The organism is Methylobacterium marchantiae (genome assembly GCF_042679825.1).
Classification (GTDB): Bacteria; Pseudomonadota; Alphaproteobacteria; order Rhizobiales; family Beijerinckiaceae; genus Methylobacterium; species Methylobacterium marchantiae.
In genome coordinates this window covers 56284-112582 of the sequence record NZ_JBHTND010000002.1, presented here as the reverse complement: position 1 = coordinate 112582, position 56299 = coordinate 56284, and the positions used below count along the sequence as shown (strand labels likewise).

At 68.6% G+C, this 56299-nt stretch carries 49 protein-coding genes (2 of these 49 running past the window's edge); 29 read left to right on the top strand and 20 right to left on the bottom strand.

Annotated elements, in window-relative coordinates; translation table 11 throughout:
* Positions 1–675 carry the 3' portion of a bifunctional riboflavin kinase/FAD synthetase gene (locus ACFQ4G_RS01950; protein ID WP_238203111.1) on the top strand. It extends 339 nt beyond the left edge of the window, so only the last 675 of its 1014 coding nucleotides appear in the window; its start codon lies off the left edge, out of view; the stop codon is at positions 673–675.
* A 27-nt stretch (positions 676–702) separates the two neighbouring features.
* On the opposite strand, the gene ACFQ4G_RS01945 is transcribed toward ACFQ4G_RS01950, so the two are convergent.
* From ACFQ4G_RS01945 to ACFQ4G_RS01935, 3 genes are all read right to left on the bottom strand, one after another.
* Positions 703–1473, bottom strand: a complete 771-nt coding sequence (locus ACFQ4G_RS01945; RefSeq protein ID WP_238203109.1) for an anti-sigma factor family protein — start codon at positions 1471–1473, stop codon at positions 703–705.
* 88 nt (positions 1474–1561) lie between these two features.
* Positions 1562–2218: a sigma-70 family RNA polymerase sigma factor gene (locus ACFQ4G_RS01940; RefSeq protein WP_238203108.1), complete on the bottom strand. Its 657-nt coding sequence runs from the start codon at positions 2216–2218 to the stop codon at positions 1562–1564.
* Between the two features lie 56 nt (positions 2219–2274).
* Positions 2275–3384, bottom strand: a complete 1110-nt coding sequence (locus ACFQ4G_RS01935) for a patatin-like phospholipase family protein (RefSeq protein WP_379039585.1) — start codon at positions 3382–3384, stop codon at positions 2275–2277.
* Between the two features lie 445 nt (positions 3385–3829).
* Here ACFQ4G_RS01935 and ispG point away from each other — a divergent pair, with 445 nt between their 5' ends.
* Together ispG and ACFQ4G_RS01925 are read left to right on the top strand one after the other, a co-directional pair.
* On the top strand, positions 3830–5140 hold the full coding sequence (gene ispG / locus ACFQ4G_RS01930; protein WP_238203106.1) for a flavodoxin-dependent (E)-4-hydroxy-3-methylbut-2-enyl-diphosphate synthase: 1311 nt from the start codon (positions 3830–3832) through the stop codon (positions 5138–5140).
* A gap of 349 nt (positions 5141–5489) precedes the next feature.
* Positions 5490–7433 carry a potassium transporter Kup gene (locus ACFQ4G_RS01925; protein WP_238203105.1) on the top strand — a complete coding sequence of 648 codons (1944 nt, stop codon included), beginning with the start codon at positions 5490–5492 and terminating at the stop codon, positions 7431–7433.
* Between the two features lie 46 nt (positions 7434–7479).
* On the opposite strand, the gene ACFQ4G_RS01920 is transcribed toward ACFQ4G_RS01925, so the two are convergent.
* The 3 genes from ACFQ4G_RS01920 to ACFQ4G_RS01910 all read right to left on the bottom strand — a co-directional run bounded on the left by ACFQ4G_RS01920 (position 7480) and on the right by ACFQ4G_RS01910 (position 12069).
* Positions 7480–8316 (bottom strand): cell wall hydrolase, encoded by an 837-nt coding sequence (locus ACFQ4G_RS01920; RefSeq protein ID WP_238203103.1) that lies wholly within the window; start codon positions 8314–8316, stop codon positions 7480–7482.
* A gap of 251 nt (positions 8317–8567) precedes the next feature.
* On the bottom strand, positions 8568–11465 hold the full coding sequence (gene secA / locus ACFQ4G_RS01915; protein ID WP_238203101.1) for a preprotein translocase subunit SecA: 2898 nt from the start codon (positions 11463–11465) through the stop codon (positions 8568–8570).
* A 250-nt stretch (positions 11466–11715) separates the two neighbouring features.
* Complete coding sequence (locus ACFQ4G_RS01910) at positions 11716–12069, bottom strand: hypothetical protein (protein WP_238203099.1); 354 nt, start codon at positions 12067–12069, stop codon at positions 11716–11718.
* 279 nt (positions 12070–12348) lie between these two features.
* Here ACFQ4G_RS01910 and ACFQ4G_RS01905 point away from each other — a divergent pair, with 279 nt between their 5' ends.
* Positions 12349–13260 carry a peptidylprolyl isomerase gene (locus ACFQ4G_RS01905; RefSeq protein WP_238203097.1) on the top strand — a complete coding sequence of 304 codons (912 nt, stop codon included), beginning with the start codon at positions 12349–12351 and terminating at the stop codon, positions 13258–13260.
* Between the two features lie 74 nt (positions 13261–13334).
* Here ACFQ4G_RS01905 and phbB read toward each other — a convergent pair whose 3' ends face one another.
* Together phbB and ACFQ4G_RS01895 are read right to left on the bottom strand one after the other, a co-directional pair.
* The gene (phbB, locus tag ACFQ4G_RS01900; RefSeq protein ID WP_238203095.1) at positions 13335–14063 is read right to left on the bottom strand and encodes an acetoacetyl-CoA reductase; all 729 of its coding nucleotides are present in this window, start codon (positions 14061–14063) and stop codon (positions 13335–13337) included.
* Positions 14064–14288: 225 nt separating this feature from the next.
* Positions 14289–15470 carry an acetyl-CoA C-acetyltransferase gene (locus ACFQ4G_RS01895; RefSeq protein WP_238203093.1) on the bottom strand — a complete coding sequence of 394 codons (1182 nt, stop codon included), beginning with the start codon at positions 15468–15470 and terminating at the stop codon, positions 14289–14291.
* Positions 15471–15797: 327 nt separating this feature from the next.
* Between ACFQ4G_RS01895 and phaR the strand changes: the two genes are divergently transcribed.
* The gene (gene phaR, locus ACFQ4G_RS01890; protein WP_238203091.1) at positions 15798–16412 is read left to right on the top strand and encodes a polyhydroxyalkanoate synthesis repressor PhaR; all 615 of its coding nucleotides are present in this window, start codon (positions 15798–15800) and stop codon (positions 16410–16412) included.
* A 112-nt stretch (positions 16413–16524) separates the two neighbouring features.
* A complete protein-coding gene (locus ACFQ4G_RS01885) occupies positions 16525–16800 on the top strand; it encodes a hypothetical protein (RefSeq protein ID WP_238203089.1) in 276 nt (91 codons plus the stop codon).
* A 94-nt stretch (positions 16801–16894) separates the two neighbouring features.
* Here the strand turns inward: ACFQ4G_RS01885 and rpmF are convergent, their stop codons facing one another.
* Positions 16895–17083 carry a 50S ribosomal protein L32 gene (gene rpmF, locus ACFQ4G_RS01880; protein ID WP_018046018.1) on the bottom strand — a complete coding sequence of 63 codons (189 nt, stop codon included), beginning with the start codon at positions 17081–17083 and terminating at the stop codon, positions 16895–16897.
* A 329-nt stretch (positions 17084–17412) separates the two neighbouring features.
* Here rpmF and ACFQ4G_RS01875 point away from each other — a divergent pair, with 329 nt between their 5' ends.
* The 13 genes from ACFQ4G_RS01875 to ACFQ4G_RS01815 all read left to right on the top strand — a co-directional run bounded on the left by ACFQ4G_RS01875 (position 17413) and on the right by ACFQ4G_RS01815 (position 28092).
* On the top strand, positions 17413–17802 hold the full coding sequence (locus ACFQ4G_RS01875; RefSeq protein ID WP_238203088.1) for a ComEA family DNA-binding protein: 390 nt from the start codon (positions 17413–17415) through the stop codon (positions 17800–17802).
* A gap of 123 nt (positions 17803–17925) precedes the next feature.
* Positions 17926–18552: a ribonuclease D gene (locus ACFQ4G_RS01870; protein WP_238203086.1), complete on the top strand. Its 627-nt coding sequence runs from the start codon at positions 17926–17928 to the stop codon at positions 18550–18552.
* A 282-nt stretch (positions 18553–18834) separates the two neighbouring features.
* Positions 18835–19614 carry a lipopolysaccharide-assembly, LptC-related protein gene (locus ACFQ4G_RS01865; protein WP_238203084.1) on the top strand — a complete coding sequence of 260 codons (780 nt, stop codon included), beginning with the start codon at positions 18835–18837 and terminating at the stop codon, positions 19612–19614.
* Between the two features lie 29 nt (positions 19615–19643).
* The gene (locus tag ACFQ4G_RS01860; protein WP_379039649.1) at positions 19644–20372 is read left to right on the top strand and encodes an LptA/OstA family protein; all 729 of its coding nucleotides are present in this window, start codon (positions 19644–19646) and stop codon (positions 20370–20372) included.
* A gap of 92 nt (positions 20373–20464) precedes the next feature.
* Positions 20465–21289: an LPS export ABC transporter ATP-binding protein gene (lptB, locus tag ACFQ4G_RS01855; RefSeq protein WP_379039579.1), complete on the top strand. Its 825-nt coding sequence runs from the start codon at positions 20465–20467 to the stop codon at positions 21287–21289.
* Between the two features lie 196 nt (positions 21290–21485).
* Positions 21486–21680 carry a hypothetical protein gene (locus ACFQ4G_RS01850; protein WP_238203082.1) on the top strand — a complete coding sequence of 65 codons (195 nt, stop codon included), beginning with the start codon at positions 21486–21488 and terminating at the stop codon, positions 21678–21680.
* A gap of 122 nt (positions 21681–21802) precedes the next feature.
* Positions 21803–23350, top strand: coding sequence for an RNA polymerase factor sigma-54 (gene rpoN, locus ACFQ4G_RS01845; RefSeq protein WP_238203080.1), 1548 nt, complete (start codon positions 21803–21805; stop codon positions 23348–23350).
* Positions 23351–23643: 293 nt separating this feature from the next.
* Positions 23644–24249 (top strand): ribosome hibernation-promoting factor, HPF/YfiA family, encoded by a 606-nt coding sequence (hpf, locus tag ACFQ4G_RS01840; protein ID WP_238203078.1) that lies wholly within the window; start codon positions 23644–23646, stop codon positions 24247–24249.
* A gap of 183 nt (positions 24250–24432) precedes the next feature.
* Positions 24433–24900, top strand: coding sequence for a PTS IIA-like nitrogen regulatory protein PtsN (gene ptsN / locus ACFQ4G_RS01835; RefSeq protein ID WP_238203076.1), 468 nt, complete (start codon positions 24433–24435; stop codon positions 24898–24900).
* On the top strand, positions 24897–25232 hold the full coding sequence (locus tag ACFQ4G_RS01830; protein WP_379039576.1) for a hypothetical protein: 336 nt from the start codon (positions 24897–24899) through the stop codon (positions 25230–25232). The genes ptsN and ACFQ4G_RS01830 overlap by 4 nt, the downstream gene beginning before the upstream one ends.
* A 178-nt stretch (positions 25233–25410) precedes the next feature.
* Positions 25411–26853, top strand: a complete 1443-nt coding sequence (locus ACFQ4G_RS01825) for a Wadjet anti-phage system protein JetA family protein (RefSeq protein ID WP_238203074.1) — start codon at positions 25411–25413, stop codon at positions 26851–26853.
* Positions 26854–27060: 207 nt separating this feature from the next.
* Positions 27061–27360, top strand: coding sequence for a hypothetical protein (locus tag ACFQ4G_RS01820; protein ID WP_238203072.1), 300 nt, complete (start codon positions 27061–27063; stop codon positions 27358–27360).
* Between the two features lie 90 nt (positions 27361–27450).
* Positions 27451–28092, top strand: a complete 642-nt coding sequence (locus ACFQ4G_RS01815; protein WP_238203070.1) for a DUF4194 domain-containing protein — start codon at positions 27451–27453, stop codon at positions 28090–28092.
* A 38-nt stretch (positions 28093–28130) separates the two neighbouring features.
* Here ACFQ4G_RS01815 and ACFQ4G_RS01810 read toward each other — a convergent pair whose 3' ends face one another.
* Positions 28131–29027, bottom strand: coding sequence for a LysR family transcriptional regulator (locus ACFQ4G_RS01810; RefSeq protein ID WP_238203068.1), 897 nt, complete (start codon positions 29025–29027; stop codon positions 28131–28133).
* Between the two features lie 128 nt (positions 29028–29155).
* On the opposite strand from ACFQ4G_RS01810, the gene ACFQ4G_RS01805 reads away from it, so the two are divergent.
* A complete protein-coding gene (locus ACFQ4G_RS01805) occupies positions 29156–29950 on the top strand; it encodes an SDR family NAD(P)-dependent oxidoreductase (RefSeq protein ID WP_238203067.1) in 795 nt (264 codons plus the stop codon).
* 91 nt (positions 29951–30041) lie between these two features.
* Positions 30042–33497, top strand: a complete 3456-nt coding sequence (locus ACFQ4G_RS01800) for an SbcC/MukB-like Walker B domain-containing protein (protein ID WP_238203065.1) — start codon at positions 30042–30044, stop codon at positions 33495–33497.
* 57 nt (positions 33498–33554) lie between these two features.
* Here the strand turns inward: ACFQ4G_RS01800 and ACFQ4G_RS01795 are convergent, their stop codons facing one another.
* From ACFQ4G_RS01795 to ACFQ4G_RS01770, 6 genes are all read right to left on the bottom strand, one after another.
* Positions 33555–34493, bottom strand: a complete 939-nt coding sequence (locus tag ACFQ4G_RS01795) for an ABC transporter ATP-binding protein (protein WP_238203063.1) — start codon at positions 34491–34493, stop codon at positions 33555–33557.
* 25 nt (positions 34494–34518) lie between these two features.
* Entirely contained in the window at positions 34519–34782 is a 264-nt protein-coding gene (locus ACFQ4G_RS01790; RefSeq protein ID WP_238203061.1) for a hypothetical protein, read from the bottom strand.
* 208 nt (positions 34783–34990) lie between these two features.
* Entirely contained in the window at positions 34991–36697 is a 1707-nt protein-coding gene (locus ACFQ4G_RS01785) for a SpoIIE family protein phosphatase (protein ID WP_238203059.1), read from the bottom strand.
* A complete protein-coding gene (locus tag ACFQ4G_RS01780; protein ID WP_238203057.1) occupies positions 36694–37560 on the bottom strand; it encodes a GGDEF domain-containing protein in 867 nt (288 codons plus the stop codon). The genes ACFQ4G_RS01785 and ACFQ4G_RS01780 overlap by 4 nt, the downstream gene beginning before the upstream one ends.
* Positions 37560–37955: a DUF1987 domain-containing protein gene (locus tag ACFQ4G_RS01775; protein WP_238203055.1), complete on the bottom strand. Its 396-nt coding sequence runs from the start codon at positions 37953–37955 to the stop codon at positions 37560–37562. Before ACFQ4G_RS01775 ends, ACFQ4G_RS01780 begins: the two co-directional genes overlap by 1 nt.
* Positions 37956–37968: 13 nt before the next feature.
* Entirely contained in the window at positions 37969–38556 is a 588-nt protein-coding gene (locus ACFQ4G_RS01770) for a SiaB family protein kinase (protein WP_238203053.1), read from the bottom strand.
* Between the two features lie 312 nt (positions 38557–38868).
* Here ACFQ4G_RS01770 and ACFQ4G_RS01765 point away from each other — a divergent pair, with 312 nt between their 5' ends.
* From ACFQ4G_RS01765 to ACFQ4G_RS01735, 7 genes are all read left to right on the top strand, one after another.
* Positions 38869–39915 carry an HD-GYP domain-containing protein gene (locus tag ACFQ4G_RS01765; protein ID WP_238203051.1) on the top strand — a complete coding sequence of 349 codons (1047 nt, stop codon included), beginning with the start codon at positions 38869–38871 and terminating at the stop codon, positions 39913–39915.
* A 302-nt stretch (positions 39916–40217) separates the two neighbouring features.
* A complete protein-coding gene (gene msuE / locus ACFQ4G_RS01760; RefSeq protein WP_238203049.1) occupies positions 40218–40844 on the top strand; it encodes an FMN reductase in 627 nt (208 codons plus the stop codon).
* Between the two features lie 7 nt (positions 40845–40851).
* Positions 40852–41826, top strand: a complete 975-nt coding sequence (locus ACFQ4G_RS01755) for an aliphatic sulfonate ABC transporter substrate-binding protein (protein ID WP_238203048.1) — start codon at positions 40852–40854, stop codon at positions 41824–41826.
* 3 nt (positions 41827–41829) lie between these two features.
* On the top strand, positions 41830–42618 hold the full coding sequence (gene ssuC / locus ACFQ4G_RS01750) for an aliphatic sulfonate ABC transporter permease SsuC (RefSeq protein ID WP_238203046.1): 789 nt from the start codon (positions 41830–41832) through the stop codon (positions 42616–42618).
* A 51-nt stretch (positions 42619–42669) separates the two neighbouring features.
* The gene (locus ACFQ4G_RS01745) at positions 42670–43515 is read left to right on the top strand and encodes an ATP-binding cassette domain-containing protein (RefSeq protein ID WP_238203044.1); all 846 of its coding nucleotides are present in this window, start codon (positions 42670–42672) and stop codon (positions 43513–43515) included.
* 46 nt (positions 43516–43561) lie between these two features.
* A complete protein-coding gene (gene ssuD / locus ACFQ4G_RS01740; protein ID WP_238203042.1) occupies positions 43562–44725 on the top strand; it encodes an FMNH2-dependent alkanesulfonate monooxygenase in 1164 nt (387 codons plus the stop codon).
* Between the two features lie 211 nt (positions 44726–44936).
* Positions 44937–45911, top strand: a complete 975-nt coding sequence (locus tag ACFQ4G_RS01735; protein WP_238203040.1) for a sulfonate ABC transporter substrate-binding protein — start codon at positions 44937–44939, stop codon at positions 45909–45911.
* A gap of 6 nt (positions 45912–45917) precedes the next feature.
* Here the strand turns inward: ACFQ4G_RS01735 and ACFQ4G_RS01730 are convergent, their stop codons facing one another.
* The 4 genes from ACFQ4G_RS01730 to ACFQ4G_RS01715 form a co-directional block, all read right to left on the bottom strand.
* Positions 45918–46634, bottom strand: coding sequence for a hypothetical protein (locus ACFQ4G_RS01730; protein WP_379039569.1), 717 nt, complete (start codon positions 46632–46634; stop codon positions 45918–45920).
* A 179-nt stretch (positions 46635–46813) separates the two neighbouring features.
* Entirely contained in the window at positions 46814–47914 is a 1101-nt protein-coding gene (locus ACFQ4G_RS01725) for a GGDEF domain-containing protein (protein ID WP_238203038.1), read from the bottom strand.
* Positions 47915–48186: 272 nt separating this feature from the next.
* Positions 48187–50358, bottom strand: coding sequence for a penicillin-binding protein 1C (gene pbpC, locus ACFQ4G_RS01720; RefSeq protein ID WP_379039567.1), 2172 nt, complete (start codon positions 50356–50358; stop codon positions 48187–48189).
* A gap of 142 nt (positions 50359–50500) precedes the next feature.
* Positions 50501–55825, bottom strand: a complete 5325-nt coding sequence (locus ACFQ4G_RS01715; RefSeq protein WP_379039565.1) for an alpha-2-macroglobulin family protein — start codon at positions 55823–55825, stop codon at positions 50501–50503.
* A 174-nt stretch (positions 55826–55999) separates the two neighbouring features.
* Between ACFQ4G_RS01715 and ACFQ4G_RS01710 the strand changes: the two genes are divergently transcribed.
* On the top strand, positions 56000–56299 hold the start of the coding sequence (locus ACFQ4G_RS01710) for a serine protease (RefSeq protein WP_238203034.1). Its footprint extends 1158 nt past the window's final position; 300 of the gene's 1458 nt are visible here — the first part of the coding sequence; its start codon is at positions 56000–56002; its stop codon lies beyond the right edge, outside the window.

The window sequence follows — 56299 nt, the reverse complement described above, 5'->3', positions numbered from 1 at the left end:
TTCGACGCGACCATGGCGGGGACGACCGCCGCCGATTTCGTCCATGGCCTGCTGAAGCGCGATCTCGGCCTCTCCGGCGTCGTGATCGGCCACGACTTCCATTTCGGGCGCGGACGCGAGGGCACGCCGGGCGTGCTGGCCCGGCTCTGCGCGGAGGCATCCCTGGATTGCCGGATCATTCCGGCCGTTTCCATCGGGGAGGGCGAGGCCCCGGTCTCGTCGAGCGCGATCCGCGAGGCCCTGCGGCTGGGCGACATCGCCTTGGCGAACCGGCTGCTCGGCTACCGCTGGTTCGTCTGCGGCGAGGTCCGACACGGCGACAAGCGGGGCCGCACGCTGGGCTATCCCACAGCGAACGTCGCCCTGCCCGATTGTGCGCTCGCCCACGGCATCTACGCCGTCCGCGTCGGATTGCCCGACGGCGCGGTACGGGACGGAGTGGCGAGCTACGGGCGGCGGCCGACCTTCGACGACGGCGCACCGCTGCTCGAGGTCAACCTGTTCGGGTTCTCGGGCGATCTCTACGGCCGGACCATCGCCGTGGAGTTCCTCGGCTACATCCGCGGCGAGGAGCGCTTCTCGGGGGCGGAGGCCCTGATAGCGAGGATGGACATCGACGCGGCCGAGGCACGCACCGTCATCGTGGCCGACCACGTTCCATCCATGATCGGCTGAATTCCGGCGACGTTCTGCTCGGGTCGATCAGCGGCCGGCGGTGTCGATCGAAGCGAGGCGGCGGGCCGCCTGCTGCAGCGCGCTCTGATGGCCGTTGCCGCTGAGGGCATAGACCGAGCGTCCCGCCGTCCAGTAGGCGGTCTCGCCGTCGCCCGGGCTCGTCACCTCGCCGGTCGAGGCCGTCTCGTGCGTGGCACGCGCCGCGAACAGGGAGACCTCGCCGAGATCGGGTGCATCGATCAGGACTTCGACGCCTGCACCATGGCGGCCGGGCACGATCTGGACGTCGCGCACGGACCAATCCCCCGGCAGATCCGGCAGGACGATGCCGGTGGCGTTCGAGATGGCGGCCTTGTCGTAGCTCGGCGTCGCGCGCGAGCCGAGGCGGACGCGGATCTGGGCCGCCTCCCTGGCCTGGCGCGCATCGGTCACCAGGGCCGGGTCCACCGGCGCGGCGAAGGTGTCGGGAACGCCGAACACGCCGGTATCCGAATGCGCGATCCAGCCGGCACCGACGAGGAGGACGATCACCGCCGCGCGTTTCAGCCGTTCGCCGAAGCGCCGCCACGCCATGGACCTGTCGAGACGACGGGCCGCCGACCGGTTGCGCTCCGGCCCCGGTCCCGGCAATTGCGCGAAGGCCTGACGCAGGGCGTCCCTGTCGTGCATCTCGGCCATCACTCTTGCGGCGGCCTCGGGCGCGCGGGCGAGATAGGATTCGACCTCGAGCCGACGCATCACGTCGAGTTGGCCATCCACGAAGGCGGCGAGGTCGCTGTCGGTGATCGGGTCGATCATGACGCTCGGTTCCAGTTCAACGGTCGGAAGAGGCCGCGCCTCCATACAGTCCTGATACTCGCACCGAGTATCCTCGATATCGGCGTGGTCACGATCCGCCGACGGCTCTCGGCACCATCCGGGCATCGTGCCCGTGCCGGGTGTCCTGGCCGCCCCATTCGCTGACGAGGCGCAGGTGCGGACGTTCCGGCCGGCCGGAGCCTCCGCTCTGCGGCGGGTCCGAGCGGCCGCGACCGCTGCTGCTAGCTTCGCCCTCTTCGAAGGCGCGAAGGGCGGCGCGACCGCGACCGAGACGGGACATCAGGGTACCGATGGGGATGCCGAGCACGGCAGCGGCTTCCGCATAGGCCATGCCTTCCAGGGTCACGAGATGGAGCGCGGCGCGCTGCTCTTCCGGCAATGTCAGGAAGGCCTGACGGATCTGGGCGAGGCGCACCTGCCCTTCCTGGGCGGGCGGCACGCTCTCGTCGCCCATCTGGACGAGGGATTCGGCATGGCGGGCTTCCACCCGCTTGCGGCGCTGGTCGTCGATGAAGACGTTGTGCAGCACCGTCATCATCCAGGTCCGCAGGTTGGTGTTCGGTCTCACGGAGAGGCCCGATTCCAGTGCGCGGACGAGGGTATCGTGGACGAGGTCGTCGGCCTTCAGGGCGTCGCGAGTCAGGGAGCGCGCATAGCGCCGCAACGGGACCAGGAGGTCGACGATGGAGGAGGGGGAGGCGGTCTGAGTCGGTTCGGCCGTCATGATCAGTAAACGCGCGGGCCCGGCCGTCTAATCCGGTCGGGCCTCCTTCTGTTGATCTATTGATAGGTCGCCTTGAGGTTGAGGGTACAGTCGCGGCCGATCCCCTCGTAATGCTCCGCGAGCCAGGCCTGCGCCGCCGCGCGGCCCTTGTCGCGCAGGCCTTCGAATACGCCGATCCGGGCATCCATCCGCGAGGACGCCTTGTAATCGTCGAGCGCCCCGGTCCCGTCGATGCGATGGACCAGCATGCGGTGGTAATCGTTGCGCCCGAGCACACCGTCCTCGATCAGGCTCTCCACGAAATCGATGGCGCGCAGCTCGCGCATGAGGTTGGCGTTGAAGGTGATCTCGTTGAGCCGGTCCTGGATTTCCTCGCGGGACCGCGGCGTCTCGCGGCGCTCCACCGGGTTGATCTGGACCAGGACGACGTCGCGGGTCTGTGCCCCGTGAAACAGCGGGTAGATCGGCGGATTGCCGAGATATCCGCCGTCCCAATAAGGCACGCCGTCGATCTCCACCGCCTGGAACACCGTCGGCAGGCAGGCCGAGGCCATCAGGTGATCGAGGCTCAGGGATTCGCGCTCGAAGATGGCGAGCTTGCCGGTCCAGACATTGGTCGCCGACACATAGATGCCGGCGGTCTGGGCGGCGCGAAGCCGGTCGAAATCCACGTGCTTGGCCAGTGCCTTGCGCAGCGGGTTCACGTTGAGCGGGTTCGAGACGTAGGGGCTCGTCTTGAAAGCGCGGGCCCAGAAGTCCAGGATCGGGTTCTGGCTCAAAAAATCGAACATGTGGTCGAACACGCCGCGCTGGGCCGGCCACAGGTCACCGTCGAGGCTCGCCTCGCGCCAGAACCGGTCGAGGGCCTCTCGGGCGCCGTTCGGACCGCCGGCGATCCACCCGTCCACCATTACGACCGCGTTCATCGCGCCGGCGCTGGCACCGGTGACGGCCTCGAAAGCCAGGCGGCCGTCCTCGATCAGGGCATCGAGCACCCCCCAGGTGAAGGCGCCGTGCGCGCCGCCGCCCTGAAGCGCCAGTGCGACCGTCTTCTCGGCATTCGGGCCCGCCAGGCTGACCGACGGGCGGGCGATCGGCCTGGGTTGAGCCATCTCGACATCGGTCGAAGGCGAATCAGCCGGGGCAGGCTGTAGGGAATCGAGCATCGTCAGCTCCACATGGGAGGATGGCACGGGCACATGCGAAACGTGCATGTGGGAATGCTGCAGTGCAGCATCAAAGGTCGCAGGGCAGCAAACCGCTGGCGGCATGGATCGGTTCCTCTTGGGCCGCCGCTGTGACGGACTTGTCGCACTGCGCCAATTCCCTCGACATCGCCCATGGGATAAGACATGTCAGCCGACGCTGGGCCGGGACGTTGCGCGCGGTCCGTGAGGTTTACGTGGTTTTGCCATGTGGCACGCGGACTTGACGCATGCGGCGCGCCATCTCAGCTAAACGACGAGGGTCCTCCAAGACCGGACCCTTCACCCGATCTTCGCAAAGGATCGGGAGGATTCGACTGAAGACGACCATGGCCGGGCGCCCGCTTCAGGGCAGGCCGGGCCACATACAAGGTCAGAGATGGACGCCATGATGGAAGCCCCTTCGATGGAAGCCACTTCCGCCGACCCGTTCGGCCCCGGCATCTCGATCACCGGGCCGGAGATCGCCGGTCCGAGCTCGCGTCACCGCACGACGGGGGTCACGGTCGGCGAGGGCGAGGGGGCGGTCACAGTCGGCGGAGGCGCGCCCATCGTCGTCCAGTCGATGACCAACACCGACACCGCCGATATCGATGCCACGGTGGCCCAGGTCGCCGCCCTGTCTCGGGCCGGCTCCGAGCTCGTGCGCATCACCGTCGATCGCGACGAGGCGGCGGCGGCCGTGCCGAAGATCCGCGACCGGCTGGCCCGGATCGGCGTCCACGTGCCGCTGGTGGGCGACTTCCACTATATCGGCCACAAGCTCCTGTCCGACCATCCGGCCTGTGCCGAGGCCCTGGCCAAGTACCGGATCAACCCGGGCAATGTCGGCTTCAAGGAAAAGAAGGATACGCAGTTCTCGACCATCATCGAGCAGGCGGTCCGCTACGGGAAGACGGTGCGCATCGGTGCGAACTGGGGTTCGCTGGACGAGGCTCTGCTCACCCACCTGATGGACGAGAACGCCCGGTCCGCCCGGCCCATCGACGCCCGCGCCGTCATGCGCGAGGCCATGGTCCGCTCCGCCCTGTCCTCGGCCCAGCGCGCCGAGGAACTCGGCCTCTCCAAGGACCGGATCATCCTCTCGGCCAAGGTCTCGGCGGTGCAGGACCTGATCGCGGTCTATCGCGAGGTCGCCAAGCGCTCGGATTACGCGATCCATCTCGGCCTCACCGAGGCCGGCATGGGCTCGAAGGGCCTCGTCGCCGCCTCCGCCGCCATCGGCGTGCTGCTCCAGGAAGGCATCGGCGACACGATCCGCTACTCGCTGACCCCCGAGCCCGGCGGTGACCGCACCGTCGAGGTGAAGGCGGCGCAGGAACTGCTGCAGACGATGGGCTTCCGCACCTTCGTACCGATGGTCGCCGCCTGTCCCGGTTGCGGCCGCACCACCTCGACCACGTTCCAGGAACTCGCCCGCGACATCCAGAACTGGATCGTCACCTCGATGCCGGAATGGAAGAAGACCTATCCGGGCGTCGAGGGCCTGAACGTCGCGGTGATGGGCTGCATCGTCAACGGTCCCGGCGAATCGAAGCATGCCGATATCGGCATCTCGCTGCCCGGCACCGGCGAGACCCCCACCGCCCCGGTCTTCATCGACGGCAAGAAGGCGATGACTCTTCGCGGCGCTACGCTCGCCAAGGATTTCGAGACGGTGGTGATCGACTATATCGAGCGCCGCTTCGGCCAGGGCGCCCGCACCGCCGCGGAATAGGCACGCCCGTCGCCTCGCTCGTCTTCCTGCCTCGCGCCGGCGGCGCGGGGCGAGTCTGCTCGCCCTCATGCGAGGACGATCCCGCCTCGTCACGGGATCGTCGTTCTCCGCCCAACGGCCGCATGATACGACTTGGCATGCTTCGCGCTGGGACCGCCCTCGCGCCGAAGCCGGGGACCGGCCGCGAAGCGTCCATGCGAGGTGGGATATGGCGAGGCGGGATCTGGCGAGGTGGAACATGGGGTCCGTTTCCGCTTCTCGCCCGTCGATCTCCGTCGCCGATGCCCGGCGACCGGCCAAGCCTCTCCATTCGACCCCTTTCTCCGTCGCAGAAGCCTGATCGCAGCGCATGACGCAAACCGCTACCCCGAGCGCTCCCGGCGCTCAGTCCGACCCCGCGGCCCGTCCCGATAGCGGACCAGCCGAGCACGGGCACGGTCACGGGAAGACGAGCGTCTGGACGCTGGTCGTCGGCTCGGTCGGCGTCGTCTACGGCGATATCGGCACCAGCCCGCTCTACGCCTTCCGCGAGGCCCTCGGGCCGGCGAGGGCGGACGGCATCCTGCTGCCCGAGGAGATCCTCGGCACCACGTCGCTCATCCTCTGGGCGCTGCTGCTGATCGTCACGATCAAATACGTCGTCATCCTGCTGCGCATGGACAATAACGGCGAGGGCGGCATCCTCTCGCTGATGGCCCTCGCCCGCAAGGCGCTCGGCGGCTCGCGCATCGTCTTCATGCTCGGGCTGCTCGGCGCCTCCCTGTTCTACGGCGACGCCGTCATCACGCCGGCGATCTCCGTGCTCTCGGCGGTGGAAGGCCTGAAACTCGTCACTCCCGCCTTCGAGAATTACGTCCTGCCGATCACGGTGGCGATCATCCTCGCGCTGTTCATGGTGCAGAGCCGGGGCACCAGCAAGGTCGCGGCCTTCTTCGGCCCGATCATGGTGGTCTGGTTCCTCGCCCTCGGTCTCGCGGCGCTGCCCCACATCATCTCGCGGCCCGACGTCTTCCTCGCCTTCAACCCCTGGTACGCGGTCCACTATCTCCTCGGCCACGGCACCGGGGCGCTGGTGGCCCTGGGCGCAGTGTTCCTTGCGGTGACGGGGGCCGAGGCCCTGTTCGCCGATCTCGGGCATTTCGGGCGGAGGCCGATCCAGATCGCCTGGCTCGGCCTCGTGGCGCCGTGCCTGACCCTGAACTATCTCGGCCAGACGGCCCTCGTCCTCAACGTGCCCGACACGACCGACCCGTTCTACCAGCTCGTCCCCGAATGGGGGCTGCTGCCGATGGTGATCCTGGCGACCATCGCCACCGTCACGGCAAGCCAGGCCGTCATCACCGGCGCGTTCTCGCTGTCGCGCCAGGCGATCCAGCTCGGCCTGCTGCCGCGCCTCGAGATCCGCCACACGTCGGAAGCGCATTCTGGCCAGATCTTCCTGCCGCAGGTGAACATCCTGCTGCTGATCGGCGTCGTGGTCCTGGCGATCCTGTTCCGGTCGTCCTCGGCCCTCGCCTCGGCCTACGGCATCGCCGTGACCGGCACGATGCTGCTCACCGCGAGCATGGCCTTCATCGTGCTGTGGAAGTCGTGGAAGTGGTCGCCGATCGCGGCCGCCGCCGCGATCATGCCGTTCATCTTCATCGAGTTCCTGTTCATGCTCTCGAACCTGCTGAAGGTGTTCGAGGGCGGCTACGTGCCCCTGGTCCTCGCCGGCTGTCTCATCATCGTGATGTGGACCTGGGTGCGGGGCGTGAACATCCTGTTCAACAAGACCCGCAAGACCGATGTGCCGCTGCTGGAACTCGTCGGCATGCTGGAGAAGAGCCCGCCCCACCATGTGCGCGGCACGGCGGTGTTCCTCACCAGCGATCCATCGATCGCGCCGGCGGCCCTCCTGCACAATCTCAAGCACAACAAGGTGCTGCACGAGAAGAACGTCATCCTCACGGTGGAGACCGTGGATACGCCGCGCTCCAGCGATGCGGACCGCATCCGCATGGAGCCGATCGGCCCGCACTTCTCCAAGATCGTGATGAAGTTCGGCTACATGGAGACGCCGAACATCCCGCGGACGCTGACGCTCCTGAAGAAGCAGGGATTCAAGTTCGACATCATGGCGACGTCGTTCTTCCTGTCCCGGCGCTCGATCCGCCCCGCCGCGCATTCGGGCATGCCGCTCTGGCAGGATCGGATCTTCATCACGCTGGCCAAGAACGCCAACGACGCCACCGACTTCTTCCAGATCCCCACCGGCCGCGTGGTGGAAGTGGGGACCCAGGTCACCGTCTGAAGTCATTCCGGAGAGGCCAACATCGCAGCCCCTCCCCGGCGGAGGATTACGGCCGCGGCAGGTTGATGACCGGCGGCGGCGGCGGTGCATCAGGCGCCAGGGCAGCGAGGGTCGACGAGGCTTGGCCGTGCGCGACCCGTACTCTCGCCGCAGGTTTCGCTGCGGCCTTGATGTGCGCCGCATGGCTGGACGATGCCGGCGGGGTCACGCTCGCCTGCGCCGGTGCCGCCCGAGCCGGAGCCGCCACCATGGTAGCGGCCCCCGCCGCGTCGGGAACTGCGGCCGGCAGCGCGGCCGCTGAAACCTCGACGGCGGCAGGGTTCGTGGCGACCTGAACGGAGGCGGCCGGTGAGGCCTCGGCCGCGGGAGCGACCGGCGTCGCGGCGAAAGCCAGGGCGGTCGGCGGCGCCTGCTCGGCGGCTCCGGGCTTGCGCTTCTCGTAGAAGGCGTTGCCGCCGGCCACCGCCACGTAATGCATGTTGTTGTAGTGGAACGTGCGTCCGGCGGTGTGGAAGTACATCGCCCTCCCGACCTTCGGGTGACGCTGGCCGGCCAGGACCGCGTCGGCGGCGTCCGCGACCTTCGTCAGGTCCTTCTCCGCCATCGGCTTGGAGAGTACCCCGGCGGCGAACTGGCGGGGCTGGCCGACCACGGCGCAGATGCCGCCATTCGGGAAGGCCGCCGCTTCGAGGCGGTTCATCACCACCGTGCCGACCGCGAGCAGGCCTTCAGAGTCACTGCGGTTCGATTCGAAATACATGGCGCGGCCGAGGCAGTCGCGCTCCGCGTCGCTCACCGCCATGGGCTTTGCGGCGAGCCCGGGGCCGCCGAGCGAACCGGTCGTGGTGGGGGAGTTGCAGGCACCGAGGCCCATCGTCGTCATCAGCAGGACTCCGTAAAGTCCCGTCGTCGCCGATCGGGGATACCCCATGCCGTCTCGCTCCCGTCTGTTTTCTGGACGGTCTAGCTCGGCGGGAAATGTGGTTTCTTTGGGAGACCGGTGGCCATGAAGCGGAGCCCTACCCGGCGCACCACCTCACGGCCGGCGCTGCGACGCCCGGAAAAGGCGATGTCGCGTCAGCGACTTGATGGTGAACCGATGCGGCGGAGCCACACCGCATCGGTTTGTCGGTCTCAGGCCGTCAGGGTGCCGTGGCAGTGCTTGAACTTCTTGCCCGAGCCACAGGGACAGGGCTCGTTGCGCCCGACGCGGCCCCAGGTGGTCGCGTCGTTCGGGTCGCGCTCGATCACGGCGGCATCCGTCGACATCGCCTGCGCGGCATAGCCGTAGGCCGGTCCGCCGCCCCCGGTGCTGCCCGTGCCGCGATCGGAGAAGTCCATCTCGTTCTCGCCCGTGACGGGGTCGAGATGCTGGGCGAACATGGACGGCAGTTCCGGGGTCGCGAACGGGTTCGCCCCCTGCGCTTCCGGCTCCTGATACATGATCTCGATACGGGCGAGCTGCTGGGTCACCTGCTCACGCAGGGCGCCGACGAGGCCGTTGAACAGCTCGAACGCCTCGGACTTGTACTCGTTGAGAGGGTCGCGCTGGGCGAAACCGCGCCAGCCGATCACCTGGCGCAGGTGATCGAGGGTGACGAGATGCTCGCGCCAGAGATGGTCGAGGGTCTGCAGCAGGACCTGCTTCTCGACATAGGTCATCACCTGCGGGGTGTTCTGCTCGGTGCGGGCGGCGTAGGCCTCGTCGGAGGCGGTGCGCAGGCGGTCGCGCATCTCCTCGTCGGCGATGCCCTCCTCCTTGGCCCAATCCTCCACCGGCACGTCGAGGTTCAGCACTTCGGCGACGCGCAGGCGCAGGCCCTCGATGTCCCATTGCTCGGCATAGGCGTTCTCGGGGACGTGGACCGCCACGAGATCGTCGACGACGCCGTGGCGCATCTCGTCCACCGTGTCGCGCACGCTGTCCTGGCCCATGAAGTCGCGGCGCTGCTCGAACACGACCTTTCGCTGGTCGTTCATGACGTTGTCGTATTTCAGCACGTTCTTGCGCATGTCGAAGTTGCGCGCCTCGACCTTCTGCTGCGCCTTCTCGATGGCCTTGTTGATCCAGGGGTGGATGATCGCCTCGCCCTTCTCCAGGCCGAGGCGGGTCAGCATCCCGTCCATGCGGTCGGAGCCGAAGATCCGCATCAGGTCGTCCTGGAGCGACAGGTAGAATTTCGACCGGCCGGGATCGCCCTGGCGGCCGGAACGGCCGCGCAGCTGGTTGTCGATGCGCCGCGATTCGTGGCGTTCGGTGCCGATGATGTAGAGGCCACCGGGCAGAGCCTTCTTGCGGCCCGCCTCAGGGTCGGCCGGCTCGCCCGAGGCCAGCACCTTGGCCCGGTTCGCCTCGATCTCGGCCTTGATCGCGGCCGCCTTCGCGTCCCGCTCCGCGCCCTCGGGCAGGCCCGCGAGCTCCTTCTCCAGGCGCATCTCGAGATTGCCGCCGAGCTTGATGTCGGTGCCGCGCCCGGCCATGTTGGTGGCGATGGTGATGGCGCCCGGCACGCCGGCCTCGGCCACGATATACGCCTCCTGCTCGTGGAAGCGGGCGTTGAGCACGGCGAAGGTCTTCGTCACCCTTCCTTCGCGGGCGGCGGCGTAGACGTCGGTCAGCGCGTTCAGGTCGGAATAGTCGAGCTGCTTGAAGCCGGCCTTCACCAGCATCTCGGCGAGATGCTGCGACTTCTCGATGGAGCCGGTGCCGACCAGGATCGGCTGGTGGCGCGCATGCGCCTTCTCGATCTCGGCGATGATGCCGTCGTACTTCTCGCCCACCGTCCGGTAGACCTCGTCGTCCTCGTCGACGCGCTCGACCTCCTTGTTGGTCGGGATATCGACGACTTCGAGCTTGTAGATCTCGGCGAACTCGTCGGCCTCGGTGGAGGCGGTTCCGGTCATGCCGGCGAGCTTCGAATAGAGGCGGAAGAAGTTCTGGAAGGTGATCGAGGCCAGCGTCTGGTTCTCGGGCTGGATCGTCACCCGCTCCTTGGCCTCCAGGGCCTGGTGCAGGCCTTCAGAGTAGCGTCTTCCCTGCATCATGCGGCCGGTGAACTCGTCGATGATCACCACCTCGTCGTTCTTGACGATGTAGTCCTTGTCCAGGGTGAACAGGGTGTGGGCGCGCAGCGCCTGGTTCACGTGATGGACGAGGCTGACATTGTGCGCGTCGTAGAGGTCGCCCTCCTTCAGGAGGTCGGCACCGCGCAGCAGGTCCTCGATGAACTCGTTGCCGCTCTCGGTGAGCGAGACCGAGCGCTGCTTCTCGTCGAGGTCGTAATGCTCCTTTTCGAGATGGGGCATCAGCGCGTCGACGGAGACGTAGAGCTCCGAGCGGTCGTCCACCGGGCCGGAAATGATCAGCGGTGTGCGCGCCTCGTCGATCAGGATCGAATCGACCTCGTCGACGATCGCGTAATTGTGCCCGCGCTGCGAGAGCTGGCCGAGCTCGTACTTCATGTTGTCGCGCAGGTAGTCGAAGCCGAACTCGTTGTTGGTGCCGTAGGTGATGTCGCAGGCATAGGCCTCCCTGCGCTGCTCGTCGTCGAGCCCATGCACGATGGTCCCGACGGTGAGGCCGAGGAAGCGGTACACCCGGCCCATCCACTCGGCGTCGCGCGAGGCGAGGTAGTCGTTCACGGTCACCACGTGCACGCCGAGGCCCGACAGGGCGTTGAGGTAGACCGGCAGCGTCGCCACCAGGGTCTTGCCCTCGCCGGTGCGCATCTCGGCGATGCCGCTCTCGTGCAGCACCATGCCGCCGATGAGCTGCACGTCGAAATGGCGCTGGCCGAGGGCGCGCTTGGCGCCCTCCCGCACGGTGGCGAAGGCGGGCACGAGGATATCGTCGAGGCTCTTGCCGGCGGCGAGTTCGGCCTTCAGCATGTCGGTCCGAGCGCGCAGGGCCTCGTCCGACAGCGCGGCGATCTCCGGTTCCAGAGCGTTGATCTCGGCAATGCGCGGGCGATAGCCCTTGACGCGGCGGTCGTTGGACGAGCCGAAAATCTTCTTAGCGAGGGCGCCGAGCATCGTGAACCTGCGGTCGAGATATCTGAAGCGAGATATCGGAAGAATGTGTTGGGCGGGCTTATAGAGGTAAATATTGCAGGACGCATCCGAAAGGGCAGCCCCGCAATGCGGTCGCGCCGGGCTTTGCCGCGGCCCCCGCGGCGCCCTCTCCGCGCAGGGGAGGCGAAGTCTTCCGGAACGGCGAAGAAAAGCCCGCGCCTTCTCGCGAAGGGCGGGCGAATCGGTCTCGATCCGACGGAAACGTCGGGCGTCAGTTGATCTCGCAGAAGCCCGCGCCGGAGCCGACGACGCGCTTGTCGGAGCACCATGCCGCGGCAGTGCGGACCTCCCGCACCGGTGCGGGCGCCGGCGCGGTCACGGGAAGGATCGGCCGCAGGGTCACGGGCCTGCCCGGTTCGGGATCGCCGGCCGTCGCCCCCCTGACGGAGCGGACAGGAAGGGCAGCCCCGATCCCGACGCCCAGGGCGGCCGATCTGGCCGGCGTCACGGACGGCGCCGGACGGGTCGCGTGGACGGATCGCCCGCCCCGGAAGCGGGCCTCCGCGGTCGTGACCGTTCCGGACAGGGCCAGGGCGGCCGCAGCGATGATGAGCCAGGTTCGCATGCCATTCTCCGTACGCGTCCTCGCCATCCGAATGCTCTGAACGATCGGCGAGTCCCTCGACGATACGCGGTTCGGGCTTAAGGCCGCTTTATCGTGATCGAGCGGATTCTTCTCAAACCTCGACCGCGCTTGCCTTCGGCCCTTGCCCGCGCCACCTCTCACCCACAGATCTCCGCGGCGTCCTGCCGCCTGCTGTTGCCATGTCTCCTGCCATGTCCCCAACCCGGCCGGACAGAGCCGCGAGGGCGTGGCACCCTGCTATTCGAGGAACACCCATTGATGACGACGCCTCACCTTCTCCGGCGCTCGGGCGCCGTGGCGCTGGCCCTTGCCTTGCCGCTCGCCTCCGTCGCGCTGCCGCTGCGGGCCCTTGCGCAGACGCCGCCGGCACCGGCCGCGGCTCCCGCACCCGCCGCCGCCCCGCTTCCGCCCGAGACGGTGGTGGCCAAGGTGAACGGCGCGCCGGTGACCGCGGGTGACCTCGCCATCGCGGCGGAGGACCCGGCCCTGTCGCTGCCCGGCGTCGACGAGGCGCAGAAGAAGAACCTGCTCATCGATTACATGGTCGATCTCAAGGTCGGCGCCCAGGCGGCGGAGGCGGCCAAGGTCGGCGATTCGCCCGACTTCCAGCGCAAGCTCGCCTATTTCAAGAGCAAGCTCCTCCTCGACGAGTATCTGGAGCGCGAAGCCAAGAAGGCGGTGACGCCGGAGGCGGCCAAGGCCCTCTACGACCAGACCGTCACGGCGATGAAGCCGGAGGAGGAGGTCCATGCCCGTCACATCCTCGTGGACAACGAGGAGGAGGCCAAGAAGATCTCCGCCCGGATCAAGGGCGGCGAGGATTTCTCGAAGATCGCTGCCGAGACCTCGAAGGATCCGGGCTCGAAGGCCGAGGGCGGCGATCTCGGCTGGTTCACCAAGGAGCGCATGGTCGCCCCCTTCGCCGAGGCCGCCTTCAAGCTGCCGGTCGGCCAGGTCTCCGACCCGATCAAGACGCAGTTCGGCTGGCACGTCATCAAGGTCGAGGAGAAGCGCACCAAGCCGGTGCCGACCTTCGCCGAGATGAAGGACCAGGTCGACCAGTACCTCACCCGCAAATCGCAGCAGGACCTGATCCTGAAGCTGCGCGAGGGCGCCAAGATCGAGCGCACAGACGCCGCCACTCCGGCCGCGGCGCCCAAGGCTCCCTGAAGAAAGCTTCGTAGAATAAAGGAGGCCTGCCCCGTCGCCAGGGCAGGCCTTTTTCTCGTCGATGCCGTGAGGCGTCAGGCGATGTACTGGGCGCCGTTGATCGTCAGGGTCGAGCCGGTGATGAAGCCCGAATCCTCGGCGGCGAGGTATTCCACCGCGCGGGCGATCTCCTCGGCCTCGCCGAGGCGGCCCACGGGGATCGTCGAGATGATCTTGTTGCGGATGTCCTCGGCCACGGCCATCACCATGTCGGTGGCGATGTAGCCCGGTGCGATCACGTTGACGGTGATGCCCTTCGAGGCGCTCTCCTGGGCCAGTGCCTTGGCGAAGCCGATGACGCCGGCCTTGGCGGCCGAATAGTTGGTCTGGCCGGCCTGGCCCTTCTGGCCGTTGATCGACGAGATCAGGATGATGCGGCCGAAGCCGCGCGAGCGCATGCCCTCGATCACCGGGCGGGTGCAGGTGAACATCGAGTCGAGGTTGGTCTTGATGACCGCCTGCCACTTCTCGAAGGTCATCTTGTGGAATGCGCCGTCGCGGGTGATGCCGGCATTGTTCACGAGGACGTCGATGGGGCCGACCTCGGCCTCGACGGCCTTGATGCCGGCCTCGCAGGCGGCGGCATCGCCGACGTCGAACTTGAAGACCGGGATTCCGGTCTCTGCCTTGAAGGCGTTGGCCGCCTCGTCGTTGCCGCCGTAATTGGCGGCGACCTTGTAGCCCTTGGCCTTGAGGCCCTGCGAGATCGCGGCACCGATGCCGCGCGTTCCGCCCGTGACGAGGGCAACGCGTTCCTGAGCCATGGCTTCCTCCATTTTTCTTTGACGTTCGATCGCTTGCGCGATGCAATTTCTTGCAGATTTTCAGTGCGGGCGGACTTAACCCAATCGGCCCGGGCCGCCCATGCCATTTAAATTTGCTGCGCCTTCAAGAATTCTCCAAGAGGATGTCCCCAGTGTTTGAGGACTTCCTCGAGGGACTGTCACGAACGCAGGAAATTATACTGTATTCAATCGGCCCGGCTGAGTTCAGACGCGCTCGACGCAGAGGGCGACGCCCATGCCGCCGCCGATGCAGAGGGTGGCGAGACCCTTCTTGGCATCGCGACGCTTCAGCTCGTGCAGCAGGGTGACGAGGACGCGGGCGCCGGAGGCGCCGATCGGGTGGCCGATGGCGATGGCGCCGCCATTCACGTTCACCTTGTCGGTGTCCCAGCCCATGTCCTTGTTCACGGCCAGCGCCTGTGCGGCGAAGGCCTCGTTGGCTTCGATCAGGTCCAGGTCGGACGGCTTCCAGCCGGCCTTCTCCAGCGCCTTGCGCGAAGCGGGGATCGGGCCGGTACCCATCACCTTCGGGTCGACGCCGGCGGTGGCCCAGGACACGATCCGGGCGAGCGGGGTGATGCCGCGACGCTCGGCCTCGGAGGCCGACATCAGCACGAGGGCGGCGGCGCCGTCATTGAGGCCCGAGGCGTTGGCGGCCGTCACGGTGCCGTCCTTCGAGAAGGCGGGCTTCAACTTGGCCATCGCCTCGATGGTGGCGCCGTCACGGATGTATTCGTCGGTGTCGACGATGGTGTCGCCCTTGCGGCCCGGAACGGTGACGGCCACGATCTCGTCCTTGAAGCGGCCTTCCTTGCGGGCGGCTTCGGCCTTGTTCTGCGACTTCGTCGCGAATTCGTCCTGCTGCTCGCGGGTCAGCTGGAACGCCTGCGCCACGTTCTCGGCGGTGGTGCCCATGTGGTAGCCATTGAAGGCGTCCCACAGGCCGTCCTTGATCATGGTGTCGACGAGCTTCACGTCGCCCATCTTCTGGCCGCCGCGCAGGTACTGCGCGTGGGGGGAGAGCGACATCGATTCCTGGCCGCCGGCCACGATCACGGTGGCGTCGCCGTTGGCGATCTGCTGCATGCCCAGAGCCACGGTGCGAAGGCCCGAGCCGCAGACCTGATTGACGCCCCAGGCGGTGGCCTTCTCTGGAATGCCGGCCTTGATGGCGGCCTGGCGGGCCGGGTTCTGGCCGGCGCCGGCGGTGAGCACCTGGCCGAAGATCACCTCGTCCACGTCGTCGGGAGAGACGCCGGCGCGTTCCAGGGCGGCCTTGATCGCCACGGCGCCGAGTTCATGGGCCGGCACGGTGTTGAAGACACCTCCGAAAGATCCCACTGCGGTTCGCGCCGCGCCGACGATGACGATGTCTTCCGCTGCCATTGACGTTCTCCTCTTGAGGGCCGGCGCGACGTTGAAGCCCTCCGATGGGCATGCGCGCTTGAGGCCAACTCAGGCGATGAAAGCGCTGGGATGGGTGAAGTCAAGCGCGCTCGGGAGGCAGGTGCGTGGCCCGCCGACGTTTGTCACCGGGTCGGCGGGGCGCCAGTTGGCACTATTCTGCGGGGATCGGGGTCAAATTGCTGTTTTCGTCAGCGGACGAAAGCCTTAAGGTCCGCCCACGCGCGGTGATGTAATGATACCCGGACGGCGCATCGGGCCTCGAAGGGATTGGGCGCTGGAATGAATGTGTCGGGAAAGGCCACGAGGATGGCGGATAACGGTAAGTCTCAGCAGACCGTCATCAAGAAATACGCGAACCGGCGGCTCTACCATACGGGAACTTCGACCTACGTCACGCTCGAGGACCTCTCGACGATGGTGCAGAACGGAGAGGACTTTCTCGTCTACGACGCCCGCTCGGGCGACGACATCACCCGCTCCGTGCTCACGCAGATCATCTTCGAGCAGGAGAACAAGGCCGGCGAGGACAACCTGCTGCCGGTGGCCTTCCTGCGCCAGCTCATCCGCTTCTACGGCGACAGCATGCGGACGATGGTCCCGAGCTTCCTCGAATTCTCGATGGCGAACTTCGCCCGCGACCAGGACGGTCTGCGCGAGAAGATGACCCAGAGCTTCGCACCTTCTGTGTTCCAGCACGCCATGGAGGAGCAGGTCCGCGCCAATATGAGCTTCTTCGGCGATGCCATGAAGATGTTCACGACCTTCGGCACCGGCCCCCTCTCCGGCATGAAGACCTCCGCACCGGCGCCGAACCCGCCCCAGCCGGCGGTGTCCGCACCTGCGCCCGATACCGACCTCGACGAGCTGAAGCGCCAGATGGCCGAAATGCGCAACCGCCTGGAAGACCTCGCCAAGAAGTAGACCGTGCTGGGCGAGCCCCGTTTTGCCGGACGCCCTGAGAAAGTGTTGACGAACCGTTAACGACGGCCCAACCCTTGCGCCTTTCCCGGCCGATCGAAGGCGGAGAGGCGGCATGGCTCGAACCGGCACGGATGATCGTCCGGAAACGGCACGAACGGGTCCCGAAGGGGATCGCGAGGCGGCGCGGACGCTCGTGGTCATCGAGGGGAGCGATCCGGTCGGCCGCAAGGCGGCCATTGCCTATGGCAGGCCGAGAGCCGAGTTCCTCACCCAGCTCCTGATCAGTTCCGACCCGGCCATGCGCGCCTCCCGCGCCGAGCGCATGCGCTCGGCCACCGCGCATTACGGCGAGACGACCCGAGCGGGGCCGAGCAGGCGACGGGCCTGATCCACGGGAAGACAGAACGCAAAAAACCGCCCGAAGGCGGTTCTCAGCGGCATCGCGTCGTCCCGATTCTCACCGGGACGTAGATGGAAGGAGATCAGGCCTCGGCCGACTTCACTTTGAGGACCTGACGGCCACGATACATGCCGGTCTTCAGATCGATGTGGTGAGGACGACGCAGCTCGCCCGAATCCTTGTCGGCGACATAGGTCGGTGCCTTGAGGGCGTCGGCGGACCGGCGCATGCCGCGCCGCGAGGGGGAGGTCTTTCGCTTCGGAACGGCCATGGGGGTAGTCCTACTACGGCAAAAAGGGTGCTCGGGCGCCACCCCAAAAGGGAAGAGGCAACCTCGGCACCGTGTTCAAACGGAGATTCGATGGCGGGTGTATAGCTGCAGATCGGCCGTCTGGCTAGAGCCGTCCGAAGCCGAACTTCCGAGGCCGGATCTGTGCGGAGGCCGGTGCACCTGAGGGATTTGAACGCGACGGGGCTCGCGAGGCTGTGAAGCCGCGTTAAGCGCCGGTTCAACCGCGGTGCCCTACCTGCCAATACAGGTGACGCCTGATCGAAGACTGCGCCGCCGCTTCCCGGGAGATTGCCGTGACTTCATCTCGCATGACCACATCCTTGCTGCGCACCCTGGCCGTGCTCACCTGCCTCGCATCCGCTCCCGCTCTTGCCCAGGCACCGAGCCCCGCCACCCCCGCACCGAAGGCTCCGACGGCACCCACCGCGCCGGCCAAGCCCTCAATGGACAAGCCGACCACCCCCGCGGCCGCTCCTGCGGCCACGCCCGCGGCACCGGCGGCCAAGACCGATCTCATCGATCTCAACAGCGCTTCGCCCGCGGAACTGGAGGCTCTTCCCGGCATCGGTGCGGCGCGCTCGGCCGCGATCGTCAAGGGCCGCCCCTATCACGGCAAGGATCAGCTCGTGTCGAAGAAGATCCTCACCCAGGGCGTCTATGACGGGATCAAGGACAAGATCATCGCCAAGCAGAAATAGTCGTCCCGCCAGAACGGCCCGGCCCCGATCCTGGCGCCGGGTTGTTCGCCGGGAGGCGCGGTGTTACGCGGCCGGCACCCTTGGTTTCATGCCAGGGGTCCATGCCCAGAAGACACAGCCCCGATGCCTCCCCAGCCCGTCATCCGCGTCCACCGCGGCGATCTCCCCGCCGATTACGTGCCGGGCGCCGCCATCGCCATCGATACGGAGACGCTGGGACTCAATCCGCACCGGGACAGGCTCTGCGTCGTCCAGATCTCGCGCGGCGACGGCAGTGCCGACGTGGTGCAGATCCTTCCCGGCTCGGCCCCGCCCGAGGTGCTCAAGCGCGTCCTGGGCGATCCGGCGGTGACGAAGATCTTCCATTTCGCCCGGTTCGATCTCGCCGTGCTCTTCAAGGCGTTGGGTGTGATGCCGGCTCCGGTCTATTGCACCAAGGTCGCCTCCAAGCTCGCCCGCACCTATACGGACCGGCATGGCCTCAAAGACGTGGTCCGCGAACTCGTGGGCGTCGACCTCTCGAAGCAGCAGCAATCCTCGGATTGGGGCGCAGACAGCCTGAGCCAGGCGCAGGTGGAATACGCAGCCTCCGACGTGCTGCATCTCCATGCGGCGCGCGCCCGGCTCGATGCGATGCTCGCCCGCGAGGGCCGTACCGGGCTCGCGCAGAGCTGTTTCGACTTCCTGCCGACCCGCTCCCTGCTCGATCTCGAAGGCTGGGCCGAGACCGACATCTTCGCCCATACCTGATGAAGCCCCCGCCGCGCGGGCGGTGACCGGGCGATGACAGTGCGGCGCCGCACATGGATCGTAGTCCTCCGGCCGCGGCCGGTTGATGATTCCTCAATGCTCCGCCCATAAGGTTGTGGTGCGGCCACAACTTCGCCATCGGCTGCGCGCATCCGGCGCTGGACCATGGCTGATGGCGCCTAGCACGGCCCAGCACATGACTTGCAGGATTGGGCCTATCGCGGGACGTGGCATGCCGGTGCCATGCCGGATCGGTCAGGCGGAGCGGCTCGGAACATCACCATGCACGGGGTCGACGCCATCCACGCGACAGGGACGACGGTATCGGGAGCCGATACGCGCCGTGACCGCGCCCATGCGCGGGCGCGCAACCACAGCACGCAGGTGCGCTACCTGCGCCGTCTCATTCCGCTCTCGGCCGGTGCGGCGATCGTCGCCCTCCTCGTCGGGACGCTGTTCAACCCGTTCGGCACCGTCCTGCCCGCCGTGACCATGGGTCCGGTGACGCTGTCGGGCACCAAGGTGAAGATGGAGAACCCGCGTCTCTCCGGCTTCCGGAAGGGCGACCGGGGCTACGAGGTCATCGCCACCGCCGCGTTCCAGGACGTGCGCAAGCCGACGCTGATCGAGCTCCAGGCCATGAAGGGCCATCTCGTCACCGACGATTCGGGCGGCCTCGCCCATCTCGAAGCCGCTGCCGGCCTGTTCGATTCGGCGCGCGAGACCCTCGGTCTCGAACGCGACATCAAGTTGTGGACCGACAAGGGCGAGGAGATTCGCCTCCAGACCGCCGCCGTCGACTTCAAGGCCGGGACCGTGAAATCCGATCAGCCGGTGGCCGTGACGCTGCCCACCGGGACGGTGGTCTCCGACAGTCTCGACATGGTCGACAATGGCCGGGTCATCTCCTTCATCGGCAACGTTCATGCGCTCTTCCACGGGGCGGACAAGGCCGAGGCCCAGACGGCCGAGATCAAGCCGGCCGAGATCAAGCCCGACGTGAAGGCTCCGCGCATCCTCACCTCCGCTGCCGAACCGCAGGACGGGGAGCCACGCCGGTGAGCCGCTCGGCGCCGTTCTCCGCCCTCGCGATCTGCGGTCCATTCGCGATCTGCGGTCTCCTGGCGGCCGGGAGCGCGGTCGCGCAGGTGCCGTCCGGGACGGCCCCCGCTGCCGCCGCGAAGGCGACCAAGCCCTCCGCGCCCGGAGGCGCCTTCGGCGCGAGCGGCGGCAAGGAGCCCGTGAAGATCGATGCCGACCGGCTCGACGTGTTCGACCGCGAGAACAAGGCGATCTTCGCCGGCAACGTCGTGGCCGTGCAGGGCGACAGCACCATCCGCTGCTCGACGATGACGGTGCATTACAAACGCGGCAAGGACGCCAAGCCGGGCGCCTCCGCGCCCGCTGCGGATGCGGCCGGTAAGTCGCCCGCCGGCATGGCCGAGAACGGCATCCAGAAGGTGGAATGCGCCGGCCCCGTGACGGTGGTGCAGAACGACCAGGTCGCCACCGGCGACAATGCCGTGTTCGACCAGGAGGCCAAGCGCGTCGTGCTCACCGGCAACGTCGTGCTGAGCCAGTGCCAGAACGTCACCCGCGGCAGCCGCCTCGTCTACGACATGAATACCGGACGGGCGAACATGGACCCGGTGGCCGGCGGACGCGTCTCGGCGATGTTCGTGCCGCAGAAGGAGGATGCACCGAAAGGGGGCGCCAAGGGCTGTGCCCAGCCGGCCGGCGTCGCTGCGAAGCCTGCGCCCAAGCCCTCCGAAGCCAATGCGGACAAGCCCGCCGCGAAGCCGAGAGCGCAGGCCAATTGACCTCCGCTCTGCCGGTGTCACCCTCGACGCCTGACCCGATCGGCCCGCGGATCGCCAGGTCCGCCCCGCAAGCCGTCTCCCATGCTGCCCCTGTGGCAGCCGCGCCCGCGCCATCCTTCCTGTCGCGCCTGTTCGGCCGTGGAAAGAGGAAGACGGCCGCCGGCGAGTCCGGCCTGTCCGGGAATGGCGGCGGTCCCGGCATCCTTCACGTGGAAGGCCTGCGCAAGAGTTACGGGGCGCGCACCGTGGTGCACGAGGCCGGATTGACCGTGCGCAACGGCGAGGCCGTGGGCCTGCTCGGCCCCAACGGCGCGGGAAAGACCACGATCTTCTACATGATCACCGGTCTCGTCTCCGCCGATCGCGGCTCGATCAGTCTCGACGGCCTGCCGATCACCCACCTGCCGATGTATCAGCGGGCGCGCCTCGGCATCGGCTACCTGCCGCAGGAAGCCTCGATCTTCCGCGGCCTGTCGGTGGAGGACAACATCCGCGCCGTGCTCGAAGTGGTCGAGCCCGACCGCAAGGAGCGCGAGCGCAAGCTCGATTCGCTCCTCGAGGAATTCGACATCGCGCGCCTGCGCAAGGCGCCGTCGATCGCGCTCTCGGGGGGCGAGCGCCGCCGTTGCGAGATCGCCCGCGCCCTGGCGACATCGCCGAGCTTCATGCTGCTCGACGAACCCTTCGCCGGCATCGATCCGATCGCGGTGGGCGACATCCAGGATCTGGTGAAGCACCTCAAGCAGCGCGGCATCGGCGTGCTCATCACCGATCACAACGTGCGCGAAACGCTGGGCCTGATCGACCGCGCCTATATCGCCCATTCCGGCCGGATCCTCACCGAGGGGACGCCGGACGAGATCGTCGCCAACGAGGATGCGCGGCGGCTCTATCTCGGCGAGGATTTCCGCCTCTGAGCCTTCGGCCGGGGGGCGGTATAAACCGGGACTGCCGATGATCGGCCGGCTCTCATGATCCGTATCTCCGGATCACTCGCCTCTGGGAGGCGCGTACCGGCTCATTCCCTCTTGGTTCTGAATTCTCCAAGGTCGCACTGGGCCAGGACGCGATCGCGCGTCGATTCATCCACTGCCTAATTTGTCGTCAAACTTCATGCCTCGCCTGATCTGCATGCGTTTTGTGCATATTGATCCACGCATCCACGGCGCCGACCAAGTGGAGGAAAAATATTTTCTCTTTGGTCTGAAGGATTTGCCCGAAATCGTACGGGTTGGGACGCTCGACGTGGCGTCACGGGCGATGTTGCGTTGCGGCAAGATCGGCGGGATCGTCCACATCGCGCTTTGACGTCGGCGCGAGATGGCGATAGACCTGTGTGAAGAGAAAAAGAAGCAACATTCATGCCGGTCGACGCCGGGCTTCCGCGCGTTCCTCCGGCTGGGCTCACCTGAAGGCGTCGGGGCGACACCATGAGTTTGCTGCAGCGGCTTGAGATGCGTCAGGGCCAAGCCCTGGTGATGACGCCACAGCTTCTTCAGGCGATCAAGCTCCTTCAGCTCTCTCAACTCGATCTCGCCGCCTATGTGGATGCCGAACTGGAGCGCAATCCGCTCTTGGAGCGCATCGAAGGAGAGGCCGAGAGCGACCGCGAGGTCGCGCCGACGGCGCCGGAAGCCTCGGGCGACGGGGACGGCGACTTCGAATCCGGCGAGCCGGACAACTGGATGTCGACCGAGCTCACGGCCAGCAGCGCCGAGATGGAGAGCGTGCTCGATACCCGCCTCGACAACGTCTTCTCCGACGAGAATCCGAGCCATGCCCGCGAGGCGGCCTCGGGCGACATGCTCACCCTGACGCCGGCGCCCTACGGCAATACCGGCGGAAGCTTCGATGGCGAGGCGCCCGATTTCGAGGCGACCCTGACCTCCGAAGTGTCCCTGCGCGAGCATCTCAGCGCGCAGCTCGACCTCGCCACCCGCGACCCCACCGACCGGCTGATCGCCGGCTTCCTCATCGATGCGGTGGACGATGCCGGCTACATGCGCGAATCCATCGACGAGGTGGCCGAGCGCCTCGGCGCCAGCCTCGATTCGGTGGCGCGGGTGCTCAAGCTGATCCAGACCTTCGATCCGCCCGGCATCGCCGCCCGCGATCTCGCCGAATGCCTGAGCCTGCAGCTGCGCGAGCGAGACCGGTTCGATCCGGCGATGCAGGCGCTGGTCTCCCGCCTCGACCTCGTGGCCAAGCGCGACTTCCCGAGCCTGCGCCGTCTCTGCGGCGTCGACGACGAGGATCTCGTCGACATGCTGGCCGAACTGCGCCGCCTCGACCCGAAGCCCGGCCGGGCCTTCGGGTCGCGGGCCGTGGAGGTGCTGATCCCGGACGTGTTCGTGCGGGCGGCCTCCGACGGCTCCTGGCTGGTCGAGCTCAACGCCGAGGCGCTGCCGCGGGTGCTGGTGAACCAGAGCTACTATGCCCGCGTCTCGCGCGGCGCGGCGGCCGAGGGCGACAAGGCCTTCCTGTCCGAATGCCTGCAGACCGCTAACTGGCTCACCCGGAGCCTGGAGCAGCGGGCGCGTACCATTCTGAAGGTCGCCTCCGAGATCGTGCGCCAGCAGGACGGGTTCTTCGTGAACGGGGTCGCCCATCTGCGCCCCCTCAACCTCAAGACCGTGGCCGAGGCGATCGGCATGCACGAATCCACCGTGTCGCGGGTCACCTCCAACAAGTCGATCGGCACCAGCCGCGGCACCCTGGAGATGAAGTACTTCTTCACCGCCGCCATTCCGGGCGCGGCCGGCACCGCCTCGCATTCCTCCGAGGCCGTGCGCCACCGGATCAAGCAGCTCGTCGACGGCGAGGCGACCGGCGACGTGCTCTCGGACGACGCCCTGGTCCAGCGCCTGCGCGACGAAGGCATCGACATCGCCCGGCGCACGGTGGCCAAGTACCGGGAATCGCTGCGCATCCCTTCGTCGATCGAGCGCCGCCGCGAGCATTTCGCCTACGCCCGCTGAAGATCGCGGAGGCCCGCGGTCGTCATCCCAGACTCGCCCTTCTTCGAGGCCCGCTGACGCGGGCATCTCGGTATGGGGGCGTGATAGCCCCAATCCTCGCCGTCCGTCGATCGATGGCGCGTCCGCGCTGCGGACAAAGTCGTGACCCTCGACGATGACGCCTGCCCGTTGCCGGAAGCGTCACGTGCTCCCGCCTTGTCATCCGCCATGACGAGCCGGCTCGTCATTCCGTTGACTTCTCCCCCCGAGGCTCCTTTACTCGCCTGCCGAACGTCGAAAAAACCGGAGGTTACATGGGGTCATTGCGTGTCACAGGCCATGGCCTGGACCTCGGCGAAGCCCTTCGTGGGCGTGTCGAAGAGCGAATGGCCGGAACCTTGTCGAAGTATCTCGACAGCCACATGAACGGCACCTGCTCCGGGCATGTGACGCTTCGGCGGGATGGAACGGCCTACCGCACGGATTGCGTGCTCCATCTCGTTTCTGGTCTCACCCTCGAAGCGTCGGGTGCGTCGCACGACCCCCATTCGAGTTTCGAGCAGACCGCAGACAAGCTCGAGAAGCGCCTGAAGCGCTACAAGCACCGTCTCAAGGATCACGGCGCCGCCCTGCATGAGGGGGCGACAGTCCAGGCCGCCTATGCGGTGTTCCAATCTCCGAGCGAGCTGGACGGCGACGAGTTCGAGGACGAGGGGCAGGAGGAGGCGCATCCTCCCGTGGTGGCCGAAAGCACCAAGGCACTGAAGCGTCACTCGGTGAGCGAGGCGGTGACCGCCCTCGATCTCACCGGCGCCCCGGTCATCGTGTTCGTTCACGCTGGCACCGGACGCATCAACGTCGTATACCGCCGCAGTGACGGAGCGATCGGTTGGGTGGACCCGCCGGACGCGGCGGCCTGATGCAGCGGCCCGAAGAGGACATCCTTTTCGGAGAAAGGCCGGTGCAGACCGGCATGCCAGACCGCAGCAAGGCCGTTTGCCGACCATCGGCCGTTTCGGGATGCGTGGGAACCACGCATCCGTAGCGCTATTTTAAACGAGCGGCGTCCGTCTGGCCGTCGCCGATGGGGCGACTGTCCTTCCATGCCAGTTCTGGAATTCCTCAGTCCGGATTCCGTGGTGACCGCTCTGCGCGCGCGCGCAAAGAAGCAGATCCTCCAGGAATTGAGCGCCCATGCGGTGCGCCAACTGCCCGCGCTCGACGAGCGCGAGGTGTTCGAGACCCTGTCCCAGCGCGAGCGCCTGGGCTCCACGGGGATCGGAGACGGTGTCGCGATTCCCCATGGCAAGCTCCCGGGGCTCGACCGGCTGTTCGGTCTCGTCGCTCGACTGGAACGTCCGGTGGATTTCGAATCGCTGGATGGCCAGCCCGTCGATATCGCCTTCCTCCTGCTCGCTCCGGAAGGGGCGGGGGCCGAGCATCTCAAGGCGCTCGCCCAGGTCGCGCGGCTCCTGCGCGAACCGGGCGTCCTCGAACGCATCCGTGCGGCGCGGGACGCCAACGCGCTCTACGCCCTGCTGACCCAGACCACGAAATCCGAGGCGGCATGATCCGCGAGAGCGCGATGGCGGGGCGGGCACTCGCTGCGGCCGCGATACTGACCCTGTGGGCGGCACCGGTCCGGGCCGACGTCGCCTGCGCGCGCGACGTGCTCGTCGCCAACTCGATGCAGCGGCAGGCCATCGACCAACTCGAACAGGCCGATGGCGACGATGCCAACCGCTGCCGCGTCTGGCGCCGGCATGTGGAGACAATGCGCCGGGTCGCCAGCGTCTACGGCCGCTGCCTGTCCGGAGCGGAGCGCGGCGAGAAGCTCAACGAGGTGCAGACCTCGGAGAAGGACTTCTCGGGTCTCATCAAGACGCGTTGCCGGGGCCTCTAAGCAGGGTTCGCAAAAGTGGTTACCGGTTTTGCGTCGGTAACCTGCGACACATAGGAGCTAAGCAGCGTGAAGCGTTGGCGTGCCGACGCGAACCTGCTTGGACGTCACCGCGCACAGGCCTTTGAGGCCCGCCGATTGACTCTGCGACGGGGGGCGGGCTGTCCTCGGCCCCGCCGCCATGCTTTTCGCCCGCCTCCCCGACGATCTGTTCAAGCCGCTGGCTTCCCCGAGCCGGGCCTTCAATGCGGCCCTGCTGCTGCATCTGCACGCGCGCGTCTTCGCCGAGACGACGGAGCCCCTGCGCAAGAGCGAGGTGCTCGCCTCCATCGGTGATTTCTCGGCCGACTGGTCCCAGGGCGAGATCGCCGACGACGACACGACGCCGGCCGATCCGATCGAGCGCCGCTCGGCGGTCTACCGGCGCCTCCTCGATGCCGGCTGGCTGGTGGAACGGCGCGAACGCTACGTCCCGGTGGTCGATTTCGACCCCGATGCCCGCCACGTCATCGAGGAACTGGCGCGGATCGATCGCGGCGAGACCCGCTCCTATGGCGGCGCGGTGCTGGAGGTGCTGGGCAGTCTCGAGAGCGCGGTGGCCAATCCGGCCGACCGTTCCGAGGCGCTGGTCAACGCGGCCAAGGCCTCGCGCGCCTTCCTCGGCCATCTGCGCAGCCTCGCCGGCTCCATGCGCAAGATCGAGGAGCGCATCCTGCGAGAGGAGGATCAGAGCAGGGCGTTCCGGCTCTATTTCGAGGAGTTCGTGGCGCGGCACCTCGTGAGCGACTACCGTACGCTGCACACGCGCCTGAACCCGTTCCGCTTCCGCTCCGGCATCGTCCGTGAGGCCGGCCGCGCCCTGCGTGACGACCTCACCATCCGGGCACTGGCCGAGGCCGGATTGCGCGAGGGACGAGCCGCCGATCTCGTTCTCGCCGAGCGGGCGGTGCGCGGCGACCTCGCCGAGATCTTGTGGATCTTCGAAGGGCTGGACCGCCACCTCGACAGCGTCGCCGACATCGTGGCCCGGCTGGAGCGCCGGATCGCGGCTGCCCTGCGCTACATGGACCATCGCGATTCCGACCGGATCGAGCGGGCGGCGGCGGCGTTGCGGGCGGTGGGCGCCGCCGAATGGTCGGCCTCCGCCCCGTCCGCCCAGGTCTCGCTGATGCGTCCGCCCATCGGCGAGCCGCATCTCTACACGCCCCGGATGAGGCGGGCGGCGATCCAGTCCGAACCGCTGCCGGAAATCCGCCTCGACTCGGCGATCGAGGCCTTCATCCTGGCCAAGGACGCCTTCCGCCAGCGAGTGATGGTCACGCCGGAGCGGGTCATCGCCTTCGTCGAGCGCAAGCTCGGGACGAGCCCTGCCATCCGCGGCTCGGAGATCGCCGTGGCGGATGTGGACGAATTCGTGGTGTTCCAGCGTCTGCGCGAGATCGACGTGCTGTTCGATGGGCTCCTCAACAGCCGCTACCGCCTCTCGCGCGTGGAGGGCCGCGTCTCCAATGGCTGGCTCGATTGTCCCGATTTCCTGGTGGAGCGATCGCCTTCCGCCCTCGTGCCGGTCTCCCGGCGGCCTGGCGGCACGCTCGCCAGTCCTCCGCGCGGATCATCGAGATGAAAGCCCGGTTTCGCCGCAGGACGACCTGAGAAGCGTGACCGGATCGTTTCGCTTCGGTGAACGGGTGTCCCGCTCGATTGCGCTGCACAATCTTCAGGATATGCGGAACGCGATCACAAGAGTGTTCGTGCCCTTGGCAGGAGCGCGAAGTCGGATCATTCTCTTTGCATACCCGTCGGAAAGCGGGAAGTGAGAGGAGGTTCGTCCATGACCACTGGTAAATGCTTGATCAAGTCCGCCTGGATCGCCGTCGAGGTGGGAAAGGAGCGGACCGAGCGCGTCCTCGTTGTCGAGACCTACATCGCCGTCAGTCCTCTGGAGCGGAACTTCGATTCCGGTCGCTACGCCAAGGTGGTGGAGGAGGTGCAGCGCGTGCTGGGCGAGAACCCGTCCATCGACCGCGCCTCGATCCTCAGCATGCATCGCGACACCGAATGCCTGTCGCTGTTCAAGGCGTCTCCCACTCAGGCCACTCCCACCAAATCCGCACCCGCCCGGGCGGCGTGACGGAACGAATTTTGTCTCGCGGCCGCGATCCGGCTAACGAGGGCCGATGACGGGGCGCCGTGTCCCGCTCGACCGGACCTGATCCTCCGTATGATCGAGGCCTTCCGCGCCATCGTCGATGGCGACGAGCCGCCGCTGCCCGGCGCGCGCGCGCCTTCCGAGGACGATCTCACCCGCGCGCTTCAGGTCGTTCTGAAGAGCCAGTGCATCTATGCCGATACGCCCGGCATCGGTCGCTCCTACGAGATCGCCCGGCACTACGCGCCCTTCTTCAAGAGCTACTTCGCCTGTCTCGGCTACGGGTTCGAGGTCTCGCCCCGCGACCAGATGGTGTTCCTGCGGGTACCGGCCGACGGCGTGCGCCATGACGGGCAGGCCGAGCGCCTGCGCAAGGACGAGACCCTGGTGCTCCTCGCCCTCCGCCTCGCCTACGAGGAGGGGCTTCGCGACCACCGCGTCACCACCGACGGCGTGGTGGAATGCACCACCGACGACATCGCCGAATCGATCCGCACCGCCGCGCGCAGCGAAGCGCCGGAGGAGGCGCGCCTCACCGAGATCCTGCGCCTCTTCGCCCGCAAGGGGGCCCTGCGCCTCGGTGAGCGCGACAAGGTCGAGAAGATCACCCCGCTGATGCTGCTGCCGGGCGTCGGCGTCCTCTCGCCCGATGCCTGGATGGAGCAGGTCCGTGCCTGGGCAGCGGCTCGGATGGAAGAGGACGCGGAGGCGTGACCGGCCGGGATTTCACATGAAACACGGGGATTGCGGGCTCAGCCCCCGAACGTCGCCCGCTCGCCCAGGAAATCCAGGATGCTGCGCAGGCGCGGCGACAGGCGCTCGCTGCCGGCATAGAGGGCGTGGATCTCCTCGGCATCGCCGGGATTGAACGATTCGAGCAGGGGCTGAAGGGCGCCCGCGGCGAGATCGGCACTCACATGGAATCGGGCCAGCCGGGCGATGCCCCCGCCGCCGATCGCCATGGTCCGGACGATCTCCCCGGAACTGCCGTAGAAATTGCCGGCGATCGGCCGATGGACCACCGCGCCGTTCACTTGGAACGGCCAGGAATCGAGAGAGCGGCGGAAGCTGAAATTCAGGCAATTGTGCCGCTCCAGTTCCGCCGGATGGCGCGGGACGCCGTGCTCCGCCAGATAGCCGGGGCTCGCCACGACGACCATCCGGCTGGAACCCAGGCGCTTCGCCCGCAGACGGGTATCGCGTAACGGCCCGATCCGGATCGCCACATCGGCGCGCGCCTCGACGAGATCGACCACCTCGTCGGTCAGGGTGAGATCGATGGTCATGCGCGGATGGGCGGCGAGATAGGCCGGGAGCATCGGCACCAGGACATGCATCCCGAACGGGACCGATGCATTCACCCGCAGGCGCCCGCTCGGTTCGGTCGAGCCGCGGTCGAGGCTTCCCTCGATGGCATCGACCTCGGCCAGGACGTCGCTGGCACGGAGAAGATAGGCCTCCCCTTCCTGCGTCAGGCGAAGCGAGCGCGTGGTGCGCACGATCAGGCGCGTGCCTATGCGCGCTTCGATCCGCGCCACCGCCCGGCTCACCGCGGAGGGTGTCTGCCGCAGCGCCTTGGCGGCTGCGGCGAAGCTCCCGCTTCGGGCCACCTGCACGAACATTTCCATCTCGCCGAGACGATTGTCCATCGCAGCCCCATTCATGATTTCGATGCACGATCGTCGTGCCCGATCGCGTCCTTCTCATCAATCGCTGCCGGGCGCACCTGTGGTCCATGACAGGCGCGGCGTCGCGCCCTGCAACGGAGGATCGACCCATGGATCTGAAGCTCAAGGACAGAATCGCCCTCGTCACCGGCTCCACGGCGGGGATCGGCCTCGCCATCGCCCGGACCCTCGCGGGCGAAGGGGCGCATGTCGTGATCACCGGCCGCTCGCAGGCCAAGCTCGACGAGGCCGCCGCCCTCGTCCGGGCGGTGCCCGGCGCCGGCGCGGTCCGTGCCGTTCTGGCCGACGCGGCGAGCGAGGAGGGGGCGGCGATCCTCGCCCGCGAGGTTCCGCATGTGGACATGCTGGTGAACAACCTCGGCATCTACGAATCGAAGGCCTTCGCCGACATCACGGACGAGGATTGGCGCCGGATGTTCGACGTAAACGTGGTGAGCGGTGCCCGCCTCGCCCGGACCTACTTTCAGCCGATGATCGAGCGGAACTGGGGGCGGATCATCTTCATCTCCAGCGAATCGGGCCTGCTGCCACCCCCCGACATGCTGCACTACGCGGTGACGAAATCGGCGCAGCTCACCATCGCGCGCGGCCTCGCCCAACTGGCGAAGGGAACCGGCGTCACCGTGAATTCGGTCCTGCCCGGTCCGACCCGGTCGGAGGGCATCGTCGATTTCCTGAGAAGCATCGCCTCCGACCCGACGGCCTCGCCGGAAGTGCTGGAGGCGGAGTTCTTCCGCATGCATCGGCCGCTCTCGCTGATCCAGCGCATGATCGAGCCCGACGAGATCGCCGCGATGGTGGCCTATCTGGCGAGTCCCCTCTCGGCCGCCACCAACGGCGCGGCCCTGCGCGCGGAAGGCGGCATCGTCCCCACCATCGCGTGACGGTCGGGGCGGATCGGAGGCCCGACTTGCATCATCGGTCGGCGGCGTTCATGCCGGGCATCGTCATGCCCCTTCCGGAGCCGCCCGCACGGTGTATCGCCTCACCGACATCGTTCTCTCCAACTGGTACCTGATCCGCCGCGAGCAGATCAGGATCCGGGGGGCGGCTGCCCTGGTGGGGCCGACGGGGGCCGGCAAGTCGACGATCTTCGATGCCGTCGGCACGGTGCTCGCCGGCAACAATGCCAGCCGTCTGGCGCTCAACGCCTCCGCCTCCGGCCGCAGCGCCCGCACGGTGCGCGATTACTGCCTCGGCTGGATCAGCGACCCTGCCGAGGGCGGCCGCCCGACCCGCGAGGCCTGCGAGACCCTGATCGTCCTGGTCTTCGAGAACGAGACCACCGGGCGCGTCGTCTCGGTGGGGCTCGCTCTCGCGGCCCGCGCCGAGGACAGCCGCGAGACCACGCTGTCGCGCTTCATCGCGGTGGGACACCGGTTCGAGATCGCCGATTACGTCCGCGAGACGGGGAAGGGCAGCTACGTCGCGCCGTGGCCGGAGATCGCCAAGGACCTGCGCATCCAGGCCGACCGGTTCGAGGAATTCCGCTCGTCGGGCGAGCGCTTCACGGCGGAATTGCTGGCGCTGATGCGCGAGGGCGCGCCGAGCCCCGAGCCGCGCCATTTCCTGCGCACCTTCTCGAACGCCGTGGCGTTCAAGCCGATTTTCGATTCCTCCGCCTTCGTGCGCTCCTTCGTGCTGGAGCCGGAACCCCTCGACGTCGCCCGCATCCGCCAGTCGGTGGAGAATTGGCGCCGCCTGCTGGAGACGATCGAGGAACTGGAGCGCCGGCTCTCCCATCTCGGGCGCATCCTCAAGCGCTACGAGACCTGGGCCGAGGCCAGCCTGTCGGCCGCCCTCGACGAGCTGCGCGCCGCCGGCGCGGACCTGCGCCGGCGCATCCTCGATTACACCACCGCCCGCTCCAGACTCGGTGAGGTCGCCGAGCGCCTGCGCATCGCCCGCGAGAGCGTCGCCACCAGCCAGGGCTTCGTGCGCGAGATCGACGGGGAGATCGCGGGCAAGAAGGCGATGCTCGCCGGGAGCCAGGGGGAGGGGCGGCTCGCCGCCTCCAATGCCGGCCTCGCCATGCTGGCGCGCGACAAGCGCGATCTCTCGGCCCGCGTCGCCGACCTCGTGGGGATGGTCCAGGAGGCCGGCAAGCTTAACACCCTGTTCTCCGAGATCCAGCGGATCGACCCTGATGCCGCCCGGATCGTGGCCGCCTGTTCCCGCTCCGGCCTGCGCCGCGAGGCGCCCCCCGAGGAATCCCTGCGCTCCGACGGCCCCCTCGGCGGGTTGATCGAGATGCTCGCGGCCCTGCCCGACATCGCGACACCCCTCGACACCGCCGCCGAAGACATGGCCCTGCGCGCCCGGGCTCAGGAGAAGGAGGCGCAGGCCCTTTCGGCCGAGATCGGCACAGGGCGGGCGAGCGGAGCGCGCCTGTCCTCCGACACGGCGGGGTTTCGCGACGAGCTCGCCCGGCTCGGGATCGACGCCACGCCGATCTGCGAACTCGCCGAGATCACCGATCCGAAATGGGGCCCGGCCCTGGAGGGCCTGCTCGGCGGTGCCCGCGAGGCCCTGGTGGTGGAGCCGGACAGGCTGGGCGAGGCCTTCGCCCATCTCGAAGCCCGCAAGAGCCAGTTCTACCGCTGCCTGCTGGTCAAGACCACGGACACCGCGCGGCGCCGGGGCGGGCGCGACGACGAGGGCCCGATCGCGCTGATCGAGACCCGCGATCCCCACGCCCAGGCCTTCCTCGCCGCGCGCCTCGGCGGCTACGACCTCGCCCCCAACGATGCGGCCCTGGCCCATATGAGCCGCGCGGTGGCTCCGAGCGGCCGCTCCACCTCGGGCATGGCCTATTCGGTGGTGCGCCCTGTCCAGCTGATGATGACGCGGGGCAGCCGTGGTCCCACGGCGGAGGGGCGGCAGAATCTCGAGCGCGCGGTGGCCGAGGCCCGTCGCCTGCGCGGCGAGGCCGGCGTGCTGCGCGAGGCCGCCCGCATCGCCGCGATCCTGCGGGTACGCTTCTCGGAGGTGAATCTCGACATCGCGTCCCTGCGCGAGGAGGCCGACGCCATGGAGGGACGGCGGCGCAGCCTGACCACCGAGCGCGAGGCGGTGGAGAAGGCCGATACCGGCGCGCTGGAGGCCGAGATCAGGGAACTTGCCAAGGAGCGCTCGGCCTATCTCACCGAGCTGGTCCAGGTGCTGGAGCCCAAGCGCGACGCGCTGCTCGGCGAGGAGGCGGGGCTGAAGGCGAAGGTCGCCGCCTCGCGCGAGGCGATGCGCGGCGCTCTCCAGGCGCGGCGTGTCGCCCATGCGCGCTGGATCGCCGGCGATTCCGTCCGCATCCGCCTCGTGCGGCCTGACGGGTTCGATCCCCTTGCGGTGGCGAAGGCGCGGGCCGACGCGGCGGGCCTGGATTCCAAGGAACTGGCGGCCTTGGCCAACGCGGCCCGTGGTGCCGCCCGCGAGGCGATGGAGACGGCGCGCACGCAGGGGCGGGCCGCCGAGCGCGATCTCGCCGAGTATTGCGTGCAATGGCGCATCGAGAATCCGCTGGGCAGCGGCGATGCTCCGGCCTCGTTCGGTTATTCCTGGGTCGCCCGCGCCCATGACGAGGTGGCGGGCCACGAATTGCGGCGCTACCGCGACCAGGCGGTGCGGGCCGAGGGCGAGATGCGCCGCCTCATGACCGAGGATCTGCTCACCCGCCTCGCCGACAAGTTCGAGCGCGTCCGCACCCGCCTCGATGCTCTGAACGAGCGGCTCTCCACCCAGACGTTCACCGGCCAGACCTACGCCTTCGAGGCCAATGTCGACCGCCGCTACGCCGCCGTCCACGCGCTCGCCACCGAGGTCGCCCGCTCGGCCGACGCGGCGCAGGCGATCCTGCCGGGGGAGGGCGGGGAGGCGGCCTCGGGCCCGCTCGCCGCCGCGATCGAGGAGATCACGGCGCTCATCGCCGGCGAGGAGAGCGCGGCGCGCCTGGCCGATTATCGCAACTATTTCGTCTACGAGATCGGCATGCGGGACAAGGCGGGCAACCGCACCACCATGTCGAATCGGGCCCTGCGCGGCTCTGGCGGCGAGGCGCAGGCGCCGTTCTACGTGGCCATCGCCGCGTCCCTGGCCTCGGCCTACTATCCCGGCGACCGGCCAGGCGACGAGAATCCGGGCCTCGGCCTCTGCCTCCTCGACGAGGCCTTCTCGAAGCTCGACGTGCGCAATTCCCAGGCCCTGGTCGATCTCTACCAGGCGTGGGGGCTGCAACTCCTCATCGCCGCCCCGGAGGACAAGCGCACGACGCTCACCGAGGTGATGGACACCATCGTCACCGTCTACAAGAGCCCGGACCTGACCTCGGTGCGGATCGAGGCCGAGCATCCGCTGGAGACGGCCAAGCGCGCCCTGGCGGCGATCAACCCGGAACGCCAGGGCATCGAGCGGTTTCAGGTCTCCGACGCGGCCGAGTGAGGTCTTCCTCGATCCGTCACGCCATGGCCCGCCTTCTCCAGGCGGATGTGCCTGCGATCAGCTCTCCCGTGACGCGGTGTCCCGGATGGCGGTGAGCGTCAGGACGGCGGGACCATCGCCTCCCGTCACCGCGAGGTGTTCGGCTCCCGAGGACAGGAGCAGCGCCAGGGCGTCCTTCAGCGAGGTATCGCCCGTAATGCCCGGCGCGTCGCCCGGGTCCCCCGGAACCGCGATGGCGCCCGCACGCGTCAGCGCCAGCCGGCGCAGGGCCCTGTCCTCGCCGACGAAGCTCTCGACGAAACCGTCGGCGGGGGCGGCGAGCACGCGGTCCGGCGTGTCGGCCTGGACGATCCTGCCCTCTCGCATCAGCACGACGCGGTCGCCCATCCGCATCGCCTCGTCGATGTCGTGGGTGACGATGATGACGGTCTTCTTGAGCCGGCGAAGGATCGCGCCGATCTCGACCTGGAGCCGGTCGCGGGCGACGGGGTCCACGGCGCCGAAGGGCTCGTCCATGAGGAGGATGGCGGGGTCCGCCGCCAGGGCGCGGGCCACGCCGACGCGCTGGCGCTGGCCGCCGGAGAGTTCATCCGGCCTGCGGTCGCGGTAGTCTTTCGGATCGAGGCCGACGAGGGCCAGCATCTCGTCCACGCGGTCCGCGGTCCGGGCGCGTTTCCAGCCCAGCAGCCGTGGTACGGTGGCGACGTTGTCGGCGACGTTCCGGTGCGGGAACAGGCCGATGCCCTGCAGGACGTAGCCGATGCCGCGGCGCAACTGCACCGGATCGACCCCTGCCACGTCCCGCCCGTCGAGGAGGACGCGTCCATTGTCCGGCTCGACCAGCCGGTTGACCATGCGCAGGGTCGTGGACTTGCCGCAGCCCGAAGGCCCGATCAGCACGCAGGTGCTACCCTCGGCGATAGCGAGGTCGATCCCGTCGACGGCCGGCCGATCGGCACCGGCGAATCGGCGGGAGACGCCCTCGAAGCGGATCACCGATCGTGTCTCGCCGGCTCGCGCCTCAGCAGCCGAGGCAGATCGAGCCCATGGTGGTCCGCATCTTCCGGTCCCAGGCCTTGTCGCGGGCGGCGGAGACCTTCTGGGCCTTCAGCATGGCGGCTTCCGTGGAGGCCCGGTTGAAGGTGGAGCCCGGCGGCTTGGTCACGCCGGTCGGGGCGGTCATGCGCTTCGACGCCGTCTGCTGGGGCGGGTTCGATGGCTGCGCCTGGGCGGGCACGGTCGCGAGCAGGGCCAGACAGACGGACGCGGCAAGGAAGCGTGTCATGATCGATCTCGACTCTCGTGATGCAGTAGAAACGCGGCAGGGACCGGCGATCGTCATCCCTTGGCCCGTCATGACGGCGAGGTTGAGGCCGACCGGTCGACACTGACGACTTTCACGTCGTATCGTGCCGAAACGTCACGACATTTTGCGTGTGCCAGCGCACCGGACGATCGTCCGGCGTTCATTCGGCGACGTCTCGAGCGGATGATCAGGCGAGGTTCGTCGGCCTGAACGCGATGAGGGTCATGTCGTCCCTGCGGTTCTCGGCGCCGCGATAAGCGGCGAGCTCGGTCTCCAATGTCTTGATCTGCGGACCGAGCTCCTCGTCGCGACTGCGCAGGAGGATGTCGGAGACCCCGCGATGCCCGAGCAGCCGGCGCTGGCCGCCGGTCGTCCCCATCTGGTCGGTGATGCCGTCGGTCATCAGGTAGAAGGTATCGCCCGGCGCCACGTCCAGCGTGACGGTCTCGGTCCGGAATCTCTCGTTGCCCTGTCTCTCGCTCCCATGACGCGGGTAGCCGAGTCCGCGCTTCTCCCCCTTGATCCGGGTCATGCCGGCCTGCGTGACGGTGGTCAGCGAGATGCCGGCACCGGCAAAGCTCAGGCGCCGCGCCGCCGGGTCCCAGATGCACAAGCCGCAATCGAGCCCGTCATCGGATTCCGAACCGCGCCCGTCCTGGCGCAGCTGGGCGCGGACCATCTCGTCGAGGGCGGACAGGATCTCGGCCGGCGAGCGAAGGCCGCGCTCGTGCAGGATGCGGTCGAGGGCGGTGGCGACGATCAGGGTGATGAAGGCGCCCGGAACGCCGTGGCCGGTGCAATCGGCCACAACGATGACGCTGACCTCGTCGAGGCGTTCCAGCCAGAAATAATCGCCGCCGACCTGGTGCAATGGCTCCCACAGCACGGCCACGTCGAGGCCGGCACCGGCGAGCGCCATCCGGTCCGGCAGGACGGAGGTCTGGATGCGGCGGGCATAGCCGATGCTCTCCATCACCAGCCGGTTGGCATCGGCGAGCTTGGCATGGGCCAGTTCGAGTTCGGTGAGAAGCTGCTTCGCCTCGTCCCCGGTGCGCAGGCCTTCCACCATGCGGTTGAAGGCCGAGGAGATCACGTCGATCTCGTTGCTCGCCCGGACGGCGCCTTCGAGCTCCACGGTCGACCAGCGCTTGTGCTCCACCTCGCGCATGGCGATGAGCAGGCGCTTCAGGGGAGCGAGGACGTGGCGACGCACATTGGCATGCAGGGTCAGCACGAAGGCGAGCATCAGCACGAGGCTCGCGCCGAGGGCCAGGACCGCCTGCTTCTCGGCATTGCCGCGCAGCGCCTCGGCCGACAGCCCGAGCGTCAGGCTCCCGACGGGCTTGGCCCTGTCCGGAACGGTGATCTCGGTGGAGGCGCGGATGAGTTCGAGGCTGCGGCCGCCCGGCATGTCGCCGAGGGCCATCACCAGGCCGCCATCGGCATTCCAGGCCCGGACGAACCGGAAGGCCGGGTCGAGGGTCAGGGCCTGGATCTGGGTCTTGTAGACATCCGGCCGTTCGCTCCAGTCGGGTCGGGCGATGGCCTGGGCGGTCAGGGTGGCGAGCAGGTTCGCACGCTCGGTATAGAGCCGGAGGCTGTCGTTGTAGTTCACCCAGGCGATGCCGATCTGCGTCGCCAGCACCACCACGGCGATCACCGGGTAGATCCGCAGGAACAGCGTGTGTGCCAGGCTGTCGAGGTCGCGGCCGCGCGCCGAGCCGCGCAGCGCACCGGGCCGCATGGTGCCGGGCGTGGCTGTCGGCACGTCGGTGAAGCCGGCGAGCGTCAGGAAGTCGTCGCCGCGCAGGGGCCCGCCACCTCTCAGGGAGCGCCTGCGGGACGGTGGCGCGATGGCGGGCGAGGGGACTTCGGCTGCGGATTCTACGGTCATGGTGGCGGCAGCATGTCCGTGGTCAGGTCGCGGGCGGAGCGGACGCAGCTGCGTCCGGCATGTTTGGCGGCATAGAGCGCGGCATCGGCCTGGTTGAGGACGCGTTCGAGGGTTTCCCCGGCTTCGACGGCGGCGACACCGATGCTGACCGAGAGCGCCAGCTTTCCGCCGGGCCAGGCCACCACGGTCTCCCCGACCAGACGGCAGAGGTTCTCGGCGACCATGAGCCCGGCATCATGCCCCGTCTCGGCGAGCAGGATGGCGAATTCCTCCCCGCCCATGCGGCCGATCACGTCGATCTTGCGCAGGCGGCTCCGGCAGGTCTCGACGAAGCAGATCAGGGCCGCGTCCCCGGCGGCGTGGCCGAACTCGTCGTTGAGGCGCTTGAAGCGGTCGAGATCCACCATCAGGAGGCAGGCTGGAACCCGGTCGCGTTCGTGCCTCAGCCATTCGCGCTGGCCGAGCTCCATGAAGCGGCGGCGGGTCATCGCCCCGGTCAGGTCGTCGGTGTCGGCCAGACGCCTCAGCTCCGCTTCGAGACGGGTCCGGTGCTCGATCTCGCTCGAAAGCGCCTCGTTGAGGGCCTGGAGGTCGCGCTGCTGCTCGGCCAGCCGGTGATTGGCCTTCTGCAGGTCGAGCTGCATCCGGTCGCTCATCCGCACCAGACGGCGCTGCTCGCGATAGCTGCGGCGGTAGGCTTCGGCGAGTTGCTGGACGCCGCCGGCGACCTGTGCGAGCCCCGACAGCATCGCATCGGTCTTTCCCAGGACCGCTTCCTCGGTGTCGTACAGGCTGAACGTGTCGCCGACGACGGGAGGAAGACCGATCTGAGCGACGATGTCGGGCTTGGTCGGCATCCGCATCAGCACTCCGCCTGCGACGTCTCGACGAGATCGAAGCGTGCGTGTGAAAAGTCGGAGGCGAAGTCCTCGCCCGCCTCGGCGATCGTCTCGTCACCCTTGGTGAAGAGCCAGCGGATGGTGACGGCGCGACCCTCGCCGGCCGCGTCCTCGAGGGGCATGAACAGGTTCATCAGCGCCTTGGCGCTGGAACTGTTGAAATAGGCGAGCTCGACCTCGAACACGATCGGCTCGGAGGCCGCGGCGGCGAGGTAGGTCCGCAGGGATTGCAGCAGGGGGCCGAAGAAAGCCGCCGCATCTTCGGGATACGATTCCCCGCTCAGCTGAAAACGCCCGCTGGCGAAGTCGAAATCCACCCGGGGAGACCGGTCGGTCGCAGAGATCTGGATACGGTCCATCGGTCGGGCGCCGTCAGATGTAGGCTTTGAGGCAGAACATGCTGCGCTCGCCGCCAAGATCATGAAAATCGAACTCGACGGGAGCGCTCGATCGGCGAGCGATCTCGATCAGCCCTATGCTTCCGCCGAGACTGCCCTCGTCGGGCGGCTGGCGCAGCTTTTCCCTGTAGTAACGCTTGAGTTCTTCGCTCGACATGCTGGCAATGTGATCCAAACGCTCGCGCAGAATGACGGCATCGGTCTTCGGGACCTCGTTGCCGCAGACGACGAAGAAGCGCCCCTTCTCGACGCCGACGACGATCATGCCTGCACTGATCATGCCGCGGGGGGGCGTGCTCGCTCCGGGCAGCTTGTCGGCCGAGTAGCGAATGATGTTCTGGGCCTGCTCGACGAAGATCGAGAAGACCCGCTTGGCGATCGTCGCGTCCGTTTCGCCCTGGATCATCCGGAGCTTCAGGACCTCGCCCAGGGAAAAGAGGACGTTCTCGGAGAGGTCGCCGCCGAACGAGAGAATGATGCCGTTGCGTTTCGATGTCTCGAAGAAAGACTTGAAATCCTGCGCAAGCAAAGCTTCCTCCTCACCGAGGCAGGGATGTGCCATGAGGCAAATACATCACGTCGCCGCCCGACATCAGTAATCCCAATGCGTCTACAGACAGTTACCGCACCGTGGGATCGCCGGCCGCCGTCGAGGTTGTTTTTCGGCATTCTCCGAACGGTCTGGATTTGAGCCATGCCGCGTTCCCGGGACGACGACAGCAATCCGGCGTCGTTAACCTGTTCGCGCAGAAAGAAACAATTTATAGGGAATTCTATACATAGATTTGGAGGTGCGCCCATCCGTGGGCACGGAGCCCGGCCTTGACGGTCTAGAGTGGATCGGATCGTGACGCAGGAAAAGTCCGTCCTCATCGTGTCTGACAGACCGGAACGAGCGAAGCTTCTCGCCCGAGCCATCACCACGATCATGCCCTGCCGTTGCCTCACCGGCGATCAGCCGCTTCCCGACATCCTCCCCGTGGTCGCGGTGTTCGACGTGGATGCCAGGGAGGGGGCCGCGGCGGCCTGGACGGCTCGCCTCGGCATCATGCGGGTGCCCTGCCTCGTCCTGACGGATGTGCCGGCCGATATCGGGACGCGGGCGAGTCCGGCCCTGCGCATCGTCCCTGCGGACACCCCGCGGCCGACCATCCTCTCCCTCGTGTTCAGTCTCATCGATGCCGGGCTGAAGCTGCCCGCCTATTGCGACGGCGAGACCGTCACGGTGCAAGGCAAGGCGCAGCGTGCCTGTGCCGCCGTGGCGGACATGTTCCATGCGGCGCAATCCGACCGGCCGATCTCCGCGGAGGAGGTCGATGCCGGCACCGACGTCGTTCTCGAAGCCGTCTCCGAGGCCGGAATCCGCGCCTGGCTCGACACGATCGGACGCTACGACGAGCAGCTCTACCAGCACTCGCTCAGCGTCGCCGGCTTCGCGGCGGCCTTCGCCTTCGACCTCAAGCTTCCCAGGGCCGACCGGAAGCGGCTCGCGAAGGCCGCCCTTCTGCACGATGTCGGCAAGGCCAGGATTCCGCGCAGCATCCTCAACAAGCCGGGTTCCTTGACTCCGGCCGAGATGGCGATCATGCGCACCCATGCCGCGATCGGTGCCGATCTGCTGGCACGGCAGGACGGTTTCGATCCCGGCATGCTGTTCGTCGTCCGGCATCATCACGAGATGCTCGACGGCAGCGGCTACCCCTCCGGCCTGTCCGGCGATGCGATTCCCGATCTTGTCCGTCTGTTGACAATCTGCGACGTCCATTCCGCCCTCACCGAGCGGCGCGCCTATCGTGAGCCGCTGCCGCATGCCGAGGCCCATGCCATCATGCTCGGCATGGCGGGCAGGCTCGACATGGCGCTTCTGCGGGCCTTCCTGCCCATCGTCCGGCAATCGACCCCCGACGACGCAGTCGTGTAAATCCCAGCTGCGTTCGATTTATAGAACATCGCCGCATCACGATGACGGTCCTCTTTCCTCCGCCTCCGTAATCGGGTGCGAATTCTGCATGAAAGTGCCGATTAAAAACTTTCATCTCCGCTTGCTGGCCTATCCCCGAAGACTCATCTCCGAGTCTACGTTCTTTTAAAAGCACGTTTCGTTGACCCGGATCGTCTCTGCGATCACAGTTCGGTAACGCTGCCGAGGCGCTTTCCATAGCCGGACCACGGGTTCGGACGGGCGTCACCGGCCCTTTCCAGAACCCGATCGATAGGCGCTCCATGTCCCTTCCAGGCAGCTCGTTCTCCGGCGGCCCGCTTCCCCGCATCGTCGGCTTCAGTGCCAACCTGCAGCGTCCCTCGAAGACGCGGGCGCTCGTCGAGGCGGTCGCCGAGGCGACCGGCACCAGACTCCGCGCCGATATCCGCCTGTTCGACGTGGTCGATGCCGGGACCGGCCTCGGTGCGGCCTGGTCGCGCGATCAGCTCTCCCTGCCGGCCCGCCGCATCCTCGAGGCGATCGAGAACGCCGACGCGCTCATCGTCGGTACGCCGGTCTACAAGGGCGCCTATACCGGCCTGTTCAAGCATCTGTTCGACTTCGTCGATCCCGCCGCCCTCGTGGGCAAGCCGGTGGTGCTGTCCGCCACGGGTGGGGGCGCGCGCCATGCCCTCGTCGTCGAGCATTCGCTGCGGCCGCTCTTCGGCTTCTTCAGCGCGCAGACCATCCCGACCTCGGTCTATGGCAGCGACGCGGATTTTGCCGAAGGGGTTCTCGTCGACGCGGGCGTGCGGGCGCGGGTCGCCGACGCCGCGGACCAGCTGGCCACCCTGCTCGGCGCGTGGGCGAAGCCCGCGGCATCGTTCGATGCCGCGCCGGCTGCCGCCTTCGCCGCTCCGAGCCGATAGGTCCGCGATGATCGACCGCCGTGCTCTCCTGGCCGCCGGGCTCGCGGCGTCCGTCGGCAAGTCCCTGTCCGCCACGGCCGCGCGGGCCGCAGAGGCCGGGATTCTCCGGATCGGCTACCAGAAGAACGGCATCCTCGTCGTCGCCAAGCAGCAGGGCGTCATCGAGGAGCGCCTGAAACCGCTCGGCATCTCCGTCCGCTGGTCGGAATTCTCCTTCGGGCCGCCGCTCCTCGAAGCTCTGGGCCTCGGCGCCATCGATTTCGGCCAGACGGGTGACGCCCCGCCGGTCTTCGCACAGGCCGCCGGCGCCGATCTCGTCTATGCCGCCGCGCAGCCGGGCGGCGGTTCGGGCTCGGCGATCCTGCTTCCGGTGGGCTCGCCGGTGAAGACCCTCGCCGACCTCAAGGGCCGGCGCGTCGCCTTCGCCAAGGGATCGAGCGCCCACAACTTCACGGTGGCGGCGCTGGAATCGGCCGGGCTCGGCTACGGCGACATCGAGCCGGTCCTCCTCGGCCCCGCCGACGCGGCGGCCGCCTTCGCCCGGGGCTCCGTCGATGCCTGGACGGTATGGGACCCGTATTACGCCATCGCCCAGAAGGCGCCCGGCACCCGCATCCTCGTGGAGGTCTCGCAGATCACGCGGACCAACAACTACTTCCTGGCCAACCGCACCTTCGCGACCCAACAGGGCGCGACCCTGCAGGCGGTGATCGACGTGCTCGGCCAGGTCGCCGTCTGGTGCGAGGCGAACCGGCCGGACGTCGCCGCCGCCCTGTCGAAGGTCACCAACGTCCCCCTCGACGCGTCCCGCCGCGCCGTGGACCGGATCACCTTCACCATCGCCCCGATGAGCGCCGAGGTGGTGGCCGAGCAGCAGCGCGTGGCCGACCGTTTCCTCGGCCTCGGCCTCATCGCCAAGCCCGTCCGCATCGCCGATGCGCTCTGGACGGCACGGGGCGGTGCCCCCGCCAGCAAGGGCTGAACCATGTCACAGCAGAAGACCTTCGGTTCCGATATCCTCTCCCGCCTGACGCCCTGGCTCGTGCCGGTGGCGATCATCGCCGGCTGGCAGGCCGCCGCCTCGGCCGGGCTGGTCTCCACCCGCTTCATGCCCGCGCCCTCGGACGTGATCGCCGCCGGCTGGCAGGCGAGCCGGACCGGCGAACTCTGGACCAACCTCTGGATCAGCTTCCTGCGCGCGGCCTCCGGCTTCCTCATCGGCGGCACCATCGGCTTCTCCCTCGGCCTCGCCAACGGCCTGTCCCAGCTCTCGGAGAAGCTCACCGACACGACCCTGCAGATGGTGCGCAACATTCCCCATCTCTCGCTGATCCCGCTGGTGATCCTGTGGTTCGGCATCGACGAGGAGGCCAAGCTCTTCCTCGTGGCCATCGGCGTGTTCTTCCCGATCTACGCCAACACCCTGCACGGCATCCGCTCGGTGGATCCGCAACTGGTGGAGATGGGCCGGGTCTACGGCATGTCTCCCACCACCCTGTTCCTGCGGGTGGTGCTGCCGGGCGCGCTGCCCTCGATCTTCGTCGGCCTGCGCTACGCGCTCGGCATCATGTGGCTGACGCTCATCGTCGCCGAGACGATCTCGGCCTCCTCCGGCCTCGGCTACATGGCGATGCAGGCGCGCGAATTCATGCTGGTGGACGTCGTGGTGCTGGCGATCGTGATCTACGCCCTGCTCGGCAAGATCGCCGACACCCTGACACGCCTGCTGGAGCGCTCGTTCCTCGCCTGGAACCCGGCCTACCGGAACATCTGAGGGGCTTCGCGAGATGCCCCCCTTCTTCGATCAACCCCACGGACGACGTCCATGACCGCCTCCACCCTGTTGCGCGCGCCCGACGCCGCCCTCGCGCCGCCCCGCGAGGTTCCCGTCGGACCCCAGATCCGCCAGGCCGCGCACCCCACGCCCGCCGCCGGCTCGGGCGTCGCCGTCACCCTGCGCGGCCTGTCGAAATCCTTCGACGGCCATCCCGTGATCGAGGGGCTCGACCTCCACATCCCGGCAGGCCAGTTCGTGGCCATCGTCGGCCGCTCGGGCTGCGGCAAGAGCACCCTGCTGCGCCTGATCCTCGGGCTCGAACAGCCGAGCGCCGGGCGGATCGACCTCGAGACGACGGGCGTGCGCTCGGCGACGAAGCGCATCATGTTCCAGGAGCCGCGCCTGCTGCCCTGGGCCAGGGTCGTCGACAACGTCGCCGTGGGCCTCGGCGGGGCAGGGCGGCGCCAGGAACGGCGCGAGCGTGCGGCGGCGGTGCTGGCCGAGGTCGGCCTCACCGACAAGGCCGGCAACTGGCCGGCCACCCTGTCCGGCGGCCAGCGCCAGCGCGTCGCCCTGGCGCGCGCCCTCGTCAGCCGTCCCGGCCTCCTCGCCCTCGACGAGCCGCTGGGGGCGCTCGACGCCCTGACGCGCATCGACATGCAGGACATGATCGAGCGGATCTGGCGCAACCAGGGCTTCACCGCCATCCTCGTCACCCACGACGTCGCCGAGGCGGCGGCCATGGCCGACCGCATCCTCGTGGTGGAGGAGGGCCGCGTCGCCCTCGATCTCACCGTGGACGTGCCCCGGCCGCGCCGGCGCGGCGACCCCGAACTCGCGCGGCTGGAAGGCCGCATCCTCGACCATCTGCTGAAGGACCGTGCCCCGGCCTGATCCCCGGACGAGCGCGGACCCAACGGCACAACCCAAGGAGCTTCCCATGACCGCAGAGACCGACGTCCTCTGGTTCCTGCCCACCCACGGCGACGGCCGCTACCTCGGTGCCCAGGAAGGCGCCCGCGACGTGTCGCTGGCCTATCTCCGCCAGATCGCGCAGGCGGCCGACGAGCTCGGCTATTACGGCGTGCTGCTGCCCACTGGTCGATCCTGCGAGGATTCCTGGGTGATCGCCTCGGCTCTGGCCGCCCTGACGAAGCGCCTGCGCTTCCTCGTGGCCGTCCGCCCCGGCCTGCAGGAGCCGTCCATGGCCGCGCGCATGGCCGCCACCCTCGACCGGATCTCGGACGGGCGCCTGCTCATCAACGTCGTGACCGGCGGCGACCCGGTGGAGCTGCGCGGCGACGGCGTCTTCCTCGACCATGACGAGCGCTACGTCGTCACCGACGAATTCCTGCATATCTGGCGCGGGCTGATGTCCGGCGAGACGGTGAGCTACGAGGGCAAGCACCTCAAGGTCGAGGAAGGCCGGGTGATCTTCCCGCCGGTGCAGAAGCCCTATCCGCCTCTGTATTTCGGCGGCTCGTCGCCGGCCGGGATCGAGGTCGCGGCCGAGCATTGCGAGGTCTACCTGACCTGGGGCGAGCCGCCGGCCGGCGTCGCCGAGAAGATCGCCAAGGCGAAGGAAGCCGCCGACCGCAAAGGAAAAACCTTCTCCTACGGCATCCGCCTGCACGTCATCGTCCGCGAGACCGAGGGCGAGGCCTGGGCCGCCGCCGAGAACCTGATCTCGCGCCTCGACGACGAGACCATCGCACGGGCGCAAGCCACCCTGAAGCGCCAGGATTCCGTGGGCCAGAGCCGGATGATGGCGTTGCACGGGGGTGACCGCACGAAGCTCGAAGTCTCGCCCAACCTCTGGGCCGGCGTCGGTCTCGTGCGCGGCGGCGCCGGCACGGCACTGGTCGGCTCGGCGACCCAAGTGGCGGACCGGATGAAGGAATACATCGATCTCGGGATCGACCGCTTCATCCTCTCCGGTTACCCGCATCTGGAGGAGGCCTACCGCTTCGCCGAGCTGGTCTTCCCGAAGCTGCCGCTCCGCGCCACCACCGGCGTCCCGCCGAGCAATGCCCGCAACAACGGCCCCTTCGGCGAAGTCATCGCCAACGACATCGTCCCGAGCCGCCGCATCGCGGCGCATTGAGGATCACGTCCCGTGGGCGTCGCCTGCGACGCCCTTTCCCGGACACCTGAAGCGTCAGCGAAAGGTGATCCGGGACCCGGAGATGCAAGGGCCGCGTCAGCGGCTCTTGATGGTCCGCGCAAAGAGATTCGGGCGCTTCGCGGCGTGTCCAGCCGCGCCCCCCGGAATCCCCTTCGGTCCTCCTAACCGACGACAACCCCGAGGACATTCCATGCCCCGTTCCACCGCGCGCGCCCTCGCCATCCCGCGACAGACGAGTCTCGCCTTCCTCATAGCCCTCGCCTTCCTGATCCTCGGCACCCTGCTGGTACGCGCCGAGGACAAGGTGATCCGGGTCGGCTACCAGAAATACGGCACCCTGGTCCTGCTCAAGGGCAAGGGTTTGCTGGAGAAGAAGCTGGCGCCGCTGGGCTACCGCGTCACCTGGGCCGAATTTCCCTCGGGGCCGCCCCTCTTGGAGGCGCTCAATGCCGGGGCCATCGATCTCGGCTCGGCCGGCGAGGCCCCGCCGATCTTCGGCCAGGCCAACAACCCGGATTTCCTCTACGTCGCGCACGAGCCGGGGGCACCGCTCGGAGAGGCGATCCTCGTCGCCAAGGACAGTCCGATCAGGACCGTCGCCGATCTGCGCGGCAAGAAGATCGCCCTCAACAAGGGCTCCAACGTCCATTACTTCCTGGTCGAGGCTCTGGCGAAGGCGGGCGTGCCCTATGACGCGGTGACGCCGGTCTTCCTGGCGCCGGGGGACGCGGTCGCGGCCTTCTCGCGCGGCGCCGTCGATGCCTGGGCGATCTGGGACCCCTTCCTCGCCTCGGGCGAGCGGGCCACCGGCGCGCGCACCCTCGTCGACGGCACCGACATCGTGCCGAACCGGCAATTCTACCTCTCCACGCGGACCTTCTCCAACGCCAACAAGGCCGCCCTCGACGCCACCCTCGCCGCGATCGGCGAGATCGATGCCTGGGCCAAGGACAATACCGATACGGTGGCCGCCGAACTGGCCCCCGCCATCGGCATCCCGGCGCCGATCCTCACCGTCGCCCTGAAACGCCTGACCTACGGCGTGACGCCCCTCGACGCGGCGGTCGTCGCCGACCAGCAGAAGGTGGCCGACACGTTCCACCGCCTCGGCCTGCTGCCGAAGCCGATCACGGTCTCCGACGCCGTGCGCAAGCCCGGAAGCTGATGGGCTCTACCGCGCCACCGGCGCCGGCATCAGCCGGCGCAGGACGAGGTGGGTGGCGCCGCAGAGCACCAGCGGGACGACGACGAGGAGGCTCGCGAACCAGGCCCATGCCGGCATCAGGGTCTGGGCGGCGGCGTCGCTCATGCCCCAGACGTAGTTGATGTTGACGGGCGTGAGCCCGGCATCGGGGCGCGGACCGGGCATCAGGAAGAAGCACACGAACAGTACCGCCACGGCGAGGCCCGACCAGGCCGCCCAGGCGCGGCGGTCATAGCCGAGGCGCCAGACCAGGAAGACCAGCAGGAACGGCAGCCAGCCGTGGAAGAGCGAGAGCGAGCGCAGGAACAGCGGGTTCTCGGCCTTGAACATGTAGGCGGTCATGCCGGTGAGCGGCATGCCGGCGAGTTCGGCGAGGAAATCCGCCACCCACAGCACCTGCGGCGCCAGGATGCCCACCGTCGGCATGGAGACGAGGAGCGGGCTCTCCCGCCAGATGCCGACCAGGGTGAGGATCAGCGCGAGGTCGCAGAAGTAGAGGAAGTTGGTCGGCCCGTACCAGGCCCAGTAGACCGGCATCAGCACCGCCATGAAGGCGGTGTAGGCGAGCTTGAGGGCCAGCGGCAGGCGCCGGCCGCGTGTGGGTTCGAGGGCGGCCGCCATGTCGGCCAGCGCCGTTTCCGCGACGGCGAGGGGATCGGTCGCCGGGACCATGCTGCCGCTCATGTCCGATCCTCCTTCATGTCCGCCGCCCATCGTCCGTCGAATCGCTCGTCCGCTTCGAAGCTTGGCCGAACCGGAGGACACACGAATTCGTGACGGTCCGGCGTGACGTGCGGCACGCGGGGACCGTCATCGCCCTGGAACCGGATTTGTGCGCGATCCGCGGCGACCGTCCCCGGCGGTCAGGCCGCGGCGCAGTCGCGCCCGGAGGCCTTGGCCTCGTAGAGGGCTTGATCGGCTCGCGCCATGGCCCCGATGAGGGACGTTTCTCCCGGCGCGACCATGCTCACGCCCATGCTGGCGGTCCAGGCCGGCAAGTCCGGCAGGGTCTGGAAGGAGCGGCGCAAATCGTCCGCGAAGGCCAGCGCGGCCTCGCGGGCCGTATCGGCGAGGACGACGACGAATTCGTCGCCGCCCAGCCGCACGAAGAGGTCCTGGCCCGAAAGGCGGCGCATCGTGCAGGTCGCCAGGGCGACCAGCACCGCGTCGCCTGCCGCATGGCCGTAGCGGTCGTTGATGGTCTTGAAGTGATCGACGTCGATGGCGATGACCGCCGTCTCCGACGTGACGACGGCCGGCGCGTCGGCCGTGAGACCGGCCCGGTTGAGGGCCCCGGTCAAGCTATCGCGTAGGGCGATACGGCGAAGAACCGCTTGAGCCCGTTCGCCCGGCATGGAGATGAGGCCGAGATTGAGGATGGGGAGCAGAACCTGGTCTGCGAGCAGCGGCACCAGGGCCCCGGCATGAGGGATCTCGCTGTGGTTCATCAGGACGACGAGCGTCAGCAGATAGGCGGGGACGTATCCCAGCAGGGCCAGTCCGGCGATGCGGCGCCCTCCCATGATTCCGTTGCGCCGACCGCTCGACAGAACCGAGCCTATCGCCACCATGACGCTGGCCAATCCCAGAATACCGCCCATCTGCGCGACCGTCCGGTCCTCCAGCAGGAGGGCGGGACCGAGATATCCGAGGCTCGGCAGCAGGATCAGGGGGATCGTCCAAGGCCGGAACGGCTTCAGGCCGTCGAACCGGTCCACGCCGGTCAGGACCAGGACGGAGGAGAGGCCCAGCAGCGCGTGCAGCACCGCTATCGCCACCGGATGATCGCCGACGATCCCGAAGCCGACCATGATCGCTGCGTAGAGTCCGGAGCTCGCCGCCCAATCGAGAAGAAAAGACTGCCCGGTCCGAGCTCGCCACAAAGTCAAGTAGACCGTCATGAAGGCAAAGCTCATGAGGGTGCTGCACAGGCTGAGGGTCGGCACGTCGGGTATCGAGAACATGGATGCGACTTCGTGCGGCACTGACCGAAACCGTCCTAACGCCAAAGCCTTAAAGGGCGCATAACCGAACGACTTGATCTAGGTTGGTTCCGGCGAACCGTGTGCGAGGTCGAAAATATCAAATAAATGTCGATGCGCTGCTCTTGGCGGACCGACCGAAGACGATCCATTGCCGACACACTACGTCGTCGCGAAGCATCGGCACCCGTCGGCCTCTCGCTAACCTTTCGCCCGAATATCGAAAGCGAAGCACGACCGGCCGGGCCGGCCCGTCACTCCAGCCGGACGACGACGCTGTCGCTGGCCCCCGAGGCGTCCATTACCGAGATCCTGGCGAAGCCCGCGCCGTCCGGGCGCCATTCGGACTGGCGACGGGGGCTCTCGGCGACGGGCAGGCTGTTGACCATCCAGGTGAGGGGCGGCACGCCGCCCAGCGCCTTGAGGGCGAGGCTCGGCGGGGCGCCCGGCTCGGCGAGACCGAGGTCGATGCGCGAGCCGTCCGGCGGATAGGCGATCTTCAGCGCCGAGCCGAGGGCCGCCGACAGGGTCTTGGGCACGTCCCGGCGGATGTGGCGGAGCGGCGGCGGCAGGCCGGCGCTGGTGGTCACCAGGGCATCGCGGGGCATCGGTACGGAATCCGGCTCGCCGCCGAAGCGCGAGAACGCGTCGAACAGGATCGGGGCGGCGACCACGCGACCGACGAGGCCCGGCACGGCATTGCCGTCCGGCCGGCCGACCCAGACGGCGATGGTCACGCGCCGGTCGAACCCCACCGCCAGGGCGTCGCGATAGCCGTAGGAGGTGCCGGTCTTGAACGCGATCCGGTTCGGCAGCGCGTTCTCGGGGGGCGGTGCGCCGCGCAGGATGTCGGCCACGTACCAGGCCGCCACTTGCTCGGTGACGCGCGTCTCCGGCGGGCGCGGGGCGGCCGGCCCGTCGAGGCGGCGGATCAGGTCGGGCACCGAGCCCCCTCGCGCGAGGCCGGAGAACAGCCGGGCGAGATCGGTGAGGGTGATGCCGAGGCCGCCCAGAGCTACCGGCAGGCCGGGTGCCGTGTCGCGCGGCAGGTCGATCCGCGCGCCGGCGCCGCGCAGGCGGGCGATGAAGCGGGCGGCGCCCACCGCCTCCAGCAGGTCCACCGCCGGCACGTTGAGGGAGAGCTGCAGCGCGCGCCGCGCGGTGACGGTGCCCTGATAGCTGAGATCGAAATTCTCCGGCGCGTAGGAGCCGGCAAAGCGCACCGGCCGGTCGTCGAGGAGCGTCTCGGGATGGGCGATGCCGTTCTCGAAGGCCAAAGCGTAGATGAAGGGCTTGAGGGCCGAGCCCGGCGAGCGGATCGCCCCGGTCATGTCGATGGCGCCCGAGCGGCCAGCATCGAGATAGCCGGCGCTCCCCACCTGGGCGATCACCGCGCCGGTGCGGTTGTCGATGGCGAGGATCGCGGCCGAGATGCCCGGACCCATGGCGGCGGCCCGCTCGGCGGCGAGCTGTTCGAGGCTCGCCTGCAGGCGCCCGTCGAGGCCGAGGCGCTGCACCCGCGCCACGGGATCGGCCGCCACCGCCGCATCGGCCGCATGCGCCGCCAGCATCGGGAAGGGCTTTCGCGCATTCGGTACGGGCTCGGCCTTGGCGGCCTTCGCCTCCGCGGCGGTGATCACGCCGCGCGTGGCGGCGATGTCGAGGACCCGGTCTCGCGCCTGACGCGCACGGGCGGGGTAGCGATCCGGCCGGCGCGATTCCGGCGCCTGGGGCAGGCCGACGAGGAGGGCGGATTCGGCGAAGGAGAGCCGGGCCGGCTCACGCCCGAAATAGGCGAAGCTCGCCGCCCGCAACCCCTCCACCGGGCCGCCATAGGGGGCGAGCGCCAGGTAGAGATCCAGCACGCCGTCCTTGCCGAGGCGGCGCTCCAGCTCGACCGCCCGCACCATCTGGCGGAGCTTGGCACTGAGCGAGCGTTCGGGCCGCGGCTCCACGAGGCGGGCGACCTGCATGGACAGGGTGGAACCGCCCGAGACGATCCTGCCGTGACGGAGCCATTGCCAGGCGGCGCGCAGGGTGGCGGCCGGGTCGATGCCGTGATGGTCGGCAAAGCGCCGGTCCTCGTAGGCCTTCAGCATGGCGAGCATGCGCGGATCGACCTCCGCTCCCGTCACCGGCAGCCGCCAGCGCCCGTCGGCGGTGGCGAAGGGGCGCAGGAGATGGCTGTCGCGGTCGAGGATCACCGTCGATCGGAGGCTCGCCTGGGTGAGGTCGAGGGGCGGCAGCGTCGCGACGAAGCGCCAGAGGGCGAGGGCGGGGAGGAGGATAAGGAGGACGAGCAGGGCGCCGACGGCGGCAAGGATCAACCTCCCACGGACCTCATGCCGGCCCGGCTTGAGGTGGGGGAGGGTCGTTGCGGGACCCGCCAAGCCCTTCGCCGTTTCTTCTCCGATCCGAACCCTCATCCTGAGGTGCCCGCAAAGCGGGCCTCGAAGGAGCGCTCCAGCGGATCGCGAGATAACTGGAGGGCTCCTTCGAGGCCTCCGCTTCGCTTCGGCACCTCAGGATGAGGGGGGAGCATGGGACGGAAGCGTATCATCTCCGGCCCTACTTCGCGCTCACCTCGACCGAGCCGAAGGCGGTGCGGCCGAAGCGTTCGGGGCGGTACATGTCCTCGATGGTGGCGCCGGGATGGACGTAGGTGCCCGGCGAGACCGCCCGCACGGTATAGGCCGCCGTGAAGAAGGCGGATTGCTCCGGCGAGCGCTCGTAGGCCGCCACGAACCGGTCGTCACGGAACTCGGTGCTCACCGGCTGCACATCCGATTTGGCGAAGGCGAGGCCCGCCAGGGCGTCGGAATCGAGGAGCTTCGGGTTGTCGATCTCGAGGCCGGCGGGCAGGCGGTCCACCAGCAGGAGGCGCCCGGCACTGGCCTTCGATTCTGTCACCTTCAGCACCACCACGAGGCGGTCGTTCTGGCGAACCCCCTGAGCAAGGTCCACCACCGTGCCGTCGAGGCGGTGATAGCTCCGCTCGATGGCATAGCCGCGTGACTCCGCCGGTTCCGGGGCGATGGGATTGCCCGATACGCTCACCACCGTCTGGGCGGCGGCACGCCCCTCGTTGGTGATGGTGACGGGTTTCGCGTCGAGGGCGGGCGCGCGATAGAGCCGCGAGACCGAGCCGGCCTGCCGCGTGCCGTCGACGCTGAAGCTCAACGCCTCCGCGTCCTTGGCGAGCCCCTCGGCGGCGAGCACCATCCAGGCATTCTCCTGCGTGCTGGTGAGCCGTCCGCTGGCGCGCTCCTGGGTGATGACCGCGCCCAGCGGCTGGATCGTCTCGCGGGCGAGACCGGTCTCGGCGGCCAGCGCCAGCAGGCCGGCGCCGTCGCGCAGGCGCGAGCCGTAATCGGCGCGGTAGGCGGAGGTGTCGCGCGCGGCGTTCAGGGCCGTCACCGCCGAGTCGAAGGCCTTGGCCGCGCGGCCCCGATCGCCGAGGAGGGCCAGGGCCGCCGCGATCTGGCCGCGCCCGAGGGGGGTGGCGAACTCGCCGAGCTTGGTGTCGGCGAGGTAGCGCAGGTCGCCCATGACCGGGCGGCCGTTCCTCGCCAGCACGTAGGCCGCGTAGGCGATGTCCATGCCGCCGTCGCGCACCTCGGTGGTGTTGGCGACCGTGTTGCGAAGGCGGTCGAGCGCGTTGGAGAAGGCGGTCTGCGGCACCGCGAATCCGCGCTCGCGGGCCCGCGTCAGGAAGTCGGTGACGTAGGCGTTGAGCCAGATGTCGCTCGACCCGCCGACGCTCCACAGGCCGAAATCGCCCGACGCGTCCTGGCGCGACAGCACGCGGTCGATGGCCTCCCGCACCCGCTCGTCGACCTTGTCGTCGATGCCGAGCCGGTCGAGGGAGGCGAGCTTGTTGACGTAGAGGAGCGGCATCGCCCGGCTCACGGTCTGTTCCGAGCAGCCATAGGGGTAGCGATCCAGCGCCTGGAGCAGAGCGGGCACATCGAGGGCCGCCAGCGAGGAGGCCGTCACCGAGACCGAGCCGGTGCCGGGCAGGATGTCGGCGAGGAGGTCGCCGCTCACACTCATGCTGGCGCCCGGCGCCAACGAGCTCACCGAGCGCCGGACGAGGGCCCCGGTGCCGGGGCCGATATTCAGCGAGAAGCTCTGGCCGACCGTGCCGGCGATGCCGGGGCCGGACAGGTTCACGTCGAGGCGCGACAGGCCGGGCCCGGCGGCGGTGATCGGGATGACCAGGGAGGTCTTGGCTCCGGCCTCCAGCCGCAGGGTGCTGTGGACCGCGCCGGCCGAGACCAGGACGGGGCCGGTGAGGTCGAGATCCACGGTGTAGTCGCCGGCCTGACCCTCGACATTGTCGATGGCGATGAAGAAGCGCGAGCGGTCGCCGACATTGAGGAAGCGCGGCAGGGTGCCGGTGAGCACGACGGGATCGCGGATGATCACGTCGGCCTGCGCGGAGCCGACCTTCGCCCTGCTCCAGGCGGTCACCATCACCCGCCCGGTACCGCTGAAGGCGGGCAGCGGAAAGTCGACGCTGGCCCGCCCGTCGGGGCCGACGCGGACCACGCCGGAATAGAGCGCCAGCGGCGCCTGGGTCGGGGGCGAATCGGAGAGTTCCGCTGCGCCGCCGTCGCCGCCGGAGCGGATCGCGCCCACCGTGCCCTGCATGCCGTCGATCAGGTATCCGTAGAGGTCGCGGATCTCCGGTCCGAGGGCCTTCTGGCCGAAGAAGTAGCCGAACGGGTTGGGCGCCTCGTAGCGGGTGAGGTTGAGGATGCCGACATCGACCAGGGCGACGCTCACTCGCGCCTCCTCGCCGGAGGCGAGGCCGGCGAGCTGGATCGGCAGGGTCAGGGTCTCGCGGGGCCGTGTCGTCGCGGGTGCCGCGACGGTCACGGCGAGGCTGCGCTTGTCGGTATCCACCGAGAACCAGGCGAGGCCGAGCGCCCGGCCGGGCAGGCGCTTGGCCGCCTGATCGAGCGGCCGATAGGCGGTGGCGACGAGATAGGCGCCCGATCCCCATTCCGCCTTCACCGGGATGTCCACCGTCGTGCCGTCCTCGGACACCGCCACGTCGAGGATGTCGTGGACCTTCTCGCTCACCACGGCGAGGGTGGCGGTGCCGCGGAACCGGGGCTGGAGCCGCGCCCGCAGGGTCTCGCCGGCGGCATAGCTGGCCTTGTCGAGGCGCAGATCGAGGAGATCGGGCACGTCGGCGGTCTCGGAGCCGCCCCAGCCCACGGTGAAGGTGACGCTGACCGTGGCCTCGGGCCGACCGGCGACCAGGGCTTCGAGGCGGTAGGTGCCGAAGCCGACGGCGGAGCTGATCCGGCCCGGCGCATCGGCGCCGAGGTCGAGCCGTCCGTCGGCGACGCGTCGCGTCGAGGTGACGGGCTCGAACGACCAGCGGCCGCCCTCGCGGTACCATTGGTAGTTCCGGTCCACCTTGGACAGCGTCCAGGACACGCCGGATTGCGCGAGCTTGCGCCCGTCGGGGCTCGCCATGACCATGTCGAACGTGGCGAGGCTGCCCTCGGTGAGGTCGCCGGAGAAGCTCTTGCGGACCGCCAGTACCGGCCCCGCCGGCAGGATCGGCAGGGTGACACTGCGGCTGAGCGCCCGTCCGCCCGGCTCGCCGACCTGCAGCGTGATCTTCGCCTCGGTGGGCCGGGGTGCGCTCAAGGGCTGGACCGGCACGGTGATCGTCGCCGATCCCTTCGCGTCGGTGGTGGCCTTGGCCTCGATCTCGGCGGAGGTCGCCTCGACCTTCTCGTCGTCGAGGCCGATGGAGAAGCCGTCGAGCCCCTTGATCCCGCTCGTGGCGGCGGCCTGGACGAGGACCGTGCCCGACACGTCGAGGCCCGAGCCCGGCGCGCCGTAGAGGTAGCGCGCGGAGACATCGATCGTGGCCGGCTTGCCCTTGGTCAGCGTCGCGCTCTTCGGCGTCAGCGTCACCTCCAGCCGCTCGGGCACGTAATCCTCGACCAGGAACGTGGCCTCGCCGATGGCGGGCGCCTTCGCGTCGGTATAGGCGGCGACCCGCCAGGTGCCGTGCATCGCCCCCGACATCAGGGGAAGCGGCAGGGCGCGGCCGCCGAGCCCGGAATCGGCCACCTGGACGCGGCGGTACTCGACGCCGTCCGGGCGCTTCACCACCAGCGTCAGGGGAAGGTTCGGCACCGCGATGCCGGCGGCGTCGCGCAGGAGGGCGGTGAGCTGCACCATCTCGCCGGAGCGGTAGACCCCGCGCTCGGGAAAGACATAGGCCTCAACGGCACCCGGCTGCGGACGGCCCTTCACGCCGCGATCGGTGAGATCGAAGGCACTCTGCGAGAAGTCGAGGAAGCCGTAATCGTCGCCGAGCTGCGCCACCACGAGACCCGGCGCGATGCCGCCCTCGCCGCGTGCGAGGCCGGCATCGAAGGCAACATGACCCTGGCCGTCGGTCTTCTTCGTCGCCAGCACCTCGTTGTTGCGGGCCACCAGCCGGATCTCGGCGCCGGGAACCGTCTTCGCGCTGGCGAGCGAGCGGGCGAAGACATGGATGCCGTCGCGCCCCTTGAAGGCGGTCAGCCCGAGATCGGAGACGACGAACCATTGCGTCGCCTGTTGCTCGTAGCCGCCGTCCTCGTCGACAGTCGCGGCGACGCCGCTGGCCTGGGCCAGCATGACGTAGATGCCCGGCTCCAGCTTGCCGACCGCCTGCAGCACGGGGAAGGCGGTGACCGCCTCCTGGTTCAGCTCGGCCTTCGCCGTGTCGAGAATGCCCTTCCAGACGCGGATGCCCTTCTGGTCGGCGATCGTCCGCGCCGTCATGCCGTTGAGCTGGCCGAGGAATTCCTCCGAGCGCAGGGACGGGAGCAGGCCGCGGTCGCCGATGCGCAGCACCTCCACGTCGATCTTCGGCGCGTTGACCGAGACCAGCGGCACGCCGGCCTGGCCGGCGCGGGGCAGGACGTAGTTGCGCCCGGTGAAGCGCACCTGGGGCGAGCGGTCGCGCACGTAGACTTCGTAATCGGCCGATTTCAGCAGCGTCTCGCCCACGGAGGACGGGATGCCCGAGCGCAGCACGAAGGCGTAGCGCTCGCCGTGTTTCAGCCCGTCGACGCAGATCTGCTGGCCACCGCCGGTGACGGCGGCATTGGCCGCCCCCGAGACCGCGACGAAGGGGGCGAAGTCGGTCTTCGGCGCCAGGCTCTCCGAGAACTGGAAGCAGACGCGCGGGGCGGCGGCGTCGGAATCGACCTTGTAATCGAGGATGCGGAAGCCGTGCTCGGCGCGCAGGCCCTCGTAGGTCTCGCGCACCGTGGCATCGTCGGAGAGCGCCAGGCTGGCGCGGTAGGCCTCGAGCGAGGGCCGCCACTCGGATTCGTCGGCATAGACCTCGCCGAGGACGGCGAGCGCCTCGGCCTCTGCGGCGGCACCCCGTGCCTTCAGATAGGCCTGATAGGCGGAGGCCCTCGCCTGTCCGCGCAGGCGCAGGCGGAAGGAATAATCGCCGGTCTGGTCGTCGTTGCCCACCGTGCTGGCGGCGCGGGCATAGGCGATCCAGTTCTGCGGGTCGGTGGAATCGGCGGCGACCGCTGCCGCCAGGGGCTTCAGGGCGTCGGCCGGCTTCTCGGCTTCCACCAGGGCCTCGCCCTCGGCGCGGAGCCTGGCGGCGGTCTTGCCGGAGGCGGCGGCTTCCGCCTTCAGCGTCGCTTCGAGACGCACGCCGTCGCTGGCCAGCGCCTCGCGCAGGAAGGTCTTCGGCGATGGAGCCGGTCTGGCGGAGGCGGCCCGCGCCGCCGGGCGGTCGGGAGCCTGGGCGAGGGACGGCCCCGCGAGCACGCCGCCGAGGCTCAAGGCCCCGGTCAATGCCATGCCTAGGAGGGCGGCCGTGCGCCCGAGCCCGGTTGATCGCGACATCGCCCACCTCGTCTCCGGCGGCACCGATCCCCCTTCGGCGCCGGGCGGGACCCTAGCACCTCGGGCCGCCGCCGCAACGACGTGTTTACAGGCGCCGCAGCGCTGGAAATCCGGCCGGCCCTCTGCCACACCTTCGCGAGCGGAATCGGCGAAGGTCGTGAGGGAGCGTGGACCATGGCGCAGCGCGCGCGATTCGCAGGTGCCGCGGCGGCTCTCGCCCTCGGCGTCCTCCCGGCCTTGGCCCAGGCCCAGGCCCCGACACCGGCCCAGGCACCTGCCCGGCCGGCACCGCCCGCCGCCGCGGCCGATCCCGTCTTCGAAGCGGCGAGAGCCGCGTTCGAACCGCTGCCCGAGGCCGAGCGCAAGGGCCTGCAGGATGCCCTGGTCTGGACCGGCGACTACAACAGCGTGATCACCGGCACGTTCGGGCGGCGCACCTACGACGCGCTCCTCGCCTATCAGAAGCGGGCCGGA

Excerpts from the sequence above, each read along its gene's own strand:
- ACFQ4G_RS01945 (WP_238203109.1), bottom strand. The coding sequence starts at position 1,473 with ATGATCGACCCGATCACCGACAGCGACCTCGCCGCCTTCGTGGATGGC.
- ACFQ4G_RS01940 (WP_238203108.1), bottom strand. The coding sequence starts at position 2,218 with ATGACGGCCGAACCGACTCAGACCGCCTCCCCCTCCTCCATCGTCGAC.
- ACFQ4G_RS01935 (WP_379039585.1), bottom strand. The coding sequence starts at position 3,384 with ATGCTCGATTCCCTACAGCCTGCCCCGGCTGATTCGCCTTCGACCGAT.
- ispG (WP_238203106.1), top strand. The coding sequence starts at position 3,830 with ATGGAAGCCACTTCCGCCGACCCGTTCGGCCCCGGCATCTCGATCACC.
- ACFQ4G_RS01925 (WP_238203105.1), top strand. The coding sequence starts at position 5,490 with ATGACGCAAACCGCTACCCCGAGCGCTCCCGGCGCTCAGTCCGACCCC.
- ACFQ4G_RS01920 (WP_238203103.1), bottom strand. The coding sequence starts at position 8,316 with ATGACGACGATGGGCCTCGGTGCCTGCAACTCCCCCACCACGACCGGT.
- secA (WP_238203101.1), bottom strand. The coding sequence starts at position 11,465 with ATGCTCGGCGCCCTCGCTAAGAAGATTTTCGGCTCGTCCAACGACCGC.
- ACFQ4G_RS01910 (WP_238203099.1), bottom strand. The coding sequence starts at position 12,069 with ATGCGAACCTGGCTCATCATCGCTGCGGCCGCCCTGGCCCTGTCCGGA.
- ACFQ4G_RS01905 (WP_238203097.1), top strand. The coding sequence starts at position 12,349 with ATGACGACGCCTCACCTTCTCCGGCGCTCGGGCGCCGTGGCGCTGGCC.
- phbB (WP_238203095.1), bottom strand. The coding sequence starts at position 14,063 with ATGGCTCAGGAACGCGTTGCCCTCGTCACGGGCGGAACGCGCGGCATC.
- ACFQ4G_RS01895 (WP_238203093.1), bottom strand. The coding sequence starts at position 15,470 with ATGGCAGCGGAAGACATCGTCATCGTCGGCGCGGCGCGAACCGCAGTG.
- phaR (WP_238203091.1), top strand. The coding sequence starts at position 15,798 with ATGGCGGATAACGGTAAGTCTCAGCAGACCGTCATCAAGAAATACGCG.
- ACFQ4G_RS01885 (WP_238203089.1), top strand. The coding sequence starts at position 16,525 with ATGGCTCGAACCGGCACGGATGATCGTCCGGAAACGGCACGAACGGGT.
- rpmF (WP_018046018.1), bottom strand. The coding sequence starts at position 17,083 with ATGGCCGTTCCGAAGCGAAAGACCTCCCCCTCGCGGCGCGGCATGCGC.
- ACFQ4G_RS01875 (WP_238203088.1), top strand. The coding sequence starts at position 17,413 with ATGACCACATCCTTGCTGCGCACCCTGGCCGTGCTCACCTGCCTCGCA.
- ACFQ4G_RS01870 (WP_238203086.1), top strand. The coding sequence starts at position 17,926 with ATGCCTCCCCAGCCCGTCATCCGCGTCCACCGCGGCGATCTCCCCGCC.
- ACFQ4G_RS01865 (WP_238203084.1), top strand. The coding sequence starts at position 18,835 with ATGCACGGGGTCGACGCCATCCACGCGACAGGGACGACGGTATCGGGA.
- ACFQ4G_RS01850 (WP_238203082.1), top strand. The coding sequence starts at position 21,486 with ATGCCTCGCCTGATCTGCATGCGTTTTGTGCATATTGATCCACGCATC.
- rpoN (WP_238203080.1), top strand. The coding sequence starts at position 21,803 with ATGAGTTTGCTGCAGCGGCTTGAGATGCGTCAGGGCCAAGCCCTGGTG.
- hpf (WP_238203078.1), top strand. The coding sequence starts at position 23,644 with ATGGGGTCATTGCGTGTCACAGGCCATGGCCTGGACCTCGGCGAAGCC.
- ptsN (WP_238203076.1), top strand. The coding sequence starts at position 24,433 with ATGCCAGTTCTGGAATTCCTCAGTCCGGATTCCGTGGTGACCGCTCTG.
- ACFQ4G_RS01830 (WP_379039576.1), top strand. The coding sequence starts at position 24,897 with ATGATCCGCGAGAGCGCGATGGCGGGGCGGGCACTCGCTGCGGCCGCG.
- ACFQ4G_RS01825 (WP_238203074.1), top strand. The coding sequence starts at position 25,411 with ATGCTTTTCGCCCGCCTCCCCGACGATCTGTTCAAGCCGCTGGCTTCC.
- ACFQ4G_RS01820 (WP_238203072.1), top strand. The coding sequence starts at position 27,061 with ATGACCACTGGTAAATGCTTGATCAAGTCCGCCTGGATCGCCGTCGAG.
- ACFQ4G_RS01815 (WP_238203070.1), top strand. The coding sequence starts at position 27,451 with ATGATCGAGGCCTTCCGCGCCATCGTCGATGGCGACGAGCCGCCGCTG.
- ACFQ4G_RS01810 (WP_238203068.1), bottom strand. The coding sequence starts at position 29,027 with ATGGACAATCGTCTCGGCGAGATGGAAATGTTCGTGCAGGTGGCCCGA.
- ACFQ4G_RS01805 (WP_238203067.1), top strand. The coding sequence starts at position 29,156 with ATGGATCTGAAGCTCAAGGACAGAATCGCCCTCGTCACCGGCTCCACG.
- ACFQ4G_RS01790 (WP_238203061.1), bottom strand. The coding sequence starts at position 34,782 with ATGACACGCTTCCTTGCCGCGTCCGTCTGTCTGGCCCTGCTCGCGACC.
- ACFQ4G_RS01785 (WP_238203059.1), bottom strand. The coding sequence starts at position 36,697 with ATGACCGTAGAATCCGCAGCCGAAGTCCCCTCGCCCGCCATCGCGCCA.
- ACFQ4G_RS01780 (WP_238203057.1), bottom strand. The coding sequence starts at position 37,560 with ATGCGGATGCCGACCAAGCCCGACATCGTCGCTCAGATCGGTCTTCCT.
- ACFQ4G_RS01775 (WP_238203055.1), bottom strand. The coding sequence starts at position 37,955 with ATGGACCGTATCCAGATCTCTGCGACCGACCGGTCTCCCCGGGTGGAT.
- ACFQ4G_RS01770 (WP_238203053.1), bottom strand. The coding sequence starts at position 38,556 with ATGGCACATCCCTGCCTCGGTGAGGAGGAAGCTTTGCTTGCGCAGGAT.
- msuE (WP_238203049.1), top strand. The coding sequence starts at position 40,218 with ATGTCCCTTCCAGGCAGCTCGTTCTCCGGCGGCCCGCTTCCCCGCATC.
- ACFQ4G_RS01755 (WP_238203048.1), top strand. The coding sequence starts at position 40,852 with ATGATCGACCGCCGTGCTCTCCTGGCCGCCGGGCTCGCGGCGTCCGTC.
- ssuC (WP_238203046.1), top strand. The coding sequence starts at position 41,830 with ATGTCACAGCAGAAGACCTTCGGTTCCGATATCCTCTCCCGCCTGACG.
- ACFQ4G_RS01745 (WP_238203044.1), top strand. The coding sequence starts at position 42,670 with ATGACCGCCTCCACCCTGTTGCGCGCGCCCGACGCCGCCCTCGCGCCG.
- ssuD (WP_238203042.1), top strand. The coding sequence starts at position 43,562 with ATGACCGCAGAGACCGACGTCCTCTGGTTCCTGCCCACCCACGGCGAC.
- ACFQ4G_RS01735 (WP_238203040.1), top strand. The coding sequence starts at position 44,937 with ATGCCCCGTTCCACCGCGCGCGCCCTCGCCATCCCGCGACAGACGAGT.
- ACFQ4G_RS01730 (WP_379039569.1), bottom strand. The coding sequence starts at position 46,634 with ATGAGCGGCAGCATGGTCCCGGCGACCGATCCCCTCGCCGTCGCGGAA.
- ACFQ4G_RS01725 (WP_238203038.1), bottom strand. The coding sequence starts at position 47,914 with ATGTTCTCGATACCCGACGTGCCGACCCTCAGCCTGTGCAGCACCCTC.
- pbpC (WP_379039567.1), bottom strand. The coding sequence starts at position 50,358 with ATGAGGGTTCGGATCGGAGAAGAAACGGCGAAGGGCTTGGCGGGTCCC.
- ACFQ4G_RS01715 (WP_379039565.1), bottom strand. The coding sequence starts at position 55,825 with ATGTCGCGATCAACCGGGCTCGGGCGCACGGCCGCCCTCCTAGGCATG.